This is a genomic window from Streptomyces sp. BK022 (assembly GCF_004217355.1).
In the GTDB taxonomy this organism is placed as follows: domain Bacteria; phylum Actinomycetota; class Actinomycetes; order Streptomycetales; family Streptomycetaceae; genus Streptomyces; species Streptomyces griseoluteus.
In genome coordinates this window covers 456,522-512,615 of record NZ_SHKU01000006.1, presented here as the reverse complement: position 1 = coordinate 512,615, position 56,094 = coordinate 456,522, and the positions used below count along the sequence as shown (strand labels likewise).

Sequence of the window (56,094 nt, the reverse complement as noted above, 5' to 3'; positions counted from 1 at the left end):
TCCTTGACCACGACCGGCTTGCCGGAGACCGGGTCCTCGCCCAGCTCCTTCAGCGGCGGCTTGGCGGCCGCCCGGCCACGCTGCTTGGGCTGGGCGTAGATCGCCAGCGCCTCCTCCAGCGTGATCGTGAAGAGCTGCTCCTCAGCCGTGAGCGAGCGCGAGTCCGTGCCCTTCTTCAGATACGGGCCGTAGCGGCCGTTCTGCGCGGTGATCTCCACGCCCTCGGCGTCGGTGCCGACCACGCGGGGCAGCGACATCAGCTTCAGGGCGTCCTCGAGCGTGACCGTGTCGAGCGCCATGGACTTGAACAGCGAGGCCGTGCGCGGCTTGACCGCGTTCTTGCCGGTCTTCGGGGTGCCCTCGGGGAGCACCTCGGTGACGTAGGGGCCGTAGCGGCCGTCCTTGGCGATGATCTGGTGGCCGCTGACCGGGTCGGTGCCCAGCTCGAAGTCGCCGCTGGGCTTGGCCAGCAGTTCCTCGGCCAGCTCGACGGTCAGCTCGTCCGGCGCCAGGTCCTCGGGGACGTCGGCGCGCTGGTGCTGCTCGGTGTCCTTCTCGCCCCGCTCGATGTACGGGCCGTAGCGGCCGACGCGCAGGACGATGCCGTCGCCGACCGGGAAGGAGGAGACCTCGCGGGCGTCGATCGCGCCCAGGTCGGTGACGAGTTCCTTCAGGCCGCCGAGGTGGTCGCCGTCGCCGTTGCCCGCCTCCGCGGCGGCGCCGGTGTCGAGGCCCTCGCCGAAGTAGAAGCGCCTGAGCCACGGCACGGACTGGGCCTCGCCGCGCGCGATGCGGTCGAGGTCGTCCTCCATGCGGGCGGTGAAGTCGTAGTCGACGAGCCGGCCGAAGTGCTTCTCCAGCAGGTTGACCACGGCGAAGGACAGGAAGGACGGCACCAGGGCCGTGCCCTTCTTGAAGACGTAGCCGCGGTCCAGGATCGTGCCGATGATCGACGCGTAGGTCGACGGGCGGCCGATCTCGCGCTCCTCCAGCTCCTTGACCAGGGACGCCTCGGTGTAGCGGGCCGGGGCCTTGGTGGCGTGGCCGTCGACCGTGATCTCGTCCGCGGCCAGCGGGTCGCCCTCGGAGACCTGGGGCAGCCGGCGCTCGCGGTCGTCCAGCTCGGCGTTGGGGTCGTCGGCGCCCTCGACGTACGCCTTCAGGAAGCCGTGGAAGGTGATCGTCTTGCCGGAGGCGCTGAACTCGACCTCCCGGCCGTCGGCGGAGGTGCCGCCGATCTTGACGGTCACGCTGTTGCCGGTCGCGTCCTTCATCTGGGAGGCGACGGTCCGCTTCCAGATCAGCTCGTACAGCCTGAACTGGTCGCCGGTCAGGCCGGTCTCGGCGGGGGTGCGGAAGCGGTCGCCGGAGGGGCGGATCGCCTCGTGCGCCTCCTGCGCGTTCTTGACCTTGCCCGCGTAGGAGCGGGGCTGCGGCGGGAGGTAGTCGGCCCCGTACAACTGCGTGACCTGGGCGCGGGCGGCGCCGATGGCCGTCTCGCTCAGGGTCGTGGAGTCGGTACGCATGTACGTGATGTAGCCGTTCTCGTACAGCTTCTGGGCGACCTGCATGGTCGCCTTCGCGCCGAAGCCGAGCTTGCGGCTGGCCTCCTGCTGGAGGGTCGTCGTACGGAACGGGGCGTACGGCGAGCGGCGGTAGGGCTTGGACTCCACCGAGCGCACGGAGAACCGGGTGGTCTCCAGGGCGGCGGCGAGCGCGCGGGCACCCGCCTCGTCGAGGTGGAGGGTGTTGGCGCTCTTGATCCGACCGAGGGAGTCGAAGTCGCGGCCCTGGGCGACACGCCGGCCGTCGACGCTCTGGAGGCGGGCGACCAGCGAGGACGGGTCCGAGGCGTCACCGGCGCGGCCGGTGGCGAAGGTGCCCGTCAGGTCCCAGTACTCGGCGGAGCGGAAGGCGATGCGCTCGCGCTCGCGCTCGACGATGAGCCGGGTGGCGACGGACTGCACACGGCCCGCCGACAGCTTCGGCATGACCTTCTTCCACAGGACCGGCGAGACCTCGTAGCCGTAGAGGCGATCGAGGATGCGGCGGGTCTCCTGGGCGTCGACCAGCTTCTTGTTCAGCTCGCGCGGGTTGGCGACGGCCTCGCGGATCGCGTCCTTGGTGATCTCGTGGAAGACCATCCGCTTCACGGGGATCTTCGGCTTGAGGACTTCCTGGAGGTGCCAGGCGATGGCCTCGCCCTCGCGGTCCTCATCGGTGGCGAGGAAGAGCTCGTCGGAGTCCTTCATCAGGTCCCGGAGCTTCTTCACCTGCGCCTTCTTGTCCGCGTTGATGACGTAGATCGGCGCGAAGTCGTGTTCCACGTCGACACCGAGGCGGCGGACCTCACCGGTGTACTTCTCCGGCACCTCGGCGGCGCCGCTGGGAAGGTCACGGATGTGCCCGACGCTCGCCTCGACTACGTATCCGGGGCCGAGGTAGCCCTTGATCGTCTTCGCCTTGGCAGGCGACTCGACGATGACGAGTCGGCGGCCGCCCTGTGCGGTCTCGCTGGTCGGGGACAACTTCGCTCTTCTCTCCGGTCGGCGCTGGGGTCCTCCCCCGGGCGCTCGTCCCTGGGGTCGCGGCGTGTGGTGGCTGGTGTGACGCTGCGGAGTGTGACGGTACATCCCGCCCCCGTGTCAAACGGGAAAAGCCCACAACGGCCACTCGAACGGTAACCCGACTACCGCCATTCCTGCCGCCCGGAGTACCCGCCGAGCGCCCACCCCAAGCCCGGAGCCCTCCTCTCCGGCCGCCGCCGCGCCGTTCCGGCCGACGCGATCAGGGACGCGTCAGGCAGTACGCGGCCAGCCCCAGGGAGACGAGCGCCGCGGCCGCCGCGGCCACTGCGGATGCGACCCGGTTCACACCGACGGCGACCGGTTCGGCGCGGCGCACCCGCACCCCGGTCCACACCATCAGAGCCCCTCCGAACAGCGTGAACACCGCTCCCGCGAACACCGCCGGCACGCTCTCCATGATCTATCCGCCCCTCCCGCGCGCCCGGCGCGGTCCGCAACCCTCCAGCGCGGGGGAGGCTGCCACGCCCGGTGGACGGCGGGGCGACGGCGGGATGAACGAACGGGGCCGGCTCCGTCGCCGTCCGGGCGGCACACAGCACTTTCCGGCCTTTTTGCCGTTCCGCTCCGTGCCTCCGGCATACGACGATGATCCGCCCGCCCGTCCACCGGACCGGGTACGCCGGATACGACAGTCGGATCAGCCGACGTGTCCGCCTCGGCGCGGCTCAGCCCAGCGGCTCCAGGAAGCCCTGCTCCACCAGCAGCCGGATCTGCGCGGGCGTGCGGTCGCGCAGCACCACGGGGTCCTCGCCGACGAGCTGGGCGATGGCGTCCAGGATGACCCCCGCGCTCAGCGAGCCGTCGCACACGCCGGCGAAGCCCGCGCCGATGGTGTCCACCTTCGTCGCCCGGCGCATGCCCCGGTGCTGACGGAGCACCACATGCTCGGGGTCCTCGGCGCCCGGCAGGCCGACCTGCTCCTGCACGACCTCGGCAGCGAGCCTGAAGTGGCCCTCCAGCAGGGCCGCGTCGTCGTGCGCGCGCAGGTGGTCGACACGCTCGAAGTGGTCCCGGATGGTGTCGCCGAGCGGCTGCTCGACCGGGTGCGGCCACTCCTCCACGGTGACGGAGGGCTCGGCCGAGCCGGTGCGGCGCAGGGTGATCCAGCCGAAGCCGACCGCCTTCACCTTGCGCGCCTCGAACTCGTCCAGCCACGCGTCGTACCGCGACTGGTACTCCGCCCGGTCCTCACGGTGGTCCCCGGCGTCCCTGAGCCACAGCTCGGCGTACTGCGTGATGTCCTGGACCTCGCGCTGCACGATCCACGCGTCGCACCCGCGCGGCACCCAGGAGCGCACCCGGTCCTGCCAGTCCTCCCCCTCCACGTGCTGCCAGTTGGCGAGGAACTGCGCGAACCCGCCCTCGTTCAGCCTGTCCCCCGCCTGCTGAACGAGCGAGCGGCACAGATCGTCCCCGCTCATCCCGCCGTCGCGGTAGGTGAGCCGGGCGCCGGGCGAGATGACGAAGGGCGGGTTGGACACGATCAGGTCGAACGTCTCGTCGTCCTTGACCGGTTCGAACAGCGAGCCCTCGCGCAGGGAGGCGGCGGGCGCGCCGGAGAGGGCGAGGGTGAGCGCGGTGATGTGCAGGGCGCGCGGGTTGAGGTCGGTGGCGGTGACCCGGGTCGCGTGCTGGGCGGCGTGCAGCGCCTGGATGCCGGAGCCGGTGCCGAGGTCGAGCGCGGTGGCCACGGGGGTGCGCACGGTGATGCCGGCGAGCGTGGTGGAGGCACCGCCGACGCCGAGGACCACGTCCTCGTCCCGGCTGCCGATGCCGCCCGCCCCGCCGACGGCGCAGCCGAGGTCGGACACGATGAACCAGTCCTCGCCGTCGGGTCCGCCGTAGGGGCGGACGTCGACGGTGGCGGCCAGCTCGTCGCCGCCCACGGGCCTCAGCCACCCGGCGTCCACCGCGTCCTCGACCGGCAGTACCTCCGTCAGGCGGGCGCGGGGCACCGGCTGCTGGAGCAGGAACAGCCGCACCAGGGCCTGAAGCGGCGAGTCGCCGCGGGTCGCGCGCAGGGCGGGCACGGTCTCGCTGCGGGCGAGCGCCGCGTAGGCGGGGGCGCCGAGCAGGTCGAGGAGGCCGTCCGCGGTGAAGGAGGCGGACAGCAGGGCGTCGCGCAGGCGGGCGGCCGCCTCGGGCCGGTCGGTGGCGGGCAGGGGGGCGGAGCCGGAGTCAGTCACGCCCCCATTGTGGCCCGCCGCACCGCCCCGGGGCCGCCGCGCCCGGCCGTCCGCGCGGGCGCGGTCAGCTCTTGGCGGCGGGCGGCGCGGAGGCGGAGACCTTGCAGCTCTGCTGCTCGGCGATGGCCTCCTTGACGTCGCCCTGCTCCAGGCGCTTCAGCGCCTCGGTGCCGCTGCTGCTCTGGCGGCCGATCTCCTTGGTCTGGTCGGCGACCTCGTGCAGGCCCTTGGCGAACTTGCCCTGGTCCTTGGTGTCCAGCCCGTCGACCTTCTTCTTCAGATCGGCGTAGGAGGTGGCCAGGCCGTTGAGGTTCTTCACCGCGTCCTGCTGCCGCTTGGCCCCGCCGTCGACCCCGGGGGGAGCGCCGGCGCCGTTGATGGCGGTGGCGATGGCCTTGTAGCCGTCGGACATGTCCTGGAACGCCTGCGCGTACGTCTCCTTCGCCGTCTTCGGCGGGAGGTCGCTGTCGCTGGCGATCTTGGCGATCCCGGCGTTGGCCGCCTTGATCTTGGTGTACTGCGCGGGCACCGCGTCGCACACCTTCTTCGCCCAGACACCCAGCTTGGGGTCGGGGCCTCCGCCGTCGCTGCCGCATCCCGTCAGCGCCGTTATCAGTACCGCGCCGCCGGACAGGGCGGCCGCGAGCTTCTTGTTCACCGGATCGGTCCCTTCCATGGCTATCGGCCACCGGAATCTACACGGCGGAACGAGACCATCCACACGACCGATGCCCTATAAGAAGACTTTTGCGGCACTTCGCACCATGCGAGAGAAGGCTCACGGCCGACGGCCCTCCACACCGCCGACGGGCGGGCGGTGACGCGTCAGGCCGCGCCGCCCGCCCGCCCGTCGGCGAAGCCTCGGCTACGGAACCACCGCCGGGGGCTGGGAGTTGGGAACCTCACCCGCCTCCTCGTCCCCCACGGCGATCCCGCGCCGCTTCGACACGTACACCGCGACGACGATCACCAGCAGCGCGAACACCGCGACCAGGGCGCGGACGAGCATGCTGCTGCTGTCTCCGTAGGAGAACTTGATCACCGCGGGGGCGATGAGCAGGGCGACCAGGTTCATCACCTTCAGCAGCGGGTTGATGGCCGGGCCCGCGGTGTCCTTGAAGGGGTCGCCGACCGTGTCGCCGATCACCGTGGCCGCGTGGGCGTCGCTGCCCTTGCCGCCGTGGTGGCCGTCCTCCACCAGTTTCTTGGCGTTGTCCCAGGCGCCACCGGAGTTGGCGAGGAAGACCGCCATCAGCGTGCCGGCGCCGATCGCGCCGGCGAGGAAGGCCCCGAGGGCGCCGACGCCGAGGGTGAACCCGATGAAGATCGGCGCCATCACGGCGAGCAGGCCGGGCGTGGCCAGCTCGCGCAGGGCGTCGCGGGTGCAGATGTCGACGACCCGGCCGTACTCGGGCTTCTCCGTGTAGTCCATGATCCCCGGCCGCTCGCGGAACTGCCTGCGCACCTCGAACACCACCGATCCCGCCGACCGCGACACGGCGTTGATGGCGAGCCCGGAGAAGAGGAAGACGACCGCGGCGCCCGCGATCAGGCCGACCAGGTTGTTGGGCTGGGAGATGTCCATCGACAGGGTCAGCGGCGATCCCGGCCCGCTGAGCCGCTCCCCCACGTCCCGCACACCGGTGGTGATCGCGTCCCGGTACGAGCCGAAGAGGGCCGCCGCCGCGAGGACGGCGGTGGCGATGGCGATGCCCTTGGTGATGGCCTTGGTCGTGTTGCCGACCGCGTCCAGGTCGGTGAGCACCTGGGCGCCGGCGCCCTCCACGTCCGAGGACATCTCGGCGATGCCCTGCGCGTTGTCGGAGACCGGGCCGAAGGTGTCCATGGCGACGATCACCCCGACCGTGGTCAGCAGCCCGGTACCGGCGAGCGCCACCGCGAACAGCGCCAGCATGATCGAGGTGCCGCCGAGCAGGAACGCGCCGTACACGCTGAGGCCGATCAGCAGCGCGGTGTAGACGGCGGACTCCAGGCCCAGCGAGATGCCGGAGAGGACGACGGTCGCGGGGCCGGTCAGCGAGGTGCGGCCGACGTCGCGGACCGGGCGGCGGGTGGTCTCGGTGAAGTAGCCGGTGAGCTGCTGGATGACGGCGGCGAGCAGGATGCCGATGGCCACGGCGACCAGCGCCAGCACCCGTGGGTCGCCGTCCTTGCCGCGGATCGCCGCGTCGGTCACACCGGCCAGCTCGGAGTAGCGGCCGGGCAGGTAGACGTAGACGGCGACGGCGACCAGCGCGAGGGAGATCACGGCCGAGACGAAGAAGCCCCGGTTGATGGCGCTCATCCCGCTGCGGTCGGCGCGGCGCGGGGCGACCGCGAAGATGCCGATCATCGCGGTGACGACACCGATGGCCGGGACCAGCAGCGGGAAGGCGAGCCCGGCGTCGCCGAAGGCGGTCTTGCCGAGGATCAGCGCGGCCACCAGGGTCACGGCGTACGACTCGAAGAGGTCCGCCGCCATGCCCGCGCAGTCCCCGACGTTGTCGCCCACATTGTCCGCGATGGTCGCCGCGTTGCGCGGGTCGTCCTCCGGGATGCCCTGTTCGACCTTGCCGACCAGGTCGGCGCCGACGTCGGCGGCCTTGGTGAAGATGCCGCCGCCGACTCGCATGAACATGGCGATCAGGGCGGCACCCAGGCCGAAACCCTCCAGCACCTTGGGCGCGTCGGCCGCGTAGACCAGCACCACACAGGAGGCGCCGAACAGGCCGAGGCCGACGGTGAACATGCCGACCACGCCACCGGTGCGAAATGCGATCTTCATCGCCTTGTGCGAGACGACGGTGAGATCCTTTTCCGTTTCGCCCTCCCCCGGAGTCGCCTCCCGGGCGGCCGCGGCGACGCGCACATTGCTGCGTACGGCGAGCCACATGCCGATATAGCCGGTGGCCGCCGAGAAAAGCGCGCCGATCAGGAAGAACACCGAGCGTCCGGCCCGCTGATTCCAGTCGTCCGCGGGAAGCAGCAGAAGCAGGAAGAACACCACGACGGCGAAAACGCCGAGGGTGCGCAACTGCCGCGCCAGATACGCCTTCGCGCCTTCCTGGACCGCTTCCGCGATCTCCCGCATGCGTGCGGTGCCCTCGCCCGCAGACAGCACCTGGCGCACCAGGACGCCCGCGACGACCAGCGCCGCAAGGGCCACCGCCGCGATCACGGCGACCAGCGCGCGGTTGCCGTCCGTCAGGACGACGGCCGCGAGGTACGCGGAGTTGGATGCGGAGTGACCCGCCTGACCAGGGATGAGAAGCCCCGCCATTCGTCCTCCTTGACGCTTGGACCGAGCTCAAGCTGTGGACGGACTTGTAGCTGCCCGATGGTGATCCCGAACGGCACGGTAAACAGAATTGCCCGCCCCTAACCCTTTAGCAAACGAACGAGTGCGGGGCCAGAGCACGAAACCCGGACGGAGTAATACCCCTGAGGCATTCAAGATCGCCCCTTCACCGGCGCCATCTGCGGGGGTTTCCGGTCGTGCATTCCTGCACGCATTCGGGGCGTCCGGCGGTTCGGCCGAAAGTGGCCGGAACGCCGCGAGGGGCCCTGCGGTGCAGGGCCCCTCGGGAAGTCGTCCGGCGCGCGTGGCGCGCGGGCCGGTTCAGTGCCGGTTCAGATCAGTACGGTCGGCGGCGGGACGGTCGGCCAGGACATGCGGATCAGGCCGCCGTTCTCCCCGGTGGTGACCTCGACGTCGTCCACGAGGCCGCTGATGACCGCGAGGCCCATCTCGTCCTCCTCGGCCTCCACGTCCGCGTCGGCGGCCGCGCCGCCCGCGACCCGCTCGGCGGGCACGGCGTGCGGGGCCTCGTCGCCGACCTCGATGGAGAAGAGCTTCTCCTCCTCGATCAGCGCCACCTTGACCGGCGCGGTGATGCCCACGCTCTGATGGAGTCCGACCGCGCGGGAGCACGCCTCGCCGACCGCGAGGCGGACCTCGTCGAGAACGGCCTCGTCCACTCCGGCCCTGCGCGCCACCGCGGCCGCCACCAGACGGGCGGTCCGGACGTGCTCGGGCAGCGCGCTGAAGCGGAGTTCGACGGTGGCCATGCATCCCCCTCGCGTACTACGGGCGTGCGGTGCGGGGCCGGGGCCGCCAAAAGCCCGCACCCCCACGATGAAACTTCCGCTCCCGGACCGCTGACGGCGCCGGGGCGGAGTCGGCCGGTGCCCGGACCGCACAGACGGCCCGGACCCGGCTTACGACCCTGATCAGTCGGTGGCCGCCACCGCTTCCTCGACCGAGGTGTGGATGGGGAACACCTTGGTGAGACCGGTGATACGGAAAATCTTCAGAATGCGCTCCTGGTTGCAGACCAGGCGGAGCGAGCCCTCATGGGCACGCACCCGCTTCAGGCCACCGACCAGCACGCCGAGCCCGGTGGAGTCGAGGAAGTCCACGCCCTCCATGTCGACGACAAGATGGAAATTGCCGTCGTTCACCAGCTCGACCAACTGCTCGCGCAGCTTGGGCGCGGTGTACACATCGATTTCGCCACCGACCTCGACGACCGTACGATCGCCGACGGTACGGGTCGACAGGGACAGGTCCACGAATCCTCCAGCACCTTGCTATCGAGCGGTCGCCCCTCGGGACATCCCGGCTTACGGCCCTTGGAACACTTCGCCAGCCGCCATGGCATTCAATCACTTACCGGCAGGTGTGCACGACGCCTTGGCTCCATTGTCCGTCAAGCCGGTGACACACTCGGTGCCGATGGCCAAGAATCACCGACCCGATCACCCCCAGCCGGACCCGGCGTCCCGCCCGTCCCCGGAGACGGTTCTGCACCGGCTCGCCTCCGGTCCGAGCAGGTCCGCGCGCATCACTCATACGGAGCACTTGCCCCCGCGTGCGGGCCGTCATGCCGTCTGGCCGGACCGGATTCGCGCCGAGGTGATCGCGGCGGTCCGGGAGCGCGGGATCGAGCATCCCTGGGCCCACCAGGCCATCGCCGCCGAGCACGCCCTGGACGGCGACTCGGTGGTCGTCGCCACCGGCACCGCCTCCGGCAAGTCGCTGGCCTATCTGATGCCGGTGCTGTCCGCCCTGCTGGACGGCTCCGAGGCCCCGAACGGCCGGGGCGCCACCGCCCTGTACCTCTCCCCGACCAAGGCCCTGGCCGCCGACCAGTGCCGCGCGGTACGGGAACTCGCCGCGCCCCTGGGCAACGCGGTGCGCCCCGCCGTCTACGACGGCGACACCCCGTTCGAGGAACGCGAGTGGGTCCGCCAGTACGCCAACTACGTCCTGACCAACCCGGACATGCTGCACCGGGGCATTCTCCCGTCCCACCCCCGCTGGTCCTCCTTCCTGAAGTCGCTCAAGTACGTCGTGATCGACGAGTGCCACACCTACCGGGGCGTCTTCGGCTCGCACGTCGCCCAGGTGCTGCGCCGGCTGCGCAGACTGTGCGCCCGCTACGGCGCGTCGCCCGTCTTCCTGCTGGCCTCCGCCACGGCCGCCGAGCCGTCCGTGGCCGCCCGCCGGCTGACCGGGCTGCCGGTGGTCGAGGTCGCCGACGACGCCTCCCCGCGCGGGGAACTCGTCTTCGCCCTCTGGGAGCCCCCGCTCACCGAGCTGCACGGCGAGAAGGGCGCCCCGGTGCGCCGCACCGCCACCGCCGAGACCGCCGACCTGCTGACCGACCTCACCGTGCAGGGCGTGCGCTCGGTCGCCTTCGTCCGCTCCCGGCGCGGCGCCGAACTGATCTCGGTCATCGCGCAGGAGCGGCTCGCCGAGATCGACCGTTCCCTGGTCCGGCGTGTCGCCGCCTATCGCGGCGGCTATCTGCCCGAGGAGCGCCGCGCCCTGGAACGCGCCCTGCACTCCGGCGACCTCCTCGGTCTCGCCGCCACCACGGCCCTGGAGCTGGGCGTGGACATCTCCGGTCTGGACGCGGTGGTGATCGCCGGCTATCCGGGCACCCGCGCCTCCCTGTGGCAGCAGGCGGGCCGCGCCGGGCGCTCCGGACAGGGCGCGCTGGCGGTCCTGGTGGCCCGCGACGACCCGCTGGACACCTACCTCGTCCACCACCCGGAGGCCCTGTTCGACCGCCCGGTGGAGTCCACGGTCCTGGACCCGGACAATCCCTACGTCCTCGCCCCGCACCTGTGCGCGGCCGCCGCCGAGATCCCGCTGACCGAGGCCGACCTCGATCTCTTCGGCCCCGTGAGCGCCGATGTGCTGGGCCAGCTGGAGGCGGCGAAGCTGCTGCGCCGCCGCACCCGTGCCTGGCACTGGACGCGCCGGGAACGCGCCGCCGACCTGACCGACATCCGGGGCACCGGCGGACCTCCGGTGCAGATCGTGGAGGAGGGCACCGGGCGCCTGCTCGGCACGGTCGACGCCGAGGCGGCGCACTCCGCCGTCCACGAGGGCGCGGTCCACCTCCACCAGGGCCGCACCTACCTGGTGCGCTCGCTCGACCTGAAGGACTCCGTCGCCCTGGTCGAGCAGGCCGACCCGCCCTACTCGACCGCCGCCCGCGACACCACGTCCATCGCCGTCCTGGAGACGGAGACCGAGATCCCGTGGGGTTCCGGCCGCCTGTGCCTGGGCTCGGTCGAGGTCACCAACCAAGTGGTCTCCTTCCTGCGCAGACGCCTGATCACCGGTGAGGTGATGGGCGAGACGAAACTCGATCTCCCGCCGCGCACGCTCCGTACCCGCGCGGTGTGGTGGACGGTCACCGAGGACCAGCTCGACGAGGCCCGCATCAACCCTGAGATCCTCGGCGGCGCCCTGCACGCCGCCGAACACGCCTCGATCGGCATGCTGCCCCTCTTCGCCACCTGCGACCGCTGGGACATCGGCGGGGTCTCGGTCCCGCTGCATCCCGACACGCTGCTCCCGACGGTCTTCGTCTACGACGGCCACCCCGGCGGGGCGGGCTTCGCCGAGCGCGCCTTCCACACCGCCCGCGCCTGGCTGACGGCCACCCGCGAGGCCATCGCCGCCTGCGAGTGCGAGGCCGGCTGTCCGTCCTGCATCCAGTCCCCCAAGTGCGGCAACGGCAACGAGCCCCTGCACAAGCGGGGAGCGGTGCGGCTCCTCACGACGCTGCTGCGGGGGGCACCGGAGGAGGCGGCCGGGACGGGGGCGGCGGCTTCCGAAGGGGGCGAGTCGAGCTAGGGGCTGATGCCGTGCGAGGCGGGGGCATGGGGCACGGGGCCGGGAGCCTGCGACGCGGGCGCCTGGGGCGCGGGGCCGGGAGCCTGCGACGCGGGCACCCGGGGTGTGGCACCCGACGGGTCAGCTGGTCCCGCCCTGGCCCGTACCTCCGCTGCGAACGGCCCGTGTCCCGACCCCGCGCTCACGTCCGAGGTCTCGCCGACGATCGCGCACCGCACCAGCCGCGCCCCCTGGGCCGACGCCACCCGGCGACCCGCGGCGCACGCCGCCTCCGCGCCCTCGGCCCAGTGGTCCGCCGCCGCGAGCGCCGCCAGATCGGCCGCGCCCGCCGCCCGGTGCCGTACGACCACCGCGTGCCCCAGACCGAGCACGGTGCCGAACACCACGCACAGCAGGGCGATCACCCCGAGGCTCCAGACGGTGGCGGAACCCCGGTCACCCTCCCGGCGCCTCATGGCCCCTCCCCTCCGGACCCCACCGCCTCCTCGGCGGCGGCCACGGCCTCCTCCCGCACCTCGAACGGCAGCCCCGTCAGCACCGGCGGCCTGGCCACCACCGTCACGCGCACCTGCTCGCCCTCACGGGCCACGCTGACCGTCGAGCCGCTCGGTGCCGTCTCCCTGGTCAGCCGGACCACCGCTTCGGGCGGGTCCTGGCGGGCGGCGGCCCGTGCCCCGGTGCGGGCGGCGTCCACGCACTGGATCTGGGCGGCCACGGCGAGCAGCCCCCAGACCAGCGCCATGGTGAACGCCACCAGCACCGACAGCACCACGGCCGCCTCCGCCGTCACAAACCCCCGGTCCGCGCCTCGTTCACATGCGCGCACTGAGCGCTCGTTTCACGATGCCCTGGAGTTCCGCCTTCACCTGGCCGCTGGTGACGACCTCGTAGAGCAGCAAGGCGAATCCGACCGCCGCGATGATCCCCATGGCGTACTCGGAGGTCACCATTCCGGCGTCCTTGCGGCACCGTTCCCGTAGCAGCGCCCATGCCCTGCCGGCCTTCTCACGCATCCCACGTTCCTTTCTTCGCAGCTTCGTTTGTTCGCAGCTTCGTTGTCGTTGTCGTGCACGTCGGTCCGCTCGGTCCGCTCGGTCAGGGGCCCCCTCCTCCCATCGCGCCGCCCGCGAGGCCGATGACCACGGGCAGCACGCCGACCGCGATGAAGGCGGGGAGGAAGCACAGCCCGACCGGCGCCGAGATCAGCACGGCCGCCCTGCGGGCCCGGACCGTGGCCGCCCGTATCGACTCCGCCCGCGCGTCCGACGCGAGCCGGGCCACGGGCTCGGCCGCCGGGAGCCCCGACCGGTCGGCCCGCTCCAGCAGGCGAGCAAGCGCTCCGGCGCCGGGAAGGACGGTCAACCGGGCCCAGGCGTCCGCTGGTTCACCGCCGAGGCGGGCTTCCGCCGCACCCCGCGCCAGCGCGTCACCGACCGGGCCACCGAGCGCCTCCCCGACTGCCTGGGCGGCGACCACGGGCCCCGCCCCGGCCTCGATGCAGGCGGCCAGCAGCTCCGCGGCGAGGGGGAGTTGGCGAGCCGCCGCAGCCGCGTCCAGCTCTGTCGCGGGCCGGGCCGGCACCCGGCGCTCCTGCCACCGCCACAGCGCCACACCGGCCCCGAGTCCCACCAGCGCCCCGAAGACCCCGCCGACCACCGACCACGCCCCGCACCCGATTCCGGCCACCGGCAGCCACTTCCGGGCCGTGTCGGCGACCGCGAGCGAACGACCGCTCTCGGGCGGCTCCACGGCCAGCAGTCCCGCGACCCTCCGCCGCGTCAGGCGCCGTTGCCGTACCAGCTCCAGCCGACGGCCCGCCCAGCCGAGGGCGACGGCCATTTCCACGGCCGCCCCCAGGCTGTGGACGAACTCCCCGCTCATGCCGCCTCAGCTCCCCGCACGATCCGGGCCGCCCACCACACCCCGGCGCCCTCGAACACCGCTCCCGCCATCAGGCAGCCCAGTCCGGCCCCGGTGTGCAGCAGTACCCGGAGTGGATCGGCGCCCATGGCGGCGCCGAGCAGCAGCCCGAACAGGGGCAGCACCGCCAGCAGCAGAGCCGTGGCCCGGGCACCGGACAACTGGGCACGCAGGTCCGCGCGTTGGTCCCGCTCCGCGCGCAGGGCGCCGTCCAGCCGGTCGAGGCCGGCCGCCAGGCCCGCGCCCTGGTCCACCGCCACCCGCCAGCAGGCGGCCAGCCCCAGCAGCCCCTCGGCGCCCGGCTGCCGGGCCGCCACGGCGAGCGCGGCCGGCACATCGCCCCCGAACCGCGCCGCCGCGATCGCGGCCGCCTGCGCCTCGCCCAGGCCCCCGGAGTCCCGCTCGGCCCGCAGCAGGGCCTCGCCAGGCTGCTGGCCGGCGCGGACCTCCCCGGCGAGCACCCCGCACAGGACGATCACCGCGTCCGCCCGGCCTTCCCGCACCAGCCGGGCCCGCCGCGCCTTCCCCACCCGGCGCAACACCGGCACCCCGGCGGCCCCCACCACCAGCGGAATCACCGAGGCCCCCAGCAGCGCCGGCACCAGCCCGGCCACGAGCGCCCACCACTCGGCACCCACCCGTTCGTGCAGCCGCCGCACCTCGGCGAGACCCCGCTCCCAGGGCGTGAGCCCGAGATCCATGACTCCACCGCCCGCGAACAGCAGCCTCGCCCGCCGCACCCCCTGGTGCCGGGCGTTCACCGCCCAGCCCAGGCCCCCGGCACAGGCCAGCCCCGCGCCCAGCACCGCCTCTCCGACACCGACATCAGCCATCGCCGGCCCCCTCACTCCCACTCCGGCCGGGCAGCCACCGCAGCTCACCCGGGCGCGGTCCCCGAGGCGTCGGCCCGGCGTCAACCACTCCGCCGCCCGCGAACAGCGGCCCGGCACCCGGCACCGCGTCTCCCACCCCGGCATCAGCCATCGCCGCCCCCTCGCCCCCGGTCCCCGCAGACAGCAGCCCACCCAACCGCTCCCAGCCGCGCCCCGGCACGAAGCCCCGCTCGCCCCACCGCAGTGCCGGTACCGTCCGGACCAGCCCCGAGGTGTCCCGCTCCAGCACATGCACCTCGGCGATCCGGCGTCGCCCGGCACGGTCCCGCACCAGGTGGATCACCACCGAGAGCGCGGCCGCCAACTGGCTGTGCAGCGCGGCCCGGTCGAGGCCGGCCGCCGTGCCCAGGGCCTCCAGGCGGGCCGGGACGTCGGCGGCCGCGTTGGCGTGCACAGTGCCGCAGCCGCCGTCGTGGCCGGTGTTGAGCGCGGCCAGCAGGTGGACCACCTCGGGGCCGCGCACCTCCCCGACGACCAGCCGGTCGGGCCGCATCCGCAGCGCCTGCCGGACCAGGTCCTCCAGCGTCACGAGGCCGGCGCCCTCCTGGTTCGCGGGCCGGGTCTCCAGCCGGACCACATGCGGGTGGTCGGGCCGCAGCTCGGCCGAGTCCTCGGCCAGCACGATCCGTTCCCCGGGGCCGACGAGCCCGAGCAACGCGCTCAGCAGCGTCGTCTTGCCGGTGCCTGTCCCGCCACTGACGAGGAACGACAGCCGCGCCGCCATCAGCGCCCGCAGCAGCCCCTCTCCGCCCGGCGGCAGCGTGCCCGCGCGGGCCAGCTCGCCGAGGGTGAAGGCGCGGGGCCGGACCACGCGCAGGGACAGGCAGGTGCAGCCGACCGCCACCGGGGGCAGCACCGCGTGCAGCCGGGTCCCGTCGGGTAGGCGGGCGTCGGCCCACGGCCGGGCGTCGTCGAGGCGGCGTCCGGCGACGGCGGCCAGCCGCTGCGCGAGCCGTCGGACCGCCGGGGCGTCGCGGAAGGTGACCGGGGTCAGCTCCAGGCCGCCGCCCCGGTCGACCCACACCCGGTCCGGCGCGGTGACCAGCACGTCGGTGACGCTCGGGTCGGCCAGCAACGGCTCCAGCGGGCCGGAGCCGACGAGTTCGGAACGCAGGTGCTCGGCCGCGCCCAGGACCTCGGCGTCGCCCAGCACCCGCCCCTGTTCGCGCAGCGCCTGCGCCACACGCGCCGGCGTGGGTTCGGCGCCGCTCTCGGCGAGAGTGCGCCGGACCCCGTCGAGGAGGGCCGCGCCGTCGGCCCGGTCGAGTCCCGGAAGCGTCATCGCGGGCCTCCCGCCTCGGTCAGCGCCTGTTCCCAGAAGGCGGTGCAGAAGCGGGACAGCGGGCCGCGTCCGGTCGCGCCGGGCGGTCTGGCGGTGCCCCGGGGCCGCAGCAGCGCGGGGTCGACGGGCACGGTGCCGATCAGCGGCAGCCCGAGCAGCCGGGCCACCTCGCTCTCGTCCAGTCCCGGCCCGTGCGGCCCCCTGACCGCGACCCGCAGGTCCCGCACGACCGGGCCCACGGCGGAGGCGACCCGGCCGGCCGCGGCCAGCGCGCGCAGCTCCGCCGGGACGACGAGCACCGCCATGTCGAGCTGGGCCAGGGCTTCCGCGACACCGTCGTCCAGGCGGCGCGGGAGGTCGACGACCACCGTGCCCCCGCGCCGCCGGGCGGCGGCGAGCACCGCGCGGACCGCCTGGGACGGCACCGCCACGCAGTCGCCCCGGTCCCAGCTCAGCACGCGCAGCGCGTGCAGTTCGGGCAGGGACTCCTCCAGGGCACCGCCGCCGACTCTGCCGCGTGAGGCGGCGAAGGCGGGCCAGCGCAGCCCTTTCGCGGTCTCGCCGCCGAGGAGCACGTCCAGTCCGCCGCCGAGCGGGTCGGCGTCCACGAGGAGGGTGCGCAGGCCCCGGTGGGCGGAGGTGACGGCGAGGGCGCAGGCCAGGGTGGAGGCTCCGGCGCCGCCCCGGCCGCCGATGACGCCGACGGTGAGGGCCGGGCGGCCGACACCCTCCGCCACGTCGGCGATGCGGTCGATGAGCCACTGCTCGCCGTCGGGCAGCATCAGCACATGGTCGGCGCCGATCCCGAGCGCGCGTTTCCACACGTCCGGGTCGTCCTGGTCACGGCCGACCAGGACCACTCCGCGCCGCCGCGCGGCTCCGCGCACCCGGCGGGCCGCGTCGTCCCCGACGAGGACGAGCGGCGCGCCGTCCCATCCCCCGCCGTGGTCCGGGACGCCGTGGTGGACCTCCGGTGTGGCGCCGGCCGCCGCGCACAGGCGCAGCAGGTCGTCGAGGAGCGCCGCGTCCTCGGTGACGATGAGCGGCCGTCCCGGTCGTCCGGCCGTGGCCGGAGGCGGGTCGTGCGCGACGGTTCCGGTCATGGTTTTCCCCCTTCGCTGCTGTTTCCGCGCCGCTCTCTCGGCCGCGCGATTCCCAAGATGTGGAGAACCGGTAAAGGTCCCCATATGAACGGCCGACAGAAACCAGCCAGGCGCACTCCGCATTGCGATCCGGCCATCGACGGGCCCGGATCAGGAGCGCTGGAATCACGATGGGGCTAACCGCGAAATCGTGTGGATCTTGGTCAAAAACTGTGGACGGCGGAGCGCCTGTGAATAACTTCGTCACTCATACCGGTGACGTCGGCACACACGGTGTACACGTTTCCGAGCGCACCCTGATGATTACCGTACGTAATCAAGCATGGGCATGACGAAAGGGCGGCCGCAGCCGCCCGATGCCGGTTCCGCACCGGCCGAAGAGGGGGTGAAAATGCGTCCGGACATGCGACGACCCCCGCCGGGGGGGAGAGCGGGGGTCGTCCCCACGGCCGACTCGGGGGGGGAGGAGTCGGACCGGGGTTAGCACGGTCGCGAACGATCCGTGACTTCCATGGTGTACCCGAGAGGCCTCTCAGGCAAACCCACACGCCACACCTTACGCCGAATGGTGGGCGCCTATGCTCAGGGACGTGGAAAACCACTCCTTGCCTCGCGCAGCGGCCTTCTTCGACCTGGACAAGACGGTCATTGCGAAGTCCAGCACGCTCACCTTCAGCAAGTCCTTCTACCAAGGCGGACTGATCAACCGCAGAGCGGCCTTGCGCACCGCATATGCCCAGTTCGTCTTCCTAGCCGGCGGTTTGGACCATGACCAGATGGAGCGCATGCGGGAGTACCTCTCCGCGCTCTGCCGGGGCTGGAACGTGCGCCAGGTCAAGGAGATCGTCGCCGAGACCCTGCACGACCTGATCGACCCGATCATCTACGACGAGGCCGCCTCGCTGATCGAGGAGCACCACACGGCCGGCCGGGACGTTGTGATCGTGTCCACGTCGGGCGCGGAGGTCGTGGAGCCGATCGGCGAGCTGCTCGGCGCCGACCGGGTGGTGGCCACCCGGCTGGTGGTCGGCGAGGACGGCTGCTTCACCGGTGAGGTGGAGTACTACGCGTACGGCCCCACCAAGGCCGAGGCGATCCGCGAGCTGGCGGCCTCCGAGGGGTACGACCTCGACCGCAGCTTCGCCTACAGCGACTCCGCCACCGACCTGCCGATGCTCCAGGCCGTCGGCCACCCGCACGCCGTCAACCCCGATCGCGCGCTGCGCCGGGAGGCGGTCTCGCGTGGCTGGCCGGTACTGGAGTTCCGCAGGCCGGTCCGGCTCAAGCAACGGCTGCCCTCGCTGCACGCACCGCGCCCGGCGGTCGTCGCGGCGGCGGCGCTGGGCGCGGCGGCCGCGACCGCGGGCCTCGTCTGGTACGCCAGCAAGCGCCGCGGCGTGACCGCCTGACCGGATTCCCCGGCGCCCGATTCACCCCCGTTTGAAGCTAAAAGTAAAGAAGTTCGGCCAGGGGTTTCGCTCGTCACAAGGTTGCAGTACAAAGGAATCACGGCCTGCGGGACCTGAGGACATCCGAGAGGATTCCCTACCACTACGCATCTGGGCCCCACGGACCTCGCATGAACACCGGGCACCCACGCGACGTCGGACCGTCGATTACGGGCCTGCTGCACCAGGGCCGGGCAAAGACCCCGACCTGATGAGCAACATACTGAGGACGCTTGGTAACCCGGTGAACATGCCAGCGGCGGTACGAGGACTCCTCGTACCGCCGCAACCATGTCCGGGGGGTCAGGCCGCTCCGCGCTGGAGGGCCTCGCAGACCGCTGTCGACTCGCGGGCGCCGAGTTCGACCGCGCGCCCGCAGTGGGCGATCCAGGCCGCCATGCCGCCGGGGGTGCCGGAGACGTAGCCGTCGAGCGCGGCGAGGTAGGAGGCGCGGCCCAGTTCGGCGTGGCCGACCTCGGCCGGGCACACCGACTTCGGGTCCAGGCCGCTGCCGATCAGGACGATCCGCTCGGCCGTGCGCGCCACCAGCCCGTTGTGGGAGGCGAAGGGGCGCAGCGCGAGGATCTCGCCGTGCACCACGGCGGCCGTCACCAGCGCGGGCGCGGAGGACCCGGCGATGATCAGCTCCGCGAGGCCGTCCAGGCGTCCGGACACCTCCGGGGCGTCCGGCAGCGGCAGCTCGATGAGGGGCTCGTCGGCGGTTTCGCCCGCCTGGCGGGGCCGGCCGACCTCGTCGGTGTCGCTCGCGGCGGCCACCATGTGCAGCCGGGCCAGCACCCGCAGCGGGGACTGCCGCCAGATGGACAGCAGTTGCCCGGCCTCGGCGGTGAGCCGGAGGGCCGCGCCCATGACGCGCGCCTCGTCGCCGGTGCTGAAGTCGGTGCGGCGCCGCACCTCCTCCAGGGCCCAGTCGGCGCCGGACAGCGCCGCCGAGCCGCGGGCGCCGCGCAGGGCGGCCTCGGAGGTGATGGCGTTGCTGCGACGGCGCATGATCCGGTGCCCGTACACCCGGTCCACGGCCTTGCGCACGGACTCCACGGAGTCGGCCACGCCGGGCAGCGAGCCCAGGGCCGCGAGGGGATCTGCGGTCGCTCCTGTCGTACTCATGAAGTCGACCCTACGCGCCCCCGCCGCCGGCCCGGCGGCGCCCCTTTTTCGGCCCTCACACCCCTCGAAGGAGTGACGTTCACCTTCCTCCTGGCACATACAGCTACAGGCTGACTACCCTTCGTGAACATGAAAATTGCTTTCGTCGGGAAGGGCGGCAGCGGCAAGACCACGCTCTCCTCCCTCTTCATCCGCCATCTCGCCGCCGCCGGAGCCCCGGTGGTCGCGATCGACGCGGACATCAACCAGCACCTCGGACCCGCCCTCGGCCTCGACGAGGACCAGGCGGCGGCGCTGCCCGCCATGGGCGACCGGCTGCCGCTGATCAAGGACCATCTGCGCGGCTCCAACCCGCGCATCGCCTCCGCCGAGACGATGATCAAGACCACCCCGCCCGGCTCGGGCTCCCGGCTGGTCCGGATCAGTGAGCCCGACGCGGTCTACGACGCCTGCGCGCGCCCGGTGGAACTCGACGGCGGTGCCGTCCGCCTGATGGTCACCGGCCCCTTCACCGACGCCGACCTGGGCGTCGCCTGCTACCACTCCAAGACCGGCGCGGTGGAGCTGTTCCTGAACCACCTCGTCGACGGCCCCGGCGAGTACGTGGTGGTGGACATGACCGCCGGCTCGGACTCCTTCGCCTCCGGCATGTTCACCCGGTTCGACATGACGTTCCTCGTCGCCGAGCCGACCCGGAAGGGGGTCTCCGTCTACCGCCAGTACAAGGAGTACGCCCGCGACTTCGGCGTCACACTGAAGGTCGTCGGCAACAAGGTCCAGGGGCCGGACGACGTCGGCTTCCTGCGCGAGGAGGTGGGGGACGACCTGCTGGTGACGGTCGGGCACTCCGACTGGGTGCGCGCCATGGAGAAGGGGCGCCCGCCCCGTTTCGCCCTGCTCGAGGACGGGAACGTGCGCGCGCTGGAGACGCTCCGGGCCGCCGCCGACGCGACGTACGGGCTGCGGGACTGGGAGCGGTACACCCGGCAGATGGTCCACTTCCACCTGCGCAACGCCCAGTCCTGGGGCAACGAGCGCACCGGGGCCGACCTGGCGGCGCAGATCGACCCCGGTTTCGTGCTCGGCGAGAGCGTGGCGACTCCCGTCTGACGCCTGCCGTCTGACGCCTGCCGCCCGGAGCCCGCTGCCCGACGCCTACTGCTTGGCGGCCGGCGCTCCGGGGACGCCCTTCGGCGCCGGGGCCGGACGGCCGGAGAGCAGCGACGCCCAGCCCTGCTTGGGTGCCTCGCCCACCTCGAGGGTGCGCAGCTTGGCCAGGGTCTGCGGGTCCTGGGCGTCCAGCCAGTCGGTCAGCTCGTGGAACGAGACACAGCGGACGTCGGGCTTGTTGCACACGTTCTTGACGACGTCCTCGATGGCGCGCATGTAGGTGCCGCCGTTCCAGGACTCGAAGTGGTTGCCGATGATCAGGGGCGCGCGGTTGCCGTCGTAGGCGCGGTCGAAGCCCTTGAGGAGGCCGTCGCGCATCTCGTCGCCCCACAGGGCGAACTTGTCGGGGTCGCCCTGGGTCCGGGTGCCGGACTGGTTGACCATGAAGTTGTAGTCCATGGTGAGCTGCTCGAAGGTGTGGCCGGGGAAGGGCACGAGCTGCATGGACAGGTCCCAGAGGCCCTCCCTCTTCTTCGGCCAGACCTGGTTGTTGACGCCGCTGGAGTCATAGCGGAAGCCCATCTGGCTCGCCGCCCTGACGAAGTTCTTCTGCCCTTCCAGGCAGGGGGTGCGGGCGCCGATGAGTTCCTTGTCGTAGTCGAAGGGCAGCGGTGAGGACTTCTGCAGGCCCGAGTTCGTCTTCCAGGTCTTCACGAACTCCTTGGCCTGGCTGATCTCGCTCTTCCACTCGGCCACGGACCACTGGCCGACCCCGCCGTCGGGACCGCAGAAGTGGCCGTTGAAGTGGGTGCCGATCTCGTTGCCCTCCAGCCAGGCGAGGCGCGCCTGCTTGGCGGTGTCGGCGATGCCCTGCTCGTCGTTGAAGCCGATGTCGGAGCGGCCCGGGGAGTGCTGCGGCGGCTTGTAGAGGTCCCGCTTCTCCTCCGGCAGCATGTAGACGCCGCTGAGGAAGAACGTCATGTTGGCGTGGTTGTCCTTGGCGACCTTGCGGAAGTGGGAGAACAGCTTCTGGCTGTCCTCACCCGCGCCGTCCCAGGAGAACACCACGAACTGCGGGGGCTTCTGACCGGGCTTCAGCTTCGCGGGCCTGGGCAGGTGCGGCTGCGCGCCGGTGTACGCGGTGGAACCGTCGCCGATCAGCCGGACGACGCTCTGGGGAGCCGGGGCGCCCTTCTGCGGGCCGGACGTGCCTTCCCGTGCCTGGTCGGAGCCGGCGGCGCAACCGGCGAGGGACGCGGCACCGGCAGCGGCGACCATGGCACAGACGGCGATCCTCTGGGTGGCGGCCATGTTCCGCCCACCTTCTTCCTTCTCTCGGGCGAACTCTCAGACGAACGCCGATGAGGGCGTTTTCTGGCGATGCGCCGGTTTCCTCCCGGCGGCGCCGTCAAAGTCGCATGAGGTCGAGAAGGAATTAGTACGACAAGCCGATGAAATGCCCGCTTCACTCGGCAGAGTGCACATGTGTGCCATTTGCTCCGAAAAGATATGCCGAGCCTTTACTCTGGATTACGGTTCGTTTACCGAACGTTGAAGCATCCCGCCGCTGCACGCCGTGACCCACGGCCGCGACCGAACACCCGCCCCTGGCGGGACCCCACAGACCGCGACCGCGCTGCCCCGGAGGAGACGGGAACATGTCAGCCTGCGCACCACCCCGTACCGAGCACTCCCCGCCCACCACCAACCCCCCGCCCCGGCGCCGCCGTTTCCGCGTCGAGAGCGCCGACGTCTCCGCGTCCGTCGCGGTGTTCCTCATCGCCCTGCCGCTCTCGCTGGGCATCGCCCTCGCCACCGGTGCCCCGCTCCAGGCGGGCCTGGTCGCCGCGGCGGTCGGCGGGATCGTCGCCGGCCGGATCGGCGGCTGCCCGTTGCAGGTCAGCGGGCCCGCAGCCGGTCTGACCGTGGTCACCGCCGACCTCATCCACCAGTACGGCTGGCGGGCGACCTGCGGCATCACCGTCCTCGCCGGGCTCGCCCAGCTCGGCCTCGGCTGCCTGAAGGTGGCGCGCGGCGCGCTCGCCGTCAGCCCGGCGGTCGTGCACGGCATGCTCGCCGGCATCGGCATCACCATCGCCGTGGCCCAGGTGCACATCGTGCTCGGCGGCCGTCCGGACAGTTCCGTCCTCACCAACCTGCGGGCGCTCCCCGCCCAGTTGGCCCACCTCGACCCGGCCGCCGTGGTGATCAGCGCGCTCACCCTGACCCTGCTCCTGGCCTGGCCCCGCATCCCCGGCTCCGTGGGCAGCCTGCTGCGCAAGGTGCCGGCCGCGCTGGTCGCCGTCGTCGGGGCCACCGTGACGGCGGCGCTGACCGGGATCACCCTGCCCCGCGTCGATCTGCCGTCGTGGCGCAGCCACGCGCTGGCCGGCCTCCCCCAGGGTCCGGTGCTCGGCATCGTCGCCGCCGTGCTCACCACCACCCTGGTGTGCAGCGTGCAGTCGCTGCTCGGCGCGGTGGCCGTGGACAAGCTGGCGGCCGGCCGCACCGGCTCCGCGCGCGTCGGGCGCTCCGACCTCGACCGCGAACTGCTCGGCCAGGGCGCCGCCAACATCGTCTCCGGCGCGCTGGGCGGGCTGCCGGTCGCGGGAGTGGCGGTACGCAGCACGGCGAACGTGAACTCGGGCGCGGTGACCCGGAACTCCACGATGCTGCACGGCGGCCTGGTGGTGATCGCCGCCCTGCTGCTGGTCCCCCTCCTGGAGCGGATCCCGCTCGCCTCGCTCGCCGCCCTGGTGATGGCCGTCGGCATCCAGATGGTGTCCCTGAACCACATCCGCACGGTGACCCGCCACCGCGAGGTGCCGGTGTACGCCGCGACCACCCTCGGCGTGGTCTGCCTCGGCGTCCTGCAGGGCGTGCTCCTCGGGATCGCCGTGGCCGTCGCCCTGGCCCTGCACCGCCTCACCCACACCCGCATCACGCACGAGGAGAGGGAAGGGGTCCATCACCTGCGGGTGCGCGGCCAGTTGACGTTCCTCGCCGTGCCCCGGCTCAGCCGGGCCCTGCACCGCGTCCCGCACGGCACGCGTGCCGTCGTCGAGCTGGACGGCTCCTTCATGGACCACGCGGCGTACGAGTCGCTCCAGGACTGGCGGAGTTCCCACACCGCGCGGGGCGGCTCCGCCGAGCTGAAGGACCAGCGCACCGGCGTGCGGAGCGCGGGCGCCCCGTCCTCCACCGTCTGCCGGTGCCGCCCCTGGACACCGTGGCGCAACCACCGGTGCGACATGCCCACGGCGGCCGTCCGCCAGGACGCGGCGGACGCCACGGGCACCCCCCGCCCCGACACCCACGAACTCGCCCGCGGCATCAGCTCGTTCCATCGGAACACCGCGCCCCAGGTCCGGGAGGAGCTGGCCCGGCTAGCCAGGGAGGGACAGCGGCCCTCGCAGCTCTTCCTCACCTGCGCCGATTCCCGGCTCGTCACCTCCATGATCACCGCCAGCGGTCCCGGCGACCTGTTCGTGGTGCGCAATGTCGGGAACCTGGTGCCGCCGCCCGGCCAGGAGCACTCCGACGACTCGGTGGCCGCCGCCATCGAGTACGCGGTGGATGTGCTCGGGGTCAGCTCGATCACCGTGTGCGGGCACTCCGGGTGCGGGGCGATGCAAGCTCTGCTCGCCGCCGAGCCCGGCGCCGCCCCGACCCCGCTGCGCCGCTGGCTGCGGCACGGGGAGCCGAGCCTGGCCCGGCTGGCCGGCGGACCCCCCAGGCGCCCCCGGCTCGCTCCGCGCCCGGTGGCCGACGCGGTGGAGGAGCTGTCGCTGGCCAATGTGGTGCAGCAGTTGGCGCATCTGCGGGCGCACGAGTCCGTCGCGCGCGCCTTGGCGGCGGGTGCGCTGGAGCTGCACGGCATGTACTTCCACGTCGGAGAGGCGCGGGCGTACCTGCTGGGCGGCGGAGGAACCGAGGAAGGCGGGACTGAAGCCGCGGTGTTCCACGAGGTCAGAGAGGACGTGCGAGAGGCGCCGGAGGTGGGCAGCTTGGTCTGAGCGGCCACGCGCGCGAGGACCGCAGAAAGGTCTAAACCAATTCTGCGGTCCACCCTTGTCATCAGCCCCGACGTCTGATGAGGTGTGGCCTGGGACACAACGGACACCCTGGGAAAGGGAGATGTCGTGAGCAACGAGAGCCTGGCCAACCTTCTGAAGGAGGAGCGACGCTTCGCGCCGCCGGCCGACCTGGCCGCGAACGCCAACGTCACGGCCGAGGCGTACGAACAGGCCGCGGCGGACCGGCTCGGCTTCTGGGCCGAGCAGGCCCGGAGACTGAGCTGGGCCAAGGAGCCGACGAAGACGCTCAACTGGTCGAACCCGCCGTTCGCCAAGTGGTTCGAGGACGGCGAGCTGAACGTCGCCTACAACTGCGTGGACCGGCACGTGGAGGCCGGGAACGGCGACCGGGTCGCCATCCACTTCGAGGGCGAGCCGGGCGACAGCCGCTCCCTCACCTACGCCGAGCTGAAGGACGAGGTCTCCAAGGCGGCCAACGCGCTGCTGGAGCTGGGTGTCCGCAAGGGCGACCGGATCGCCATCTACATGCCGATGATCCCCGAGACCGCCATCGCCATGCTGGCCTCGGCCCGCATCGGCGCCGCGCACTCGGTGGTCTTCGGCGGCTTCTCGGCCGACGCGCTGGCCACCCGTATCAAGGACGCGGACGCCAAGGTCGTCATCACCGCCGACGGCGGCTACCGCCGGGGCCAGCCGTCCGCGCTGAAGCCCGCCGTGGACGACGCGGTCGCCAAGGCGGACGGCACCGTCGAGCACGTGCTGGTGGTGCGCCGGACCGGGCAGGACGTGGCGTTCGACGCCGAGCGGGACGTGTGGTGGCACGAGCTGGTCGGGCGCCAGTCGGCGGAGCACACCCCGGAGGCGTTCGACGCGGAGCACCCGCTGTTCATCCTCTACACCTCCGGCACCACGGGTAAGCCCAAGGGCATCCTGCACACCTCGGGCGGCTACCTCACGCAGGCCGCCTACACCCACTGGGCGGTGTTCGACCTCAAGCCGGAGACGGACGTCTACTGGTGCACGGCCGACGTCGGCTGGGTCACCGGCCACTCGTACATCGTGTACGGTCCGCTGGCCAACGGCGCGACCCAGGTGATGTACGAGGGCACCCCGGACACCCCGCACCAGGGCCGCTTCTGGGAGATCGTCGAGAAGTACCGGGTCTCGATCCTGTACACGGCGCCCACCGCGATCCGGACGTTCATGAAGTGGGGCGACGACATCCCCGCGCAGTTCGACCTGACCTCGCTCAGGGTGCTCGGTTCGGTGGGCGAGCCCATCAACCCCGAGGCGTGGGTCTGGTACCGCAAGCACATCGGCGCCGACCGCACCCCGGTCGTGGACACCTGGTGGCAGACCGAGACCGGCGCGATGATGATCTCGCCGCTGCCGGGCGTCACCGAGACCAAGCCCGGTTCCGCGCAGCGCCCGCTGCCCGGCATCAGCGCCACCGTCGTCGACGACGAGGCGAACGAGGTGCCTGACGGGGGCGGCGGCTACCTGGTCCTCACCGAGCCGTGGCCGTCGATGCTCCGCACCATCTGGGGCGACGACCAGCGCTTCCTGGACACCTACTGGTCGCGCTTCGAGGGCAAGTACTTCGCCGGCGACGGCGCCAAGAAGGACGACGACGGGGACATCTGGCTCCTCGGCCGCGTGGACGACGTGATGCTGGTGTCGGGCCACAACATCTCGACCACCGAGGTGGAGTCGGCACTGGTGTCGCACCCGGCGGTCGCCGAGGCGGCCGTCGTGGGCGCCGCCGACGAGACGACCGGGCAGGCCATCGTGGCGTTCGTCATCCTGCGCGGCTCGGCCGCCGAGGACGAGAAGCTGGTCGCCGAGCTGCGCGACCACGTCGGCGCCACTCTCGGCCCGATCGCCAAGCCCAAGCGCGTCCTGCCGGTCGCCGAGCTGCCCAAGACCCGCTCCGGCAAGATCATGCGCCGGCTGCTGCGGGACGTGGCGGAGAACCGCCAGCTCGGAGACGTCACCACCCTGACCGACTCCACCGTCATGACGCTGATCCAGTCCAAGCTGCCGTCGTCCTCCAGCGAGGACTGAGCGAGGACCGAGCGACAGGCCGACAGCGGGTGCCCCGGCGAGCGTGCCGGGGCACCCGACGTTGGGTAACGTGAACAGCGCACGGCAGTGGTCCGTGCCTCGAGGTGCGCCGGGAAGTCTGGTCGGCAAGCGTTCTGTCATGCCCACCAGCCGGAGGTTCCCACCGTGGCCGCGTCCCGCACCCCCAACGCCGCCCGCAAGGCCCTCGCCCGCCTGTCGCTGCCGGAGCGGACGGCCGTGGCGGACGCGCTGCGCACCGAGACGGTGGGCGGGGTCCTCCTGCTCGCCGCCGCCGTCGCGGCGCTGATCTGGGCCAACGTCCCCGAGCTGAGCCACACCTACGCGACCGTCAGCCACTTCCACCTCGGCCCGGCCGCCCTCGGCCTGGACCTCTCCGTCGCCCACTGGGCGGCCGACGGCCTGCTCGCGGTGTTCTTCTTCGTCGCCGGCGTCGAGCTGAAGCGGGAACTGGTCGCGGGCGACCTGCGCGACCCCAGGGCCGCCGTACTCCCCGTGGTGGCCGCGCTGTGCGGGATGGCCGTACCCGCGCTGGTGTACACGCTCACCATCATCACCGGCGGCGGTTCCCTGACCGGCTGGGCGGTGCCGACCGCCACCGACATCGCCTTCGCGCTCGCCGTCCTCGCGGTCATCGGCACCTCGCTGCCCAGCGCCCTGCGCGCGTTCCTGCTGACCCTCGCGGTGGTCGACGACCTCTTCGCCATCCTGATCATCGCCGTCTTCTTCACCGGCCGGATCGACTTCGCCGCGCTCGGCGGGGCCGTCGCCGCACTCGCGCTGTTCTGGCTGCTGCTGCGCAAGGGCGTGCGCGGCTGGTACGTCTACCTGCCGCTGGCGCTGGTGATCTGGGCCCTGATGTACAACAGCGGCGTCCACGCGACCATCGCCGGTGTGGCGATGGGCCTGATGCTCCGCTGCGTCACCCGTGAGGGTGAGGAGCGGTCGCCGGGTGAACGGCTGGAGCATCTGGTGCGGCCCCTGTCGGCCGGACTCGCCGTGCCGCTGTTCGCCCTGTTCAGCGCGGGCGTACCGGTGTCCGGCGGGGCACTGGCCCAGGTGTTCACACGCCCGGAGACGCTCGGCGTGGTGCTCGGCCTGGTCGTGGGCAAGACGGTCGGTGTCTTCGGCGGGACCTGGCTGACCGCGCGCTTCACCCGCGCCTCGCTGAGCGAGGGGCTGGCCTGGGCCGACGTCTTCGCGGTCGCCACGCTCGCCGGGATCGGCTTCACCGTCTCCCTGCTCATCGGCGAGCTGGCCTTCACCGGCGACCACGTGCTCACCGAGGAGGTGAAGGCGTCCGTCCTCGTCGGATCGCTGATCGCGGCCATCTGTGCGACGGTGCTGCTGAAGGTGCGCAACGCCAGGTACCGGCGGCTGTGCGAGGACGAGGAGCGCGACGAGGACCAGGACGGCATCCCCGACGTCTACGAGCAGGACGATCCGGCGTACCACCTGCGCATGGCCGAGATCCACGAGGGGAAGGCCGCTGAGCACCGGCGCATCGCGGCCGGGCTGTCCGCCGCCGCGCGCCACGCGCGTGCCGAAGTGCCGGGCGGGGCAGGCGAGGAGAACGGTCGTCCGGCATGATCTGACGAGACGGTACAAAACAAGACGGCACCACAAGCAGAGGGAGAGAACGCGATGAGCGCACCCGACGGCAGCCCGGTCGGCGCCGAACACAGCATCGGCCAGCTGGTCGCCTCGGCGACGACCGAGATGTCGGCGCTGGTGCACGACGAGATCGCGCTGGCCAAGGCGCAGCTCAAGCGGGACGTGAAGCGCGGCGCGGCGAGCGGCGGGGCCTTCTCCGGCGCGGGCGCGGTGCTGGTGTTCTCGCTGCCGATGCTCAACTTCGCGCTGGCGTACGGCATCCGGACCTGGAGCCACTGGAACCTCGCGGTGTGCTTCCTGCTGTCCTTCGCGGCCAATGTGCTGGTGGCCGGTCTGCTCGCCCTGATCGGTGTGGTGTTCGCCAAGAAGGCCAAGAAGAGCAAGGGTCCGCAGAAGGTCGCCGCGTCCGTGAAGCAGTCGGCGGGCGTCCTGCAGAAGGCCAAGCCGCACCCGCGTGAGCTGCCTGTGGCGGACCGCGCGCACAAGGCTGTGGCACGCTCGTCCTCATGACGGAACCAGCCGCCGCACCGGCCGTACGCCTCGACCTGCCCTCCGGGGAGCGGGTGACGCACCGGGACGTCGCCGCCAACGGCGCGCGTTTCCACATCGCGGAGCTGGGCGACGGCCCCCTGGTGCTGCTGCTGCACGGCTTCCCGCAGTTCTGGTGGACCTGGCGGTACCAGTTGTCCGCGCTGGCGGCGGCGGGCTACCGGGCCGTGGCCATGGACCTGCGGGGCGTCGGCGGCAGCGACCGCACCCCGCGCGGGTACGACCCGGCCAACCTCGCGCTGGACGTCACCGGGGTGATCCGCTCGCTCGGCGAGCCGGACGCCGCGCTGGTCGGCCACGACCTGGGCGGCTACCTGGCGTGGACGGCGGCGGCGATGCGGCCGAAGCTGGTGCGCCGGCTCGCGGTGGTGTCGATGCCGCACCCCAGGCGCTGGCGCGCGGCGATGCTGCGGGACGCCCGGCAGACCGCGGCCAGCTCGTACATCTGGGGTTTCCAGCGGCCGTGGATTCCCGAGCGGCAGCTCACCGCCGACGACGGCGCGCTGGTGGGCGAACTGATCCGGGACTGGTCCGGGCCGCGCCTGCCGGAGGACGCGGACGTGGCGGCCTACCAGCGGGCGATGTGCATCCCGTCGACGGCGCACTGCTCGATCGAGCCGTACCGCTGGCTGGTGCGGTCGCTGGCCCGGCCGGACGGCATCCAGTTCAACCGGCGGATGAAGCGGCCGGTCCGGGTGCCCACGCTGCATCTGCACGGCTCGCTGGACCCGGTCGCCCGCACCCGCAGCGCGGCCGGCTCGGGCGAGTACGTGGAGGCGCCGTACCGCTGGCGGCTGTTCGACGGGCTGGGGCACTTCCCGCACGAGGAGGACCCGGTGGCGTTCTCCACCGAGCTGATCAACTGGCTGAAGGACCCCGAGCCCGACCGGTGATCGTTCGGATGCGCCGAGTGTCCGCTTTCTCGACCATTTCCGACCGTTTGCTCACCGAACTGCCACATGCCTGACGCATAGGCCGATCGGGGGGCCCGGAGGCGGTTACTGACCTTGGGGCGGGGGCACACGTCGGGGTATGGGCTGGACGCACGACTACGGTGACGCACCCCGCGAACGACGCTCGGCCTCCGGGCCGGATTCGCCGCAACCAGGAACGCCGCAACTCGCGGAGGCGGACCCGAGGGTGGGGATTCCGCGTATCCTGCGCCGCCGGGCCCGCTGGGTCTCCGTGCGCCTGCGTCACACCGCGCGCACCTGAATCCGCGTCACCTCACGGGACGCGGTCGCCTCACAGGGCGCAGTTGTCGGTACCCACCTGGCTGTTGGCCGTACGCCCCCGCGTGATGTCCGGGCGGATCTCGTCGGCGGTGAGGGCGTAACCGGTCTCGGCGTCGTCCCGCGACTTGGCGAACACCACGCCGTACACGGTGCCCTGAGGGGTCAGCAGGGGGCCGCCGGAGTTGCCCTCGCGGACGGTGGTGAAAAGCGAGTACACGTCACGGCCGACCGTGCCCCGGCGATAGATGTCCGAGCCGTTCGCCATGATGCGCCCGCGCACCCGCGCCGCTCGCACGTCGTACGCGCCGTTCTCCGGGAAGCCCGCCACGATGGCGCCGTCCCCGCTGCCGGCGTCCTTCGAGGCGAAGCGGAGCACGGGCGCCTTCAGGTCGGGCACGTCCAGGACGGCGATGTCGCGCCGCCAGTCGTAGAGGACGACCGTGGCGTCGTACGTGCGGCCCTCGCCGCCTATCTGGACGGTGGGTTCGTCGACGCCGCCGACGACGTGGGCGTTGGTCATCACGCGCCGGTCGCCGAAGACGAAACCGCTGCCCTCCAGCACCTTGCCGCAGCTACGGGCCGTGCCGGTGACCTTGACGATGGAGCGCTGGGCCCTGACGGCCACGGCGCTGCTCGCCAGGGCCGGGTCCGGCGGCTGGACCTCGCGGATCTGCTCGTCGGAGAAGGGGCTGAAGACCTGCGGGAAGCCGTTCTGCGCGAGGACCGAGCCGAAGTCCTTGAACCAGGTGCCCGACTGCACCGGCAGCACCTGGTCCATCCCGACCAGCACCTTGGAGCCGCGGACCTCGCGGCCGAGCGTCGGCAGCGTGGTCTGGGCGAGCGCGGAGCCGATCAGCCAGGCGACCAGCAGCATGGCGCCCACGTTGACCAGGGCGCCTCCGGTGGCGTCCAGCGCGCGGGCCGGCGACCAGGTGATGTGGCGGCGCAGCTTGTTGCCCAGGTGGGTGGTGAGGGCCTGGCCGACGGAGGCGATCACGATGACGACGACGACCGCGACGACGGCGGCCACCGTGCCGACCTCGGCGTTGTCGGTCACCGCGTCCCAGACGGGAGGCAGCGCGCAGACGGCGAGCAGACCGCCGCCGAGGAAGCCGATCACCGACAGGATGCCGACGACGAAGCCCTGGCGGTAACCCACGACCGCGAACCAGACGGCGGCCAGCAGCAACAGGATGTCCAGCACGTTCAACGCTTCAGGCCCCGCCCATCGACTTTCCCCGCGGTAACGAACACGCACGACACCCTGTCATGACCAGCGGTCGAGCGGGACCTGCCGGGTCCGGTCCCAGGGGCGCTCCCAGCCCGCGTAGTGCAGCAGCCGGTCGATGACGCCGGCCGTGAACCCCCACACGAGCGCCGATTCGACCAGGAATGCCGGGCCGCGGAACCCGCTGGGGTGCACGGTGGTCGCGCGGTTGGCGGGGTCCGTGAGATCCGCCACGGGGACGGTGAAGACGCGCGCCGTCTCGCCCGGGTCGACCACCCCGACCGGGCTGGGCTCACGCCACCAGCCGAGGACCGGGGTGACGACGAACTCGCTGACCGGGATGTAGAGGGCGGGCAGCACCCCGAAGAGCTGGACGCCGGCGGGGTCGAGCCCGGTCTCCTCCTCCGCCTCGCGCAGGGCCGCCCGCAGCGGGCCGTCGGTCTTGGGGTCGCCGTCCACGGCGTCGAGGGCGCCGCCGGGGAAGGAGGGCTGGCCCGCGTGGGAGCGCAGCGAGCCGGAGCGCTCCATCAGCAGCAGCTCGGGGCCGCGCTCGCCCTCGCCGAAGAGGATCAGCACCGCCGACTGACGGCCGCCGCCGTCCTCGGGCGGCAGGAAGCGGCTGAGCTGGAGCGGCTGGACCGTCTCGGCGGCCCGCGCCACCGGCTCCAGCCAGCCCGGCAGCCCCTGCCTGCGCAGCGCCACCGGGCTCTCGTGCGTGTCACGCGTGTACGTCATGCCACCCCCTGATGCCGTGTCCAACGCCCGACTGCCCCGTGATCGTTCCCCTCATCCGGCCCCCAGCGGCGGGGCCGGGATGCCGCCCGCGTCCAGGTAGGACCGGGGCGGGTTGAGCCGCTGGCCGGGGAAGCCGCCCTTCTCGTACTTGAGGAGCTTGCGCGCCTTGTCCGGGTCGGTCTCGCCCTCGCCGTAGGACGGGCAGAGGGGGGCGATCGGGCAGGCGCCGCAGGCGGGCTTGCGGGCGTGGCAGATCCGGCGGCCGTGCCAGATCACGTGGTGGGAGAGGTCGGTCCAGTCCTTCTTGGGGAACAGCTCGCCGACCGCGGCCTCGATCTTCTCGGGCTCGGTCTCCTCGGTCCACTTCCAGCGCCGCACCAGCCGCTGGAAGTGGGTGTCCACGGTGATGCCGGGCCGGCCGAAGGCGTTGCCCAGGACCACGAAGGCGGTCTTGCGGCCGACTCCGGGCAGCTTGACGAGGTCCTCCAGCCTGCCGGGGACCTCACCGCCGAAGTCCTCCACGAGCGCCTTGGACAGCCCGATGACCGAGCGCGTCTTGGCCCGGAAGAAGCCGCAGGGCCGCAGGATCTCCTCCACCTCGGCGGGGTCGGCCGCCGCGAGGTCCTCCGGGGTGGGGTACTTGGCGAACAGCGCCGGGGTCGTCTGGTTGACGCGGAGGTCGGTGGTCTGGGCCGAAAGGACCGTGGCGACCAGGAGCTGGAAGGGGTTCTCGAAGTCCAGCTCGGGGTGGGCGTACGGATAGACCTCGGCGAGTTCGCGGTTGATCCGGCGGGCGCGGCGGACCAGGGCGGTGTGCGATTCACCGGTCGTCGCACCGGCCGCCTTCGCGGAGTCCTTTTTTATGGATTTCACCTTTTTGCCACTTCCATCGGAATCCTGTTCGCCCACGGCGGAATCACGTCGTGCAACCACCCGCGCAGCCCCCTCGGCCTGTGCTCTCACCGGCGATTTGGACACCCGGCCAGCCTAGAGCCCGGCACCGACATCCGCGCCGGACCCGGAAGATCGGCCCCCGATTGGACCCCTGCCGCTTACCCCGGGACACCAGTGCGGCATCCTTGTGACAGATCACACTGTTTGGACCGTCCGGGAAAACGGGGAACACGGTCCCCTGGCACGCTGGGGAGGAACATCCCCTGAGCAGCTCGACAAGGAGAGAACTCGTGGACGACGTTCTGCGGCGCAACCCGCTCTTCGCGGCTCTTGACGACGAGCAGTCCGCGGAGCTGCGCGCCTCCATGAGCGAGGTGACCCTCGCCCGTGGCGACTCCCTCTTCCACGAGGGCGACCCCGGCGACCGGCTCTACGTCGTCACCGAGGGCAAGGTCAAGCTGCACCGCACCTCCCCCGACGGGCGGGAGAACATGCTGGCGGTGGTCGGCCCCAGCGAGCTGATCGGTGAGCTGTCGCTGTTCGACCCCGGCCCGCGTACGGCCACCGCGACCGCGCTGACCGAGGTCAAGCTGCTCGGCCTCGGCCACGGCGACCTCCAGCCCTGGCTGAACGTCCGCCCCGAGGTCGCCGGCGCCCTGCTGCGTGCCGTCGCCCGCCGGCTGCGCAAGACCAACGACGCCATGTCCGACCTGGTCTTCTCCGACGTGCCCGGCCGTGTCGCCCGCGCCCTGCTGGACCTCTCGCGCCGCTTCGGCGTGCAGTCCGAGGAAGGCATCCACGTGGTGCACGACCTCACCCAGGAGGAGCTGGCCCAGCTGGTCGGCGCCTCCCGCGAGACCGTCAACAAGGCCCTGGCCGACTTCGCGCAGCGCGGCTGGCTCCGCCTGGAGGCCCGCGCGGTGATCCTGCTGGACGTCGAGCGCCTCGCCAAGCGGTCCCGCTGACGCCTGTCCGTAATTGACCTGCACCGCCGCCGTCGGCGGTGCACAGTGTCCGCATGCCCGGACCACCAGCCCCCCACGGCCTCGACGCCGAGGGGTTCATCGCCCGTGAAGGCTCCCTCGCGCGCGTGCAGGACGCGTTCCGCCCCGTCGTGGCCGCCGCGCGGGACGGGCTGACAGAGACCTTCGGGGCGCGGCTGCACAGCGGCTACCTCTACGGGTCCGTCCCGCGCGGCACCGCGCGCGTGGGGCGCAGCGACCTGGACCTCCTGGTCGCCCTGCGCGGCGAGCCCACCGAAGCCGACCGCACCGCGGCGGCGGCCCTCGCCACGGCACTGGACCGGGAGTTCCCCGAGATCGACGGCGCGGGCCCGCTGCTCTTCAGCGAGGCCCGGCTGCTGAGCGAGGGCGAGCGGTACGACATGGGCTGGTTCCTGGCCTGCCTGTGCACCCCGCTGCTCGGGGACGACCTCGCCGGGCGCCTGCCCCGCTACCGGCCGACCCCCCGCCTCGCCCGCGAGACCAACGGCGACCTGGCCGGTCTGCTCCCGCGCTGGCGCGAGCGGATCGCGGGGGCCGCCGACACGGAGGAGGCCCGGCGTCCGCTGGTCCGGTTCATGTCCCGGCACCTGGTGCGCACCGGCTTCACCCTGGTCATGCCCCGCTGGAACGGCTGGACGAGCGACCTGGCAGAGATGGCGGAGGTCTTCGGCGTCTACCACCCGCGCCGGGCCGCCCAGATGCGCGTCGCGGCCCGCTACGGCCGCGAGCCCGTCGGGGACGCCGCGATCCTGCGCGGCTACGTGGACGACCTGGGCCCGTGGCTCGCCGGGGAGTACGCGCGCGTGCACGGCACGAAGGGCGCCTCCTAGATGAGCCCGTGCTCGCCCAGGTAGTCCAGCTGGGCCCGTACCGACAGCTCCGCCGCCGGCCACAGGGAGCGGTCGACGTCGGCGTAGACGTGGGCGACGACGGCCTCGGCGGTGCGGTGGCCGTTCTCGACGGCCGTCTCGACCTGGGCGAGGCGGTGGGCGCGGTGGGCGAGGTAGAACTCGACGGCGCCCTGGGCGTCCTCCAGGACCGGCCCGTGGCCCGGCAGGACGGTGTGCACGCCGTCGTCCACGGTCAGCGAGCGCAGCCGGCGCAGGGAGGCCAGGTACTCCCCGAGGCGCCCGTCGGGATGGGCGACCAGGGTCGTGCCGCGCCCGAGGATGGTGTCGCCGGTGAGAACCGCCCGGTCGGCCGGGATGTGGAAGCTCAGGGAGTCCGCGGTGTGGCCGGGCGTCGGTATGACGCGCAGTTCGAGTCCGCCGGCCGTGACCACGTCCCCGGCCGCCAGCCCCTCGTCCCCGAGCCGCAGCGCCGGGTCGAGCGCACGCACGCGCGTGCCGGTGATCGCGGCGAACCGGGACGCGCCTTCCGCGTGGTCGGCGTGCCCGTGGGTCAGCAGGGTGAGCGCTATCCGCTTGCCGGCCTTCTCGGCGGTGTCCACGACCTCGCGCAGATGGCCGTCGTCCAGCGGGCCGGGGTCGATGACCACGGCGAGGTCGGAGTCGGGCTCCGCGACGATCCAGGTGTTGGTGCCGTCCAGCGTCATGGGCGAGGCGTTGGGCGCGAGCACGTTGACGGCGCGCTCGGTGGCCCGGCCCGAGCGGACCGCGTCGCGGGGCTGGCCCGGCAGGGCGGCGGCGTCGGTCATGCCGCCCCTCCCCTCGGGCCCGGAGCGGCCGGGACGTGCTTGGTGAACTCGTCGTGCCCCGGCCAGCTCAGCTCCACCCTGCCGTCCAGCAGCCGGGCCCGCGCCAGCACCGGGGTGAGATCGCGGTCCGGCGCGGCCGCGAGCGCCTCGGCGGCCGTGGCGTAGGGCAGGAGCTGGCGCAGGGTGGCGATGGTGGGCGGCATCATCAGCAGGTCGCCCCTGTCGTACCCGGCGGCGGCCTCGGCGGGCCGGGTCCACACCGTGCGGTCGGCCTCGGTGGACAGGTCGCGGGTGCGCTGGCCCTCGGGCAGGGCGGCGACGAAGAACCAGGTGTCGTAGCGGCGGGACTCGAACTCCGGGGTGATCCACCGGGTCCACGCGCCCAGCAGGTCGGAGCGCAGGACGAGCCCCCGGCGGTCCAGGAACTCCGCGAAGGACAGCTCGTGCGCGACGAGGGCGAGCCGGTCCGCCTCCCAGTCGTCACCGCTGGTGTCGCCGACGACCGTGTCCGGGCCGGTCCCGGCGAGCAGGACGCCGGCTTCCTCGTAGGTCTCGCGCACGGCCGCGCAGACGATCGCCTGGGCGCCCGATTCGTCGCCCTTCTCCATGCCGAGCCGGTCCGCCCACCACGCGCGCGTGGGGCCCGCCCAGCGGACGTGGTGGTCGTCGTCGCGCGGGTCGACGCCGCCGCCCGGATACGCGTACGCGCCTCCGGCGAAGGCCATGGAGGCGCGTCTGCGCAGCATGTGGACGGCCGGTCCGGCCGGGGTGTCCCTGAGCAGCAGCACGGTCGCCGCCCGCCGGGGGACGACGGGAGTGAGCGTGCCGTCCGCGAGGGCGCGGATGCGGTCGGGCCACTCCGGGGGGTACCACTGACCGTTCGCCATGGGCGGAGGCTATCCCGAACAGGGCAGATGTTCGAGAGGTACCGGACCGGAGTCCGGACGGGCTACGGGAGCAGCTCGACCAGGATCTCGACCTCGACGGGAGCGTCCAGCGGAAGCACCGCGACACCGACCGCGCTGCGGGCGTGCACGCCCTTGTCGCCGAGGACCTCGCCGAGCAGCTCGCTGGCACCGTTGAGGACACCGGGCTGGCCGGTGAAGTCGGCGGCGGAGGCGACGAAACCGGTCACCTTCACCACGCGGGCGATCCGGTCCAGGTCGCCCGCGACGGACTTGACGGCGGCCAGCGCGTTCAGCGCGCAGGTCCGGGCCAGGCCCTTGGCCTCCTCGGCCGTGACCTCGGCGCCGACCTTGCCCGTGACCGGGAGCTGTCCGTCCACCATCGGGAGCTGGCCCGCGGTGTAGACGTACTCCCCGGAGCGCACGGCGGGCTGGTAGGCGGCCAGCGGCGGCACGACCTCCGGCAGCGTCAGACCGAGGTCGGCGAGCCGGGCCTCGACCGCGCTCACGCCTGCTTCTCGCGCTTCAGGTAGGCGACGAGCTGCTCGGGGTTGGGCCCGGGCACCACCTGGACGAGCTCCCAGCCGTCCTCGCCCCAGGTGTCCAGGATCTGCTTCGTGGCGTGGACGAGCAGCGGCACAGTTGCGTATTCGTACTTGACGAGTGACACCGAGAACCTCATGTTTCCGCGGGGAACGAGCGATGATCACGCGCCCGGCGGGGCGCGCGCGACAACCAGCCGCTCGTCAGAACAAGAGCGAGGCTAGCCCGGCCGCACAGCGCGCCGCTAACACGGCCGGCCTCGACCGGCCGCGCGATTCGCCCCCGGGCCGGCCAGCACGCCCCCTCCCGGAATAGGACAAAGACCCGAACCTCGAACCCATCTTCGATTCGCTGCTAGCGTGTGGCGCCGAAGTTTGGGAGGGGTACATGTCAATACAGGTCGGCACACTGACCAGGCGGCTCACCGCGTCCACGGGTGTCCTGGCGCTCCTGTGCGGCGCTTCGCTCGTCGACGCCACGTCCGCCGCGGCGGACACCGGCTCCAGCGCGGTGGTCAGCTCACCCTCGAACCCGAACGCCATCAAGAGCCGGGTTCTCGACCTCGTCGGCCGGACACCCTCCGGGGCCGACATCCGGGTCGCGATGTACATATTCAACGACCTGGACATCGCGCGGGCCCTGGAGAGCGCGGCCGACCGGGGAGTGCGCGTCAAGGTCGTCGTGGACCACCTGTCCGACGAGTCGGCCACCCACTACACGGCCTTCCGGGAACTCCAGGACCACATCGGGGCCACCACGACGGCCGCGTCCTACGCCGTGTCGTGCCCCGTGGGCGTCGGCTGCATCGGCACCCGTGACCGGCAGACACCGTCGACGGACCCGGCGAACCCGGACCAGGACTCGGTCCACTCGATCAACCACAACAAGTTCTTCCTGTTCTCCAGGCTGACGGACGGCACGGCCAACGTCGTCGTGCAGTCCTCGGAGAACCTGGACGCCCGCGCCAAGGTCGGCGGCTTCGGGGCCTGGAACAGCGCCGCCCAGATCAACGGCAACGCGGGCCTGTACAACGGCTACGCCGCCTACCACACCGACCTCACGGCCATGGGTCCCGACAACGACTACTACCGCACGGTGGAGTCGGGCAACGCGAAGGCCTACTTCTTCCCCGAGGCGTCGCAGAACCCCGACTGGCCTTCCGAACCGGCCACCGACTCCGTGATCAGCCGTCTCAACGGCGTCGTCTGCAAGGGCAACTCTCCCGGCTTCGGCACCAGCGACGGACGTACCGTCGTCCGCGTCGGGATGAACCTGTTCAGCCGCTACGAGATCGCCAAGAAGCTGCAGAGCCTCGACCAGGACGGATGCTGGGTGGAGGTCCTCTACCAGCTCCCCAAGGGCTACAGCGCCATGACGTCCACCGACGCCTCCAGGAAGGTGACCGCGGCGCTCACCGCTCCCTTCAACGCCTACAACGGCCCAGTGGTCCACACCTTCCCCGAGTCGGCGAACGACGCGACCCCGTTCCACTCGAAGTTCCTGCTGGTCAAGGGCGGCTACGACGACGGTTCCGCGCAGGTGCGCGACCGCAAGATCCTCTGGACCGGCAGCCACAACTACACCTTCAACTCACTGCGCGACAGTGACGAGACCTTCGTGAAGCTCGAGGACTCGACAGCCTTCGACACCTACGAGAACTTCTTCAAGTCGGCTCTTCCGAGCGCCACTTGCACCTGGATCGAAGGGACCTGGTCCCCGGCCGGCTGCAACTGAGCCTGACCGGACAACCGGCCATATGCATACATATGTCTGCTTGGGTATAGGTCGACCGTAGTCGCTGTTATCCACAGCCTCCCGCGTGAGTGTCGCCCGGACTGGTTAGGCTCGAAGACGTGAGCAGGCTCCAGGTCGTCAGCGGCAAGGGCGGGACCGGAAAGACGACGGTCGCCGCCGCTCTAGCGCTGGCCCTCGCCGACGAGGGGAAGCGGACGCTTCTCGTCGAGGTGGAGGGCCGGCAAGGCATCGCGCAGCTCTTCGGGACCGAGGCGCTGCCCTACGAGGAGCGGAAGATCGCCACCGCTCCCGGCGGAGGAGAGGTGTATGCCCTCGCCATCGACGCCGAACAGGCGCTTCTGGACTACCTCCAGATGTTCTACAAACTCGGCGGCGCCGGCCGCGCGCTGAGAAAGATCGGCGCCATAGACTTCGCGACCACCATCGCCCCCGGCCTGCGGGACGTCCTGCTGACCGGCAAGGCGTGCGAGGCGGTGCGCCGCAAGGACAAGAAGGGCGAGTTCCTCTACGACCACGTCGTGATGGACGCTCCCCCCACCGGCCGCATCACCCGCTTCCTGAACGTCAACGACGAGATGGCCGGCCTCGCCAAGATCGGCCCCATACACAATCAGGCGCAGGCCGTGATGCGGGTGCTGAAGTCCACGGAGACGGCCGTGCACCTCGTCACGCTGCTGGAGGAGATGCCGGTCCAGGAGACCGCCGACGGCATCGCCGAACTGCGTGCGGCGGGTCTGCCGGTGGGCCGCGTCATCGTGAACATGGTCCGCCCCGAGGTGCTGGACGCGGCCGAGCTGGACCTGGCCCGTACCGTCCCGCACACCGCTGTCGCCCGCGCGCTGTCCTCGGCGGGCCTGGGCGGAGCGCGGCGCGGCGGGCACGCCGAGCGGCTGGTCGACCCGCTGCTGGGGCAGGCCGCCGAGTACGCCGAGCGGCACGCCCTGGAGCAGGAGCAGCGCGCGGTCCTCGGCGAGCTGGACCTGCGGGTGGACGAGCTGCCGCTGCTCGCCGAGGACATGGACCTGACGGGCCTGTACGCACTGGCCCTCGAGTTGCGGAAGCAGGGGTTGTCATGAGCCAGGAGCCGCAGACCGCCGCGGACCCGGACGCGCGCTCCGGCCGGTCCCCCGCGCCGACCCTGCACGTGGACGCGCTGCTGGACGATCCCGAGACCCGGATCGTGGTGTGCTGCGGCTCCGGCGGCGTCGGCAAGACGACCACGGCCGCGGCGCTGGCGCTCAGGGCCGCCGAGCGCGGCCGCAAGGTGGTCGTCCTCACCATCGACCCCGCCAAGCGGCTGGCCCAGTCGATGGGCATCGACTCCCTCGACAATGTGCCGCGCCGGGTCAAGGGCACCGAGGACCGCCGGCGGGAGGCCCCCGGCGAGAGCGCCGAGCCCGGCGAACTGCACGCCATGATGCTCGACATGAAGCGCACCTTCGACGAGGTCGTGGAGTCGCACACGGACCCCGAGCGGGCGGCCCAGATCCTGGCGAACCCCTTCTACCAGACGGTCTCCGGCGGCTTCGCGGGCACGCAGGAGTACATGGCGATGGAGAAGCTCGGCCAGCTCCGCGCCGAGGACGAGTGGGACCTGATCGTCGTCGACACCCCGCCCTCGCGCAACGCCCTGGACTTCCTGGACGCGCCCAAGCGGCTCGGCTCGTTCCTGGACGGCAAGCTGATCCGGTTGCTGACCGCGCCGGCCAAGCTGGGCGGCCGCGCCGGGATGGCGTTCCTGAACGTGGGGATGTCGATGATGACCGGGACCCTGGGCAAGGTGCTGGGCGGCCAGCTCCTGAAGGACGCCCAGACGTTCGTCTCCGCCATGGACACCACCTTCGGTGGCTTCCGTACCCGAGCGGACGCCACCTTCAAGCTGCTGCAGGCGCCGGGGACGGCGTTCCTGGTGGTGGCCGCGCCCGAGCGGGACGCGCTGCGCGAGGCGGCGTACTTCGTGGAGCGGCTGGCGGCCGAGAAGATGCCGCTGGTCGGTCTGGTGCTCAACCGGGTCCACGGCAGCGGCGCCACCCGGCTGTCGGCCGAGCGGGCGCTCGCCGCCGCGGAAAATCTTGCGGAGCCCGGCATTGTGGATCAGACGGACGGGAATGCTGACGTTCGTAACTCCCCCGAAACAGAAGGAAGTTCAGATTCCGGCCCGGAGGGTTCCGCCGCGGGACCGGACCGGCCCGTGGACGAGCTGACCGCCGGTCTGCTGCGCCTGCACGCGGAACGCATGCGGCTGCTCGCGCGCGAACAGCGCACGCGGGACCGTTTCATCAGCCACCACCCCGAGGTGGCCATCGTGGAAGTGCCCGCGCTCCCCGGCGACGTCCACGACCTCACGGGCCTGCGCGACATCGGCGACCGCCTCGCGGCAGGGCACACGGAACTGTCCTAGCGGCCCCCGGCGCGTGCGGACACGCCCCTGTGCAGCGCGTCCGTGCGGGCCGTCGGTGCCGCCGGTCTATGCCGGAGGCAAGCCGTCAGCTCACGGCCGCGTAGTTCTCGTAGACCTCGTCGTCGTCGAGGGGCACGATTCCCGTGCCGCGCTCGTACTCCGAGCGGGCGGTCTCCAGCAGCCGCCGCCAGGAGCTCACGGTCGGCCGGCGGCGCAGCAGCGCCCGGCGCTCGCGCTCCGTCATGCCTCCCCACACGCCGAACTCGACGCGGTTGTCCAGCGCGTCGGCCAGGCACTCCGTGCGCACCGGGCATCCGGTGCACACCGCCTTGGCCCTGTTCTGCGCTGCTCCCTGCACGAACAGTTCATCCGGATCGGTAGTGCGGCAGGCGGCCTGCGCACTCCAGTCGGTAACCCAGCCCATACCGGCGCCGTCCTCTCCCGAATCGAGGCTCCCCCACGGCGGCAGCGGCATATTCACCGCCGCCAGTTGAGGACGTTACGGAAGGCGCGGACAGCGCAACACCCCCTTCGGGCCCAATCTTGAATGGCCCGAACGGACTATGGGTAAGCGGCAGATCACCCGGAGGAGTGAGCGGGCGACATGCGTGATCATCCCGGCAAAGCGGGACGGTTGCGATGCGGCACATGGGGCGCCGAGTGACACACGAGGCGGTTTCGGGCACGTCCCCGTCGGGAAGTCGGGGCTCTCCGGAGCGATTCGGGGTCGCCGGACGTATTGCTACCTGGCCGCGCCGCTGTGACAGTTGAACGCAGCTTAGGCCAACGCCTGCGCGTGTGTCCGGCGAATGACAACCTGGGCCCCGCTTCGCCGCGCCGTCATGCCCTCCCGCCACCCGACCGGACGTCACGATCCTGCACCCGAACCGCCCGGGGGCCCGTCGCTCCCCCGGAACGCTTATCACCACGGATTAGGCTGCCCCCATGCCAAAGAAGCGCTCGGGCGGTGGTCTGTCGGCCACGCAGCAGGCCGCCAAGTTCCTCGGTGTCAGCGTGCTCGCGGGGGCGGTGACGGCGGGGATCGCACTGCCGGCCGCCGGGGCGCTGGGCCTTGCCGCGAAGGGCTCGGTGCAGGGCTTCGACGAGATCCCGGCCAACCTCAAGAGCCCCCAGCTCAGCCAGCGGACGACCATACTGGACAGCCGGGGCAACCAGATGGCCACCGTCTACTCCCGTGACCGCACGGTGGTGGAGCTGAAGGACATCTCGCCGTACATGCAGAAGTCCATCGTCGCCATCGAGGACTCGCGCTTCTACCAGCACGGTGCGATCGACCTCAAGGGCGTGCTGCGCGCGCTGAACAAGAACGCGCAGAGCGGGGGCGTGGCCCAGGGCGCGTCCACCCTCACCCAGCAGCTCGTGAAGAACTACTTCATCGAGGAGGCCGGCGACGACCCGACCAAGGTCGCCCAGGCCACCCAGCAGACCCTCGGCCGCAAGGTCCGCGAGCTGAAGTACGCGATCCAGATCGAGGAGAAGCTCGGCAAGAAGAAGATCCTGGAGAACTACCTCAACATCACCTTCTTCGGCGAGCAGTCGTACGGCGTCGAGGCCGCGGCCCAGCGCTACTTCTCCAAGCACGCCAAGGACCTCAACCTCCAGGAGTCCGCCCTGCTGGCGGGCATCGTGCAGTCCCCGAGCCGCTACGACCCGGTCAACGACGAGGCCGAGGCCACCAAGCGGCGCAACACCGTGCTCCAGCGCATGGCCGACCTGGGCGACATCTCCCAGGCCGAGGCCGACCGCGCCGGCAAGCAGCCGCTGGGCCTGCGCGTCAGTCACCCCAAGAACGGCTGCATCACCGCGACCCGCGACTCGGCCTTCTTCTGCAAGTACGTCGAGAACGTCTTCCTCACCGACCCGGTCTTCGGCAAGACCCGCGAGGAGCGCGCCAAGCTCTGGAACAAGGGCGGCCTGACGATCCGTACGACGCTGGACCCGCAGGCGCAGAAGTCGGTGCAGGACTCGCTCAAGGACCACGTCTACAAGTCCGACCCGGTCGCCGCGGCCGCGACCCTGGTGCAGCCGGGGACCGGCAAGGTGCTGGCGATGGGCCAGTCGAAGCCGTTCGGCTACGGCAAGGACGAGACGGAGTACAACTTCTCGGTCGACCGGGACCTGGGCGGCTCCAACTTCGGCTTCCCGACCGGTTCGACGTTCAAGCCGTTCGTGGCGGCGGCCGCGATCGAGGGCGGCAAGCCGCCGACGCAGGCGTACTCGGCGCCGTACAAGATGGCGTACCCGAGCCCGGTGCAGCGGTGCGGCTCGACGCCGTACCGGAACACCGAGAAGGAGATGGCGGAGAACGAGAACGAGTCCGAGAAGGGCCCGTACCGCATGAAGGAGGCGATGGCCAAGTCGGTCAACACCTACTTCGTGCAGCTCATCTCCGACATCGGGCTGTGCCCGGTGGCCAAGATGGCCGACAAGCTGCACGTGGTGCAGGGCGACGGCTCGAAGCTGCCGCAGACGCCGGCCATCGCGCTCGGCGCCATCGGCCTCTCCCCGCTGACCATGGCCAACGCGTACGCCACCTTCGCCTCGCGCGGTACGTACTGCACCCCGGTCGCCATCGAGTCGATCACCGAGAAGTCCGGTGACGAGGAGAAGTCGCTGCCGGTGCCGAAGTCCACGTGCACGCGGGCGATGAGCGAGAAGACGGCGGACACGGTCAACACCCTGCTCCGGGACGTGATCGACTCCGGTACCGGCCAGGAGGCGGGCCTGAACGACCGGGACAGCGCGGGCAAGACGGGTACGACGGACGAGCGGAAGAACGCCTGGTTCGTCGGCTACACCCCGAACATGTCCGGCGCGGTCTGGGTCGGCAGCGCCCGGCAGAACGTGAAGATGATCGGCATCACCATCGGCGGGGCGTACCACGACCTGGTCTTCGGCGGTGGCGTGCCGGGTCCGATCTGGCGGGACGCGATGTCCGGTGCCCTGGTGGGCAAGGACGCGCCCGACTTCAACACGATCGACATCCCCGACGACCAGGACAAGGGCGACGGCCGGGGTGACGGCGGCCGGGGTGACGGCAATGACAACGGCGGGCGGCAGGGCACGCCGGGCGGCGGCCTGATCGGCGGCCTCTTCGGCGGCCTGACCGGCGGGAACGGCGGCAACAACGGCGGCCGCCCGGGCGCCGGGCAGCCGAAGCCGACCAAGCCGGGGACGGCCCAGGGCAACGCCAACGGCGGACGCCGGAACTGAGCCCGGTACGACAGCGGGGCCGCACCCTTTCGAAGGTGCGGCCCCGCTTTCGTGTGCTGCTCAGCCCTGGAGCTGCTGCTTCACGATCGCGGCGACGCGGCCGCCGTCGGCCTGGCCGGCCACCTTGGGGTTCACGATCTTCATGACGGCACCCATGGCCCGCGGTCCCTCGGCGCCACCCGCCTTCGCCTCCTCGACGGCCTGGGCCACGATCGTGGTCAGCTCGTCGTCGGAGAGCTGCTTGGGCAGGTAGGTGGCGAGCAGCTCACCCTCCGCCTTCTCGCGCTCGGCCTGCGCGGGACGGCCGCCCTGGGCGAAGGCGTCGGCGGCCTCGCGGCGCTTCTTCGCCTCCTTGGTGATCACCTTGAGGACCTCGTCGTCGGACAGCTCGCGCTTCTCCTTGCCCGCGACCTCCTCCTTGGTGATCGCGGCGAGGGTCAGCCGGAGCGTCGCGGAGCGCAGCTCGTCGCGCTCGCGGATCGCGGCGTTGAGGTCGTCGTGGAGCTTCGACTTGAGCGTGGTGGTCATGGACCGATTGTCGCAGGTGCGGATGGCCGAACGCCCCTTGATTAAGGGGACGCCAGGTCTTGGCGTCCCGGCGGGGTCTGACACGATGGGCGTATGCGCGCGCGATACGGAGTACCCCTGGGAATCATGGCGGCCGGGGCCGCCGGAGTGGCGTACGCGGCGGGCTTCGAGGTCCGCTCCTTCCGCCTCCGACGAGTGACCGTCCCGGTCCTCCCGCCGGGCATGCGGCCGCTGCGGATGCTCCAGGTGTCCGACATCCACATGGTGGGCGGGCAGCGCAAGAAGCAGCGCTGGCTCCAGTCGCTGGCCGGGCTGCGCCCCGACTTCGTGATCAACACCGGCGACAACCTCTCGGACCCCGAGGGCGTCCCCGAGACGCTGGACGCGCTGGGCCCGCTGATGGAGTTCCCGGGCGCGTACGTCTTCGGCTCCAACGACTACTACGGCCCCAAACTCCGCAACCCCGCGCGGTACTTGCTGGAGAAGACGAGCGGGAAGCACGGCCTGAACGGCAACGCCCCCGCGGTCGGCGTGGTCCACAACCCCTGGGAGGACCTCAGGGACGGCTTCGACACCGCGGGCTGGCTGAACCTGACCAACCAGCGGGGCGTGCTGAAGGTCGAGGGCGTCTCCATCGAGCTGACGGGCCTGGACGACCCGCACATCAAGCGCGACCGCTACGCCCGCGTGGCCGGCGGCCCCTCCGAGGGCCACGACTTCTCGATGGGCGTCGTGCACGCGCCGTACCTGCGCACCCTGGACGCCTTCACGGCGGACGGCTACCCGCTGGTCCTCGCCGGGCACACCCACGGCGGCCAGCTCTGCGTCCCCTTCTACGGCGCGCTGGTCACCAACTGCGACCTGGACACCGACCGGGTGAAGGGGCTGTCCACCCACACGGCGGAGGGGAACACCTCCTACCTGCACGTTTCGGCGGGCTGCGGCACGAACCGGTACACCCCGATCCGCTTCGCCTGCCCGCCGGAGGCGACGCTGCTGACGCTGGTGGAGCGGGTGTAGCGCTGGTGAGGGGGGCGGGTGTGGCCCTAGTTGAGCGGCCGTAACCCGACCGGAGTGCTCTGAATGGTCGCGTCCCGTCCTCCTGCCTAGCGTGAGGGCATGACCGCACCGATACCGCCCGTGCCCAGGGAGATCCCGGATCTGCCCGCGATCCCCTGGGAGAGCACGCCCGTACTGATGCCGTCGTTCGTGCCGGTGACGGCGGTGGTGGCGCCGGTCCGGCGTCCTCTGGTGGCCGGGTACCGCCTGCTGACCGCGCTGCTGGCGGCGGCCGGGGTGGCCCTGGAGATCTACCTCGCCGGCCCGGCCCGCGCGCTGAGCTACTTCCAGGTGCAGAGCACGGTGCTGCTGGCGGTGGTCATGCTGGTGTCGGCCTCGCGCTCCTGGCGCCCCCGCCGCGCCCTGCCCGCGGCGCTGACGGGCGCGGTACTGCTGTACGTGGTGATCGGGGCGGTGGTGTACCACGGACTGCTGGCCCACACGACGCCCCCGTTCACCATGACGGGTGCGACGGCGCCGCCGGCGCGGTGGCACGGGCAGTGGGCGGCGCTCCAGGTGCTGCACACGCTGGTGCCGCTGGCTGCGGTGCTGGACTGGCTGCTGCTGACCCCGGCGTCACGGATGCATCTGCGGCAGGCGGCGGCCTGGCTGCTGTTCCCGCTGGCCTACCTGGTCTTCCCGCTGACCAGGGCCCGCTCCCTCTACCCCTTCCTGGACGTCACGGCCCACGGCTACCGCCACACCCTGGCCAACGCGCTCCTCCTCGGCCTGGCGATCTACGCCTCCGCGGTGGTCCTGATCGCCCTCGACCACGCCCGCCCCTCCCCGGTCCGCCGCCGCGTCTAACCGGATTTCGTCTGAGGCCCCCGGTGGGCTAAAGTAAACGACGTCGCCGCGACAGCAGCGACATCGGGGTGTAGCGCAGCTTGGCAGCGCGCTTCGTTCGGGACGAAGAGGTCGTGGGTTCAAATCCCGCCACCCCGACAGCCGTAACAACAGGTCAGGCCCGGTGCTGAGAGATCAGCGCCGGGCCTGATTTGTTGTGCGGGCCGGTGCCGGGAGCATTCCGCCCTCCGCGGCAAGGCGTCCAACCTCAGGCCCGCAGCTCGACTCGGCCGGTGGCGATCAGTTCCGCCCCGCCGACCTGATGCGGTCCGCGGCGTCGCGGAGCGCCTGGCGGGCTTCGGGGGTCCAGCCCGCGCCGACGAAGACGTGGATGGCGGTCGGCCAGACGCGCAGGTCGACAGGGGTCCCGGCGGCTCGTGCCTTGGCGGCGAACTTCTCCGCGTCCGGCAGGAGGATGTCGTGGCCGCCCTGGTAGATGGTGATGGGGGGCAGGTTCTCCAGGGTGTCGTGGAGTGGGCTGACCAGAGGGTCGGTGACACTTCTGCCGCCTGCCCAGTCCCGTCCGGCGGCGGCGAAACCGGCCGGGGCGAGCATGGGGTCGAGCTGGGTGAGGGCTGGGATGCCGGGGTTGGTCATGGTGACGTCGAGCCACGGGGAGAACAGGACCCGGCCGGCCGGCGCGCGCAGTCCCTCGTCCCGGCAGCGGATCGCCAGGCCGACGGACAGCCCCGCCCCGCAGGAGTCGCCGGCGAGGAAGACCGGGTGGCCCCCGGCCCGCTGGACCACCGTCTCGTAGACGGTGTCGAGGAACCGGTACGCGTCGTCGGCGGTGTACCGGGGGGCGAGCCCGTAGAGCGGGACGACGAACGTCGCGCCGGTCCGGCGGATCAGGGCCTCGATGATGCGCCAGTGCGCGCTGACCAGCGGCCGGACGTAGACACCGCCATGGAGGTAGATCACCTCCGTTCCCGTGGCGCCCGATCTCGGGGTGAGGGTGATGACCTCGTGGCCGTCCACGGTCTCGGTGCTGACGAGGCAGAAGCGGCGCAGGGATTCCGGGACGGGGGCGTCGGGCGGGTTGTGGCGCAGCGCCTCGCGCAGTCGCTCCTCGGTGACGAAGACGTTCGGCTTCCCGCGCAGCAGCAGGCCGGTCAGTTTCATCGCCAGGGACATGGCGTACTCCTCGGAATCCTCGAAGCCGCGCTCGCGCGACCGGTGGGCGGCGCTACCGGGTGACGGGTTCGGTGAGCGCGCTGATGAGATGGGGTGTCAGGTGCTGGGCGTCGTACGCCGGCCCGTGGATGAGCTGCAGGGCGGTGAGTCCCTCGAAGACGGCGGTGAGCAGGCGGGCCAGGTCGGCGACGGGGATGGTGGACCGGCGGCCGGTGCGGGTGAGCGCTTCGGTGAGCACCTCGGTCAGGCCCTGGGTCACCTGGTCCTCGTGGGCGGCCAACTGCTGGGCCAGTTCGGGATGTCGGGCGGCGTGGAGGGTGAACTCCATGGAGAGGAGGAACCACCGGCGTTCCTCGTCGGTACGGCCGGCCATCCGGTGCTGGATCTCGTCGATGGGGTTGTCGCCCGGCTTGACCTGGGCGGCGGCCTCCCGCAGCTCGGCCAGCACGCGGTCGGCGTGGGCGTCGTAGAGCGCGAGGAAGATCTCCTCCTTGTCGCGGTAGTTGGAGTAGAAGGCCCCGCGGGTCAGGCCGGCGCGGTCGACGATGTCGCTGATCGAGGTGGTGTGGAAGCCCTTCTCCGTGAACAGCGCGTAGGCGCTCTCGGTCAGGGCGGCCCTGGTGAGGGGGCGGCGCTTGGTGGGCGACTTCGGCATGACGGGACCTCTCTGCGGCACTCGGGTTCCGCGGCTTCGGGGCTGTGCCGCGTGTCGCCGGCTCCGCCGGACGCGGCGCGGGACCGCTTCGCCGGACGAGGACGGCAGGCCAGGCTATTCCGTCCCCGGACTCGGGCGCCGGTCAGTCGCGGGTGCCGTAGTCGTAGAAGCCGCGGCCGGTCTTGACGCCCAGGTGTCCGGCGTCGACATAGCCCTTGAGCAGCTCACGCGGCCCGGTGGGAAGGCCGGGGTTCTCGGCGGCGTAGTGGTTCTCGATGTCCAGGACGACGTCCAGGCCGACCTGGTCCATCATGCGGAACGGGCCGCCCTTCAGGCCGGTGTTGATCATCCACATCCGGTCGACGTCCTCCGGCGTGGACACGCCGTCCGCCACCACGGCCAGGGCCTCGCGCTTGATGGCCGCCCAGATGCGGTTGAAGATGAACCCGGTGCTCTCGCGGCGCGCCTCGAAGGGGAAGACCCCGTAGCGGGGCAGCACCTCCAGCAGCAGGTCCAGGACGGCCCGGTCGGTGTGGCCGCTGGACATCAGGTCGACGGCCGCCTGCGCGGGCGGCATGTAGAAGTGCATGTTGACCACGCGCTCGGGGCGGGTGACGTGGTCGACGAACTGGCTGGTCGGGTACGACGAGGAGTTGCTGGCCAGGATGGCGTCCGCGTCGGCGAGCCGGTCGAGGTCGGCGAAGACCTGCTTCTTGAGCTCCAGGCGCTCCGGGACGGCCTCGACGACCAGCCACGCGCCGGCGAGGGCCTCGGCCAGGTCGGTGGTGGAGACCACGGAACCGGGCGCACCGCCGACGCGCGAGGCGACCTCCGCCCCATGCTCCTCGACGTAGGCACACGCCTGCTTCCCGGCCTCGGCGGACGGGTCGTAGACGCGCACCTGGCCGCCGCGGGTCGCGAACATCAGGGCGATACGGCGACCGAGCGTACCCGCGCCGAGGACGGCGACCGGGCGGGCATCGATGTCGGTGGGGAGGGTGAAGGTCATGTCTGCACTTCCTTGGCGCTGGGGGGTGTGACCGACGTCCGGTTGCGGCGGCGAGCCATCGGATTCACTATGTATCCGATACACCGTGTATGCAAGTGGAGTCGCGGTCCGCCGGTCCGCTTGCCGCTCGACGAGAAGAGGCACCATGCGCGCCGAAGAGGTCCGCCGTCACATCAGCACCCCCCTGACCACCCCGGTCTACCCGGCACGGGCCACCCGGTTCACCGACCGCGAGTACCTCAACGTCGTCTACCGCACCGACCCCGAGGCCCTGCGCGGCGTCGTCCCCGAACCGCTGGAGATCGACGAGCCGCTGGTCCGCTTCGAGATCATGAAGATGGGCGACGTCGAGGGCTACGGCCCCTACCTGGAGTGCGGCCAGGTCATCCCCGTACGCCACGGCGCGGAGCACGGCGAGTACCTGCACGCCATGCACCTGGACAACTTCGCCGCCACCGCGGGCGGCCGTGAGCTCAGCGCCTACCCGAAGACCATCGGCACCCCGGCGCTCTTCCCCGACAACGGGGCCCTGGTCGGCACCCTCGACTACGGAACCCAGCGCGTCGCCACCGCGACCATGGCCTACAAGTGGGAGCCCCTCGACCTGGACGAGGCCCGCGCGCAGATCACCGTCCCCGCCTACGGCGTGAAGATCATCCCCGGCCGGGTCTGCGAACTCGCCCGCACCCAGATCACCGACATCACCGTCAAGGGCGCCTGGACCGGTCCCGCCCGCCTCGACCTGGTCCCCCACGTCATGGCACCGCTCGCCGACCTGCCCGTGCGCGAGATCGTCTCGGCCAGCCACATCATCACCGACCTCACCCTCGCCCCCTCCGTAGCCGTCCACGACTACCTCGCCCGCTGAGGCGGCGCCCGCGCCCCGTCGCCTGACACGAAGGGGGCCGGGCCGCTGATCGAGAAGATCAGCGGCCCGGCCCCCTTCACCCGGCTCGGCCGAGGCGAGGCTCGGTCCGGGGCCTCACAGCCCCAGGAGCCTGCGCAGCCAGTCCACCTGGACCACCCGGGCCGACCGGGACAGCGTCGCCTCGGGGGCGAAGCCGGTGAAGCTGTGGAAGCCGCCGGGCCAGACGTGGAGTTCGGCCACGCCTCCGGACTGCCAGATGCGGGAGGCGAAGGTGACGACCTCGTCGCGAAGGGTGTCCGCGGAACCGACGTCCATGAAGGTCGGGGGAAGGCCGGTGAGGTCCTCGGCGCGGGCGGGAGCCGCGTAGGGAGAGACGTCCGGGCCGCCGCGGCGCTCACCGAGCAGCGCCGTCCACCCCGTCTCGTTGAACGTACGGTCGAAGACGCCGAGGCCCGCCATCTGGTGGGTGGAGGGCGTGTCGTTGTGGTCGTCGAGCATCGCGCACAGCAGCATCTGCCCGACCGGCCGCGGACCCTTGCGGTCCCGGAGGAGGAGTCCCAGTGCGGCCGTGAGAGCGCCTCCCGCACTCGTGCCCGCCGTGACGATCCGCTCGGGGTCGCCGCCGAGCTCCTCCGTGTGTTCCACCGTCCACAGCAGCCCGGCGTACACGTCCTCGGCCGGCGCGGGGTACGGATGCTCCGGGGCCAGCCGGTACTCCACCGACACCACGATCGCGCCCAGCTCCCTGGCCCAGGCCAGGGGCAGTTCCACGCCGACCCTGTTGTGGCCCACGACCATGCCGCCACCGTGGGTGAAGTAGATGACGGGACGGAGACCGGCCGCCGGTGCGGTGGGGCGGCAGATCAGCAGCGAGATGTCGGGCGCGCCCTCGGGCCCCGGCACCGTACGGTCCTCCGTCTCGAAGGCGCCGTCCATGGTCACGTCCATGTCGGCCATCATCCGCAGGGCCGGGCTCTGACGGGCCGGGACGATCTGCTCAGGAGTCAGACCGGGCGGCATCACCTGGTTGATCGCCTCCAGCGCGACGGCGAGTTCGGGGTCGAAGGGGGGAGGCACGTGCGCCATGGTTCTCCTTGCTCGTCCTGAGAGGTCGGGTTGATTCGTACGATCACGACGATCGGTCACCGGCCCCGGCCCTCCAGGAGGAAGACCCGGGGCCGGCGCGTACCGCTTCCCGGGCTACGCCGCCTCGCCCCGATCCCGGTCCTCGCCGAGCGCGTTCATCAGGGCGATCTGGGCGCGGTCCCGGCGCTCGGCGAGTTCGGCGACCGACTCACCGCCGAAGGCGTCCTGGGCCTGCTGGGTGAGCAGGGAGACGGTGGGTTCGTCGAGTGCGGGCCGGCCGAGATGGGGCCAGCCGGCCGCCATCTGCGTACCCAGGTGGGTGAGGAAGTGCGGCAGGCCGCCGGGACCACCGCCGAGGTGGAAGGTGCTGAACGGCCCCGCCACGGCCCAGCGCATGCCGATCGAGTCGGTCACGATCGCGTCGAGTTCCGCCTCGGTCACCACGCCCTCGGCGACCAGGTGCACCGCCTCGCGGAAGAGCGCGGACTGCAGACGGTTGGCGACGAAGCCGGGGACCTCCTTGCGCAGGACCTGCGGCTTCTTGCCGAGCGCGGTGTAGAGGGCGCAGGCCCGTTCCACGGTCTCGGGCGAGGTCCGCTCCCCGGGCACGACCTCGACCAGCGGCACGAGGTGCGGAGGGTTGAACGGGTGGCCCACGACGAGGCGTTCCGGCTGCTCCAGCGCCTCGGCGATGGCGGTGGCGGGAACGCCGGAGGTGGAGGTGGCGAAGAGGGCGTGCGCGGGCGCGGCTTCCTCGACCGTGCGCCAGATCTCCTGCTTCACGCCCAGCCGCTCGGGGCCGTTCTCCTGCACGAGGTCGGCGTCCGCGACGGCGGCCGCGAGATCGGGCTCGAAGCGCAGCCGGCCGGTCAGCCCGTCGGTGGGCAGGCCGAGCGCGGCCAGGGTCGGGACGATCTCCTCGATGCCGGCCAGGACCTGCTCCTCGGCGTCGGGGCGCGGGTCGGTGACGGTGACGCGCAGACCGTGGGCGAGGAAGAGCGCGGCCCAGGAGGTACCGATGACGCCGGCGCCGATGACGGTGGCGTTCCGGCAGCCGGCGAGGTCGGCCGGGCCGGCCGGATCGGCGTGGGTGACCGGGGTGGAGGGGGTGTCGGGCATGGCGGAGACGCCTTTCGTACTCAGTGGCCGTGCCCTCCAGTACATGCGGTCGATCGACAACCGTTCAATATCAAACAAGGGTGATGCCATATCCTCTGGGATATGGACTTGTCCAGCCGACTACTCGAACAGTTTCTGGTCGTGGCCGAGGAGCGGCACTTCGGGCGGGCGGCCGAGCGCCTCTCGATGCGCCAGCCACCGCTCAGCCAGGCCATCCAGCGGCTCGAACGCCGCGTGGGCGTCCAGCTCCTCGACCGCGGACCCGGCGGTGTCCGCCTCACCCCGGCCGGCGAGGCTTTCGCGACCGACGCGGCCCGCCTGCTCGCCGCCGAGACGGCGGCCCTCGACCGGGCCCGCCGCGTCGGCAAAGGACTGGAAGGCGACCTGAGCCTCGGCTACGTGAGCCTGCTGAGCCTGCGCTATCTGCCCCGGCTGCTGGGCGCGGCGGCCCGGGAGCTCCCCGGCCTGCGCATCCGGCTGCACCAAGACTCCTCGGCCGTGGTGGCCGACATGGTCCGCGCGGGCTCACTCGACCTGGGCTTCGTCCGTGACCCCAGCACCGTCCCGGCGGAACTGGTCACCAGCGTGTTCGCCCGCGAACGCGTCATGGCCGCCCTGCCGACGGGCCACCCCCTGGCTCATGTCGAGGCCCTGGACCTGGCCGATCTGCGCGACGAACCGTTCGTCCTGCCGACCGAGAGCGCTCTGCCGGCGCTGCGCGGACAGATCCACCGCGTCTGTGAGGCTGCCGGGTTCACCCCGACCGTCCTGGCGTCCGCCGACGACCTCACCGGCCTGCTCAGCTACGTCGCCTCGGGCCTGTGCGTCAGCCTGCTGACGGAAGCGCTGCTCGACCTGCCGGTGCCCGGCATCACCTACGTCCCGCTGCGCGGAGCGCCGGGACGCCTGAAGAGCACCGTCACCGCCGTCCACCGACCGGACCCGGACCCGGCCGTACGACGGGTACTGGAGCTGGCCACCGGGCTGTACGGCGGTGGCTGAGGAGAACCTCCAAGGGGCGAGGTGCCTCCCCACGTTGATGGGTACCTCACCTGTTCCTGCACGCGGTCACCGAGGGGCATGACGGATGACGAACGCACCCCTCCCCGCCGGCTGGACTCTCCCACGCATCCGGGACGTATCCGGCGATCAAGAAGCTGTCACCCTGAGTGCCGAGCGCGTGGTGCGCCGGGTTTCCCACACCGGAACCCACGAGAGACTCCATCCCGAGATCGTCCTCGGCTTCCACAGCCTGTGCCTCGTGAAGCCCCTCCATGACGACTGCTGGTACATGGGCAGCCTGAACGAGGACGGCTCCGCCGACTGCTGGACGCGTTACGACGATCTGCACGAGGCGCTGCGCGGCCTCTGAAGGCTTGCCAGGCCGTTCCGGTACGCCTCGGTCAGCGCGGGTGGAACCGGGCGTGGTGGGTGGGGGCGTATGCGCCGCCACCACGAGGAGGTCGAGATGGCGGGCCGCTTGGCTGCGGGCGTAGCGAGGGAAGCGGGCTCGGGCTGCGTCGGTGCCCTCCGGGACGGCCGCTGTCATGAAGGGCTTGGTGCCGGCCAGCAGGATGTAGCCGGGGGGAAGTGCAGCGCGCCTTGGTGGCCGGGGGTCCAGAGGAGGGTCGGCGATCGGGTGGCCGCGTCGGCGGGGATGGCGCGGGCACGCGCCCCACTTCCTTGAATCTCCGGCCACTCACCAACGACGCCGAAAACCTCCTCGTCACCGGGAGTCGAAAACCCTTTGCCCGCAAGTGATCTCACCCTCCCTCTTCTCCCCCATCCCAATACGCTGAGACTTTAGCCAGAAAGGCAGTCTGAGCAGCGGCTTCTACCCGCATGACCGGAGACGCGACGACCAGAGTGACGCCATCTCCTTCAGAGATGGCGACATCAGCCACTACTTCCGTAGCGATCCCCTCAACACTGAGCGAGCGAATTCCGCCGAACGAGATTTCGAGCTGAACCGTGTTGAAACCCTGTGCGACCCATTTCTTAGGCACGTTTTCCGGAAATACTGGAAGGTCAAAACGCAAGATGACAGTCGGACCGTCCTCCTGCAGCCTGACCTCCCGAATGCGCACATTGGAAAGCGGCGGCGGATCACCTCCATAGATGGCAATGACGCCTTGTGCGTTATAGACCAGAGAAGTCCAGGACACGTCACATTCCATTCAAGTGGACTAGTACTCGTAATGCTGCGCAGTACCGGCAACTTTACCAGTCCGAGGGTTGTTGAGCGGGCGCACATTAAAATGACGCCCCTGGTCGCCCACTCCACCTTCTCCATAATAGTGACCGTACGCGTGATCTTGAATAATCACCTTACTGCCGTCGCTCCGCGTATAGTCATATTCTCTCGTAACGACTGGATTATTCGCTTCGTCCATCACCTGGGCGCCCGACCGTTCTCTCATCTCCACCTTGCGGATAGCATCGGGATGTTGTGACATCGGTATGCCCAGGTCACGCTTTGCCTCGCGCAAAGCCGCATTCCTGCTACTCAAATGCTTGTGAGAAACGGTTTCCGGGCAGGGTGCGAGACCCAGGGGATCACACCAAGTATGCGGATTACGGACATACGCGAACGAGTTGGGCGCCGCCTCAAGCCCGAGTGGGTCGCTCGTGAGATACCGCGCCGTCTCCGGGTCGTAGTGCCGGAAGTAGTTGTAGTGCAACCCCGTCTCAGGGTCGAAGTACTGCCCCGGGAAGCGCAGCGGCGTGTACGCCGTGCTGTCCGCCGCCCACGCCGTCGTGCCCCACAGCGTGCTGCGCGTACGCCAGGCCGTCTCGCCCTGTTCGTCGACCAGTTCCGTCGGGGTGCCGATCAGGTCGGTGACGATGGCGTAGAAGCGGGAGTCGATGTCCGCTTCGGACGTGGTGGAGGTGATGCGTTCTGTCTGGGTGACCGGGTGGAGGCCGTGGTGGTCCCAGGTGAGGGTCACCGGGTGGGGCAACTCGGCCGAGGACGTGGTCTGTTCGCAGAGGGTGGTGCCGTCCCAGGTGAACTCCACGCGCTCCACGACCGTCTCGCCCGCCATGCGGAGCTTGGCCGTGCGGCGGCCCAGGGGGTCGTAGGTGTAGTGCCAGCGGGTGCCGTCCG

At 71.6% G+C, this 56,094-nt stretch carries 52 protein-coding genes and 1 tRNA gene (2 of these 53 running past the window's edge); 21 read left to right on the top strand and 32 right to left on the bottom strand.

What is annotated here, in order from left to right; genetic code table 11:
* From topA to bldG, 7 genes are all read right to left on the bottom strand, one after another.
* On the bottom strand, positions 1-2,528 hold the 5' portion of the coding sequence (gene topA / locus EV284_RS26145) for a type I DNA topoisomerase (RefSeq protein WP_130338280.1). It extends 304 nt beyond the left edge of the window; 2,528 of the gene's 2,832 nt are visible here — the first part of the coding sequence; it begins with the start codon at positions 2,526-2,528; the stop codon falls past the left edge of the window.
* A 259-nt stretch (positions 2,529-2,787) separates the two neighbouring features.
* Complete coding sequence (locus EV284_RS26140) at positions 2,788-2,985, bottom strand: hypothetical protein (protein ID WP_130338278.1); 198 nt, start codon at positions 2,983-2,985, stop codon at positions 2,788-2,790.
* A 268-nt stretch (positions 2,986-3,253) separates the two neighbouring features.
* A complete protein-coding gene (locus EV284_RS26135) occupies positions 3,254-4,774 on the bottom strand; it encodes a class I SAM-dependent methyltransferase (RefSeq protein ID WP_130338276.1) in 1,521 nt (506 codons plus the stop codon).
* A gap of 64 nt (positions 4,775-4,838) precedes the next feature.
* Positions 4,839-5,432 carry a small secreted protein gene (locus EV284_RS26130; protein ID WP_130338274.1) on the bottom strand — a complete coding sequence of 198 codons (594 nt, stop codon included), beginning with the start codon at positions 5,430-5,432 and terminating at the stop codon, positions 4,839-4,841.
* Between the two features lie 207 nt (positions 5,433-5,639).
* The gene (locus tag EV284_RS26125; protein ID WP_130338272.1) at positions 5,640-8,054 is read right to left on the bottom strand and encodes a sodium-translocating pyrophosphatase; all 2,415 of its coding nucleotides are present in this window, start codon (positions 8,052-8,054) and stop codon (positions 5,640-5,642) included.
* A gap of 350 nt (positions 8,055-8,404) precedes the next feature.
* Positions 8,405-8,842, bottom strand: coding sequence for an ATP-binding protein (locus EV284_RS26120; protein ID WP_130338270.1), 438 nt, complete (start codon positions 8,840-8,842; stop codon positions 8,405-8,407).
* 162 nt (positions 8,843-9,004) lie between these two features.
* On the bottom strand, positions 9,005-9,346 hold the full coding sequence (gene bldG / locus EV284_RS26115; protein WP_010986038.1) for an anti-sigma factor antagonist BldG: 342 nt from the start codon (positions 9,344-9,346) through the stop codon (positions 9,005-9,007).
* 82 nt (positions 9,347-9,428) lie between these two features.
* Here bldG and EV284_RS26110 point away from each other — a divergent pair, with 82 nt between their 5' ends.
* A complete protein-coding gene (locus EV284_RS26110) occupies positions 9,429-11,927 on the top strand; it encodes a DEAD/DEAH box helicase (protein ID WP_165425644.1) in 2,499 nt (832 codons plus the stop codon).
* Here EV284_RS26110 and EV284_RS26105 read toward each other — a convergent pair.
* The 7 genes from EV284_RS26105 to ssd form a co-directional block, all read right to left on the bottom strand.
* Positions 11,924-12,382, bottom strand: coding sequence for an Rv3654c family TadE-like protein (locus EV284_RS26105; RefSeq protein WP_130338268.1), 459 nt, complete (start codon positions 12,380-12,382; stop codon positions 11,924-11,926). The two genes, EV284_RS26110 and EV284_RS26105, sit on opposite strands and share 4 nt — an antisense overlap.
* Complete coding sequence (locus EV284_RS26100) at positions 12,379-12,717, bottom strand: TadE family type IV pilus minor pilin (RefSeq protein WP_130338265.1); 339 nt, start codon at positions 12,715-12,717, stop codon at positions 12,379-12,381. Before EV284_RS26100 ends, EV284_RS26105 begins: the two co-directional genes overlap by 4 nt.
* A gap of 22 nt (positions 12,718-12,739) precedes the next feature.
* Positions 12,740-12,940, bottom strand: a complete 201-nt coding sequence (locus EV284_RS26095; RefSeq protein WP_086690392.1) for a DUF4244 domain-containing protein — start codon at positions 12,938-12,940, stop codon at positions 12,740-12,742.
* Positions 12,941-13,022: 82 nt separating this feature from the next.
* Positions 13,023-13,808 (bottom strand): type II secretion system F family protein, encoded by a 786-nt coding sequence (locus EV284_RS26090; RefSeq protein ID WP_130338263.1) that lies wholly within the window; start codon positions 13,806-13,808, stop codon positions 13,023-13,025.
* Positions 13,805-14,680, bottom strand: a complete 876-nt coding sequence (locus EV284_RS26085; protein WP_130338261.1) for a type II secretion system F family protein — start codon at positions 14,678-14,680, stop codon at positions 13,805-13,807. Before EV284_RS26085 ends, EV284_RS26090 begins: the two co-directional genes overlap by 4 nt.
* Complete coding sequence (locus tag EV284_RS26080) at positions 14,673-16,022, bottom strand: TadA family conjugal transfer-associated ATPase (protein ID WP_242625822.1); 1,350 nt, start codon at positions 16,020-16,022, stop codon at positions 14,673-14,675. Before EV284_RS26080 ends, EV284_RS26085 begins: the two co-directional genes overlap by 8 nt.
* Positions 16,019-17,125, bottom strand: a complete 1,107-nt coding sequence (gene ssd, locus EV284_RS26075; protein ID WP_130338259.1) for a septum site-determining protein Ssd — start codon at positions 17,123-17,125, stop codon at positions 16,019-16,021. Before ssd ends, EV284_RS26080 begins: the two co-directional genes overlap by 4 nt.
* A 578-nt stretch (positions 17,126-17,703) precedes the next feature.
* Here ssd and EV284_RS26070 point away from each other — a divergent pair.
* A complete protein-coding gene (locus EV284_RS26070; RefSeq protein WP_130338257.1) occupies positions 17,704-18,534 on the top strand; it encodes an HAD family hydrolase in 831 nt (276 codons plus the stop codon).
* Positions 18,535-18,876: 342 nt separating this feature from the next.
* On the opposite strand, the gene EV284_RS26065 is transcribed toward EV284_RS26070, so the two are convergent.
* The gene (locus EV284_RS26065; RefSeq protein WP_130338255.1) at positions 18,877-19,701 is read right to left on the bottom strand and encodes a Fic family protein; all 825 of its coding nucleotides are present in this window, start codon (positions 19,699-19,701) and stop codon (positions 18,877-18,879) included.
* Positions 19,702-19,830: 129 nt separating this feature from the next.
* Here EV284_RS26065 and EV284_RS26060 point away from each other — a divergent pair, with 129 nt between their 5' ends.
* Positions 19,831-20,811, top strand: a complete 981-nt coding sequence (locus EV284_RS26060) for an ATP-binding protein (RefSeq protein ID WP_207229133.1) — start codon at positions 19,831-19,833, stop codon at positions 20,809-20,811.
* A 45-nt stretch (positions 20,812-20,856) separates the two neighbouring features.
* Here EV284_RS26060 and EV284_RS26055 read toward each other — a convergent pair whose 3' ends face one another.
* Positions 20,857-22,122: a hypothetical protein gene (locus EV284_RS26055; RefSeq protein ID WP_130338251.1), complete on the bottom strand. Its 1,266-nt coding sequence runs from the start codon at positions 22,120-22,122 to the stop codon at positions 20,857-20,859.
* 347 nt (positions 22,123-22,469) lie between these two features.
* Between EV284_RS26055 and EV284_RS26050 the strand changes: the two genes are divergently transcribed.
* The 6 genes from EV284_RS26050 to EV284_RS33430 all read left to right on the top strand — a co-directional run bounded on the left by EV284_RS26050 (position 22,470) and on the right by EV284_RS33430 (position 30,308).
* Positions 22,470-24,827, top strand: a complete 2,358-nt coding sequence (locus tag EV284_RS26050) for a SulP family inorganic anion transporter (protein WP_130338249.1) — start codon at positions 22,470-22,472, stop codon at positions 24,825-24,827.
* Between the two features lie 126 nt (positions 24,828-24,953).
* The gene (acs, locus tag EV284_RS26045) at positions 24,954-26,912 is read left to right on the top strand and encodes an acetate--CoA ligase (protein WP_130338247.1); all 1,959 of its coding nucleotides are present in this window, start codon (positions 24,954-24,956) and stop codon (positions 26,910-26,912) included.
* 165 nt (positions 26,913-27,077) lie between these two features.
* On the top strand, positions 27,078-28,520 hold the full coding sequence (nhaA, locus tag EV284_RS26040) for a Na+/H+ antiporter NhaA (protein ID WP_130338245.1): 1,443 nt from the start codon (positions 27,078-27,080) through the stop codon (positions 28,518-28,520).
* A gap of 54 nt (positions 28,521-28,574) precedes the next feature.
* The gene (locus tag EV284_RS26035; RefSeq protein ID WP_130338243.1) at positions 28,575-29,054 is read left to right on the top strand and encodes a phage holin family protein; all 480 of its coding nucleotides are present in this window, start codon (positions 28,575-28,577) and stop codon (positions 29,052-29,054) included.
* Positions 29,051-29,986: an alpha/beta hydrolase gene (locus tag EV284_RS26030; RefSeq protein WP_130338241.1), complete on the top strand. Its 936-nt coding sequence runs from the start codon at positions 29,051-29,053 to the stop codon at positions 29,984-29,986. Before EV284_RS26035 ends, EV284_RS26030 begins: the two co-directional genes overlap by 4 nt.
* Before the next feature lie 139 nt (positions 29,987-30,125).
* Complete coding sequence (locus tag EV284_RS33430) at positions 30,126-30,308, top strand: hypothetical protein (protein WP_078858501.1); 183 nt, start codon at positions 30,126-30,128, stop codon at positions 30,306-30,308.
* A gap of 30 nt (positions 30,309-30,338) precedes the next feature.
* Here the strand turns inward: EV284_RS33430 and EV284_RS26020 are convergent, their stop codons facing one another.
* The 3 genes from EV284_RS26020 to nth are packed head-to-tail and all read right to left on the bottom strand — an operon-like array spanning position 30,339 to position 33,164.
* Positions 30,339-31,538: a MarP family serine protease gene (locus EV284_RS26020; RefSeq protein ID WP_130338239.1), complete on the bottom strand. Its 1,200-nt coding sequence runs from the start codon at positions 31,536-31,538 to the stop codon at positions 30,339-30,341.
* 57 nt (positions 31,539-31,595) lie between these two features.
* Positions 31,596-32,291 carry a CoA pyrophosphatase gene (locus EV284_RS26015; protein WP_130338237.1) on the bottom strand — a complete coding sequence of 232 codons (696 nt, stop codon included), beginning with the start codon at positions 32,289-32,291 and terminating at the stop codon, positions 31,596-31,598.
* 51 nt (positions 32,292-32,342) lie between these two features.
* A complete protein-coding gene (nth, locus tag EV284_RS26010) occupies positions 32,343-33,164 on the bottom strand; it encodes an endonuclease III (protein ID WP_242625821.1) in 822 nt (273 codons plus the stop codon).
* Positions 33,165-33,475: 311 nt separating this feature from the next.
* Here nth and EV284_RS26005 point away from each other — a divergent pair, with 311 nt between their 5' ends.
* The gene (locus EV284_RS26005; RefSeq protein ID WP_030811441.1) at positions 33,476-34,150 is read left to right on the top strand and encodes a Crp/Fnr family transcriptional regulator; all 675 of its coding nucleotides are present in this window, start codon (positions 33,476-33,478) and stop codon (positions 34,148-34,150) included.
* A gap of 53 nt (positions 34,151-34,203) precedes the next feature.
* Positions 34,204-35,019: a nucleotidyltransferase domain-containing protein gene (locus EV284_RS26000; protein WP_130338235.1), complete on the top strand. Its 816-nt coding sequence runs from the start codon at positions 34,204-34,206 to the stop codon at positions 35,017-35,019.
* On the opposite strand, the gene EV284_RS25995 is transcribed toward EV284_RS26000, so the two are convergent.
* The 4 genes from EV284_RS25995 to EV284_RS25980 form a co-directional block, all read right to left on the bottom strand.
* Positions 35,016-35,846: an MBL fold metallo-hydrolase gene (locus EV284_RS25995; RefSeq protein WP_130338233.1), complete on the bottom strand. Its 831-nt coding sequence runs from the start codon at positions 35,844-35,846 to the stop codon at positions 35,016-35,018. The two genes, EV284_RS26000 and EV284_RS25995, sit on opposite strands and share 4 nt — an antisense overlap.
* Complete coding sequence (locus tag EV284_RS25990; RefSeq protein WP_130338231.1) at positions 35,843-36,733, bottom strand: NUDIX hydrolase; 891 nt, start codon at positions 36,731-36,733, stop codon at positions 35,843-35,845. The genes EV284_RS25995 and EV284_RS25990 overlap by 4 nt, the downstream gene beginning before the upstream one ends.
* Before the next feature lie 62 nt (positions 36,734-36,795).
* On the bottom strand, positions 36,796-37,260 hold the full coding sequence (locus EV284_RS25985) for a RidA family protein (protein ID WP_130338229.1): 465 nt from the start codon (positions 37,258-37,260) through the stop codon (positions 36,796-36,798).
* Positions 37,257-37,421 (bottom strand): DUF4177 domain-containing protein, encoded by a 165-nt coding sequence (locus EV284_RS25980; protein ID WP_242625820.1) that lies wholly within the window; start codon positions 37,419-37,421, stop codon positions 37,257-37,259. Before EV284_RS25980 ends, EV284_RS25985 begins: the two co-directional genes overlap by 4 nt.
* Positions 37,422-37,681: 260 nt before the next feature.
* Between EV284_RS25980 and EV284_RS25975 the strand changes: the two genes are divergently transcribed.
* The 3 genes from EV284_RS25975 (at position 37,682) to EV284_RS25965 (ending at position 41,450) form a co-directional block, all read left to right on the top strand.
* A complete protein-coding gene (locus EV284_RS25975; RefSeq protein ID WP_130338225.1) occupies positions 37,682-39,028 on the top strand; it encodes a phospholipase D-like domain-containing protein in 1,347 nt (448 codons plus the stop codon).
* A gap of 119 nt (positions 39,029-39,147) precedes the next feature.
* Positions 39,148-40,125: an ArsA-related P-loop ATPase gene (locus EV284_RS25970; protein ID WP_130338223.1), complete on the top strand. Its 978-nt coding sequence runs from the start codon at positions 39,148-39,150 to the stop codon at positions 40,123-40,125.
* Entirely contained in the window at positions 40,122-41,450 is a 1,329-nt protein-coding gene (locus EV284_RS25965; RefSeq protein WP_130338221.1) for an ArsA-related P-loop ATPase, read from the top strand. The genes EV284_RS25970 and EV284_RS25965 overlap by 4 nt, the downstream gene beginning before the upstream one ends.
* Positions 41,451-41,535: 85 nt before the next feature.
* On the opposite strand, the gene wblA is transcribed toward EV284_RS25965, so the two are convergent.
* Positions 41,536-41,874 (bottom strand): transcriptional regulator WblA, encoded by a 339-nt coding sequence (gene wblA, locus EV284_RS25960; RefSeq protein ID WP_030811461.1) that lies wholly within the window; start codon positions 41,872-41,874, stop codon positions 41,536-41,538.
* A gap of 521 nt (positions 41,875-42,395) precedes the next feature.
* Between wblA and EV284_RS25950 the strand changes: the two genes are divergently transcribed.
* A complete protein-coding gene (locus EV284_RS25950; RefSeq protein WP_130338219.1) occupies positions 42,396-44,684 on the top strand; it encodes a transglycosylase domain-containing protein in 2,289 nt (762 codons plus the stop codon).
* Between the two features lie 60 nt (positions 44,685-44,744).
* Here EV284_RS25950 and EV284_RS25945 read toward each other — a convergent pair whose 3' ends face one another.
* Complete coding sequence (locus EV284_RS25945) at positions 44,745-45,212, bottom strand: GatB/YqeY domain-containing protein (RefSeq protein WP_031182704.1); 468 nt, start codon at positions 45,210-45,212, stop codon at positions 44,745-44,747.
* Between the two features lie 93 nt (positions 45,213-45,305).
* On the opposite strand from EV284_RS25945, the gene EV284_RS25940 reads away from it, so the two are divergent.
* The 3 genes from EV284_RS25940 (at position 45,306) to EV284_RS25930 (ending at position 47,216) form a co-directional block, all read left to right on the top strand.
* Positions 45,306-46,232, top strand: a complete 927-nt coding sequence (locus tag EV284_RS25940) for a metallophosphoesterase (protein ID WP_130338217.1) — start codon at positions 45,306-45,308, stop codon at positions 46,230-46,232.
* Positions 46,233-46,331: 99 nt separating this feature from the next.
* On the top strand, positions 46,332-47,078 hold the full coding sequence (locus tag EV284_RS25935; protein ID WP_130338215.1) for a Pr6Pr family membrane protein: 747 nt from the start codon (positions 46,332-46,334) through the stop codon (positions 47,076-47,078).
* 64 nt (positions 47,079-47,142) lie between these two features.
* Positions 47,143-47,216 (top strand) — tRNA-Pro (locus tag EV284_RS25930).
* A 141-nt stretch (positions 47,217-47,357) separates the two neighbouring features.
* Here EV284_RS25930 and EV284_RS25925 read toward each other — a convergent pair.
* The 3 genes from EV284_RS25925 to EV284_RS25915 all read right to left on the bottom strand — a co-directional run bounded on the left by EV284_RS25925 (position 47,358) and on the right by EV284_RS25915 (position 49,915).
* Complete coding sequence (locus tag EV284_RS25925; RefSeq protein WP_130338213.1) at positions 47,358-48,251, bottom strand: alpha/beta hydrolase; 894 nt, start codon at positions 48,249-48,251, stop codon at positions 47,358-47,360.
* A gap of 52 nt (positions 48,252-48,303) precedes the next feature.
* Positions 48,304-48,906, bottom strand: a complete 603-nt coding sequence (locus EV284_RS25920) for a TetR/AcrR family transcriptional regulator (protein WP_130338211.1) — start codon at positions 48,904-48,906, stop codon at positions 48,304-48,306.
* A 142-nt stretch (positions 48,907-49,048) separates the two neighbouring features.
* Positions 49,049-49,915: a 3-hydroxyacyl-CoA dehydrogenase NAD-binding domain-containing protein gene (locus EV284_RS25915; RefSeq protein WP_130338209.1), complete on the bottom strand. Its 867-nt coding sequence runs from the start codon at positions 49,913-49,915 to the stop codon at positions 49,049-49,051.
* A gap of 145 nt (positions 49,916-50,060) precedes the next feature.
* Here EV284_RS25915 and EV284_RS25910 point away from each other — a divergent pair, with 145 nt between their 5' ends.
* On the top strand, positions 50,061-50,783 hold the full coding sequence (locus tag EV284_RS25910; protein ID WP_130338207.1) for an acetoacetate decarboxylase: 723 nt from the start codon (positions 50,061-50,063) through the stop codon (positions 50,781-50,783).
* Positions 50,784-50,897: 114 nt separating this feature from the next.
* On the opposite strand, the gene EV284_RS25905 is transcribed toward EV284_RS25910, so the two are convergent.
* Both EV284_RS25905 and EV284_RS25900 read right to left on the bottom strand, forming a co-directional pair.
* Entirely contained in the window at positions 50,898-51,869 is a 972-nt protein-coding gene (locus EV284_RS25905; RefSeq protein ID WP_130338205.1) for an alpha/beta hydrolase, read from the bottom strand.
* A gap of 114 nt (positions 51,870-51,983) precedes the next feature.
* A complete protein-coding gene (locus EV284_RS25900; protein ID WP_130338203.1) occupies positions 51,984-52,988 on the bottom strand; it encodes a 3-hydroxyacyl-CoA dehydrogenase NAD-binding domain-containing protein in 1,005 nt (334 codons plus the stop codon).
* A 102-nt stretch (positions 52,989-53,090) separates the two neighbouring features.
* Here EV284_RS25900 and EV284_RS25895 point away from each other — a divergent pair, with 102 nt between their 5' ends.
* Positions 53,091-53,990: a LysR substrate-binding domain-containing protein gene (locus EV284_RS25895; RefSeq protein WP_130338201.1), complete on the top strand. Its 900-nt coding sequence runs from the start codon at positions 53,091-53,093 to the stop codon at positions 53,988-53,990.
* An 85-nt stretch (positions 53,991-54,075) separates the two neighbouring features.
* Positions 54,076-54,360 (top strand): hypothetical protein, encoded by a 285-nt coding sequence (locus EV284_RS25890; RefSeq protein WP_130338199.1) that lies wholly within the window; start codon positions 54,076-54,078, stop codon positions 54,358-54,360.
* A 391-nt stretch (positions 54,361-54,751) separates the two neighbouring features.
* Here the strand turns inward: EV284_RS25890 and EV284_RS25885 are convergent, their stop codons facing one another.
* Together EV284_RS25885 and EV284_RS25880 are read right to left on the bottom strand one after the other, a co-directional pair.
* The gene (locus tag EV284_RS25885) at positions 54,752-55,153 is read right to left on the bottom strand and encodes an Imm50 family immunity protein (protein WP_165425643.1); all 402 of its coding nucleotides are present in this window, start codon (positions 55,151-55,153) and stop codon (positions 54,752-54,754) included.
* Positions 55,154-55,174: 21 nt separating this feature from the next.
* A protein-coding gene (locus EV284_RS25880) for a putative T7SS-secreted protein (RefSeq protein ID WP_130338195.1) crosses the window boundary here: on the bottom strand, positions 55,175-56,094 show its 3' portion. The gene runs 3,712 nt beyond the window's last position; 920 of the gene's 4,632 nt are visible here — the last part of the coding sequence; the start codon falls outside the window, past its right edge — the gene reads right to left on this strand; the stop codon is at positions 55,175-55,177.

What these genes read in the sequence shown, in the direction of transcription:
- EV284_RS26140 (WP_130338278.1), bottom strand. Translation starts at nt 2,985, where the DNA reads ATGGAGAGCGTGCCGGCGGTGTTCGCGGGAGCGGTGTTCACGCTGTTC.
- EV284_RS26125 (WP_130338272.1), bottom strand. Translation starts at nt 8,054, where the DNA reads ATGGCGGGGCTTCTCATCCCTGGTCAGGCGGGTCACTCCGCATCCAAC.
- EV284_RS26120 (WP_130338270.1), bottom strand. Translation starts at nt 8,842, where the DNA reads ATGGCCACCGTCGAACTCCGCTTCAGCGCGCTGCCCGAGCACGTCCGG.
- EV284_RS26110 (WP_165425644.1), top strand. Translation starts at nt 9,429, where the DNA reads ATGGCATTCAATCACTTACCGGCAGGTGTGCACGACGCCTTGGCTCCA.
- EV284_RS26105 (WP_130338268.1), bottom strand. Translation starts at nt 12,382, where the DNA reads ATGAGGCGCCGGGAGGGTGACCGGGGTTCCGCCACCGTCTGGAGCCTC.
- EV284_RS26095 (WP_086690392.1), bottom strand. Translation starts at nt 12,940, where the DNA reads ATGCGTGAGAAGGCCGGCAGGGCATGGGCGCTGCTACGGGAACGGTGC.
- EV284_RS26090 (WP_130338263.1), bottom strand. Translation starts at nt 13,808, where the DNA reads ATGAGCGGGGAGTTCGTCCACAGCCTGGGGGCGGCCGTGGAAATGGCC.
- EV284_RS26085 (WP_130338261.1), bottom strand. Translation starts at nt 14,680, where the DNA reads ATGGCTGATGTCGGTGTCGGAGAGGCGGTGCTGGGCGCGGGGCTGGCC.
- EV284_RS26080 (WP_242625822.1), bottom strand. Translation starts at nt 16,022, where the DNA reads ATGACGCTTCCGGGACTCGACCGGGCCGACGGCGCGGCCCTCCTCGAC.
- ssd (WP_130338259.1), bottom strand. Translation starts at nt 17,125, where the DNA reads ATGACCGGAACCGTCGCGCACGACCCGCCTCCGGCCACGGCCGGACGA.
- EV284_RS26070 (WP_130338257.1), top strand. Translation starts at nt 17,704, where the DNA reads ATGCTCAGGGACGTGGAAAACCACTCCTTGCCTCGCGCAGCGGCCTTC.
- EV284_RS26065 (WP_130338255.1), bottom strand. Translation starts at nt 19,701, where the DNA reads ATGAGTACGACAGGAGCGACCGCAGATCCCCTCGCGGCCCTGGGCTCG.
- EV284_RS26060 (WP_207229133.1), top strand. Translation starts at nt 19,831, where the DNA reads ATGAAAATTGCTTTCGTCGGGAAGGGCGGCAGCGGCAAGACCACGCTC.
- EV284_RS26055 (WP_130338251.1), bottom strand. Translation starts at nt 22,122, where the DNA reads ATGGCCGCCACCCAGAGGATCGCCGTCTGTGCCATGGTCGCCGCTGCC.
- EV284_RS26050 (WP_130338249.1), top strand. Translation starts at nt 22,470, where the DNA reads ATGTCAGCCTGCGCACCACCCCGTACCGAGCACTCCCCGCCCACCACC.
- EV284_RS26035 (WP_130338243.1), top strand. Translation starts at nt 28,575, where the DNA reads ATGAGCGCACCCGACGGCAGCCCGGTCGGCGCCGAACACAGCATCGGC.
- EV284_RS26030 (WP_130338241.1), top strand. Translation starts at nt 29,051, where the DNA reads ATGACGGAACCAGCCGCCGCACCGGCCGTACGCCTCGACCTGCCCTCC.
- EV284_RS33430 (WP_078858501.1), top strand. Translation starts at nt 30,126, where the DNA reads ATGGGCTGGACGCACGACTACGGTGACGCACCCCGCGAACGACGCTCG.
- EV284_RS26015 (WP_130338237.1), bottom strand. Translation starts at nt 32,291, where the DNA reads ATGACGTACACGCGTGACACGCACGAGAGCCCGGTGGCGCTGCGCAGG.
- EV284_RS26000 (WP_130338235.1), top strand. Translation starts at nt 34,204, where the DNA reads ATGCCCGGACCACCAGCCCCCCACGGCCTCGACGCCGAGGGGTTCATC.
- EV284_RS25995 (WP_130338233.1), bottom strand. Translation starts at nt 35,846, where the DNA reads ATGACCGACGCCGCCGCCCTGCCGGGCCAGCCCCGCGACGCGGTCCGC.
- EV284_RS25990 (WP_130338231.1), bottom strand. Translation starts at nt 36,733, where the DNA reads ATGGCGAACGGTCAGTGGTACCCCCCGGAGTGGCCCGACCGCATCCGC.
- EV284_RS25975 (WP_130338225.1), top strand. Translation starts at nt 37,682, where the DNA reads ATGTCAATACAGGTCGGCACACTGACCAGGCGGCTCACCGCGTCCACG.
- EV284_RS25965 (WP_130338221.1), top strand. Translation starts at nt 40,122, where the DNA reads ATGAGCCAGGAGCCGCAGACCGCCGCGGACCCGGACGCGCGCTCCGGC.
- wblA (WP_030811461.1), bottom strand. Translation starts at nt 41,874, where the DNA reads ATGGGCTGGGTTACCGACTGGAGTGCGCAGGCCGCCTGCCGCACTACC.
- EV284_RS25950 (WP_130338219.1), top strand. Translation starts at nt 42,396, where the DNA reads ATGCCAAAGAAGCGCTCGGGCGGTGGTCTGTCGGCCACGCAGCAGGCC.
- EV284_RS25945 (WP_031182704.1), bottom strand. Translation starts at nt 45,212, where the DNA reads ATGACCACCACGCTCAAGTCGAAGCTCCACGACGACCTCAACGCCGCG.
- EV284_RS25940 (WP_130338217.1), top strand. Translation starts at nt 45,306, where the DNA reads ATGCGCGCGCGATACGGAGTACCCCTGGGAATCATGGCGGCCGGGGCC.
- EV284_RS25935 (WP_130338215.1), top strand. Translation starts at nt 46,332, where the DNA reads ATGACCGCACCGATACCGCCCGTGCCCAGGGAGATCCCGGATCTGCCC.
- EV284_RS25925 (WP_130338213.1), bottom strand. Translation starts at nt 48,251, where the DNA reads ATGTCCCTGGCGATGAAACTGACCGGCCTGCTGCTGCGCGGGAAGCCG.
- EV284_RS25920 (WP_130338211.1), bottom strand. Translation starts at nt 48,906, where the DNA reads ATGCCGAAGTCGCCCACCAAGCGCCGCCCCCTCACCAGGGCCGCCCTG.
- EV284_RS25915 (WP_130338209.1), bottom strand. Translation starts at nt 49,915, where the DNA reads ATGACCTTCACCCTCCCCACCGACATCGATGCCCGCCCGGTCGCCGTC.
- EV284_RS25910 (WP_130338207.1), top strand. Translation starts at nt 50,061, where the DNA reads ATGCGCGCCGAAGAGGTCCGCCGTCACATCAGCACCCCCCTGACCACC.
- EV284_RS25905 (WP_130338205.1), bottom strand. Translation starts at nt 51,869, where the DNA reads ATGGCGCACGTGCCTCCCCCCTTCGACCCCGAACTCGCCGTCGCGCTG.
- EV284_RS25900 (WP_130338203.1), bottom strand. Translation starts at nt 52,988, where the DNA reads ATGCCCGACACCCCCTCCACCCCGGTCACCCACGCCGATCCGGCCGGC.
- EV284_RS25895 (WP_130338201.1), top strand. Translation starts at nt 53,091, where the DNA reads ATGGACTTGTCCAGCCGACTACTCGAACAGTTTCTGGTCGTGGCCGAG.
- EV284_RS25890 (WP_130338199.1), top strand. Translation starts at nt 54,076, where the DNA reads ATGACGAACGCACCCCTCCCCGCCGGCTGGACTCTCCCACGCATCCGG.